This is a genomic window from Roseomonas sp. TS2, from assembly GCF_058833935.1.
In genome coordinates this window covers 1-55,666 of the sequence record NZ_JCACVY010000003.1, presented here as the reverse complement: position 1 = coordinate 55,666, position 55,666 = coordinate 1, and the positions used below count along the sequence as shown (strand labels likewise).

General features: G+C 73.0%; 47 protein-coding genes (1 of these 47 cut by a window edge). 26 read left to right on the top strand and 21 right to left on the bottom strand.

The genetic code is table 11. The features are described from left to right. From ACZJYS_RS01335 to ACZJYS_RS01305, 7 genes are all read left to right on the top strand, one after another. On the top strand, positions 1 to 192 hold the 3' end of the coding sequence (locus tag ACZJYS_RS01335) for a tripartite tricarboxylate transporter substrate binding protein (RefSeq protein ID WP_493175355.1). 834 nt of this gene lie to the left of the window's left edge; the window shows 192 of its 1,026 coding nt (coding positions 835-1,026); its start codon lies off the left edge, out of view; the stop codon is at positions 190 to 192. Positions 193 to 210: 18 nt separating this feature from the next. Continuing rightward, positions 211 to 1,359 carry an acyl-CoA dehydrogenase family protein gene (locus ACZJYS_RS01330; protein WP_493175353.1) on the top strand — a complete coding sequence of 383 codons (1,149 nt, stop codon included), beginning with the start codon at positions 211 to 213 and terminating at the stop codon, positions 1,357 to 1,359. Between the two features lie 11 nt (positions 1,360 to 1,370). Beyond that, positions 1,371 to 2,384: an acyl-CoA dehydrogenase family protein gene (locus ACZJYS_RS01325; RefSeq protein WP_493175351.1), complete on the top strand. Its 1,014-nt coding sequence runs from the start codon at positions 1,371 to 1,373 to the stop codon at positions 2,382 to 2,384. Then, positions 2,381 to 3,175 carry a crotonase/enoyl-CoA hydratase family protein gene (locus tag ACZJYS_RS01320; RefSeq protein WP_379651268.1) on the top strand — a complete coding sequence of 265 codons (795 nt, stop codon included), beginning with the start codon at positions 2,381 to 2,383 and terminating at the stop codon, positions 3,173 to 3,175. Before ACZJYS_RS01325 ends, ACZJYS_RS01320 begins: the two co-directional genes overlap by 4 nt. Then, positions 3,172 to 3,945, top strand: coding sequence for a tyrosine-protein phosphatase (locus tag ACZJYS_RS01315; RefSeq protein WP_493175349.1), 774 nt, complete (start codon positions 3,172 to 3,174; stop codon positions 3,943 to 3,945). The genes ACZJYS_RS01320 and ACZJYS_RS01315 overlap by 4 nt, the downstream gene beginning before the upstream one ends. Before the next feature lie 69 nt (positions 3,946 to 4,014). Next, a complete protein-coding gene (locus ACZJYS_RS01310) occupies positions 4,015 to 4,995 on the top strand; it encodes a Bug family tripartite tricarboxylate transporter substrate binding protein (protein WP_493175347.1) in 981 nt (326 codons plus the stop codon). A gap of 62 nt (positions 4,996 to 5,057) precedes the next feature. After that, entirely contained in the window at positions 5,058 to 7,232 is a 2,175-nt protein-coding gene (locus ACZJYS_RS01305; protein ID WP_493175346.1) for an acetate--CoA ligase family protein, read from the top strand. Here ACZJYS_RS01305 and ACZJYS_RS01300 read toward each other — a convergent pair. Then, on the bottom strand, positions 7,192 to 8,199 hold the full coding sequence (locus tag ACZJYS_RS01300; protein ID WP_493175344.1) for an NADPH:quinone oxidoreductase family protein: 1,008 nt from the start codon (positions 8,197 to 8,199) through the stop codon (positions 7,192 to 7,194). The genes ACZJYS_RS01305 and ACZJYS_RS01300 overlap by 41 nt on opposite strands. A 112-nt stretch (positions 8,200 to 8,311) precedes the next feature. On the opposite strand from ACZJYS_RS01300, the gene ACZJYS_RS01295 reads away from it, so the two are divergent. The 4 genes from ACZJYS_RS01295 to ACZJYS_RS01280 all read left to right on the top strand — a co-directional run bounded on the left by ACZJYS_RS01295 (position 8,312) and on the right by ACZJYS_RS01280 (position 14,494). Further along, the gene (locus ACZJYS_RS01295) at positions 8,312 to 9,550 is read left to right on the top strand and encodes an acyl-CoA dehydrogenase family protein (protein WP_109517088.1); all 1,239 of its coding nucleotides are present in this window, start codon (positions 8,312 to 8,314) and stop codon (positions 9,548 to 9,550) included. Further along, the gene (locus tag ACZJYS_RS01290) at positions 9,547 to 10,347 is read left to right on the top strand and encodes an SDR family NAD(P)-dependent oxidoreductase (protein WP_493175342.1); all 801 of its coding nucleotides are present in this window, start codon (positions 9,547 to 9,549) and stop codon (positions 10,345 to 10,347) included. The genes ACZJYS_RS01295 and ACZJYS_RS01290 overlap by 4 nt, the downstream gene beginning before the upstream one ends. A gap of 4 nt (positions 10,348 to 10,351) precedes the next feature. Beyond that, the gene (locus ACZJYS_RS01285) at positions 10,352 to 11,422 is read left to right on the top strand and encodes a phosphotransferase family protein (protein ID WP_109517087.1); all 1,071 of its coding nucleotides are present in this window, start codon (positions 10,352 to 10,354) and stop codon (positions 11,420 to 11,422) included. Between the two features lie 105 nt (positions 11,423 to 11,527). Further along, the gene (locus ACZJYS_RS01280) at positions 11,528 to 14,494 is read left to right on the top strand and encodes an HWE histidine kinase domain-containing protein (RefSeq protein ID WP_493175340.1); all 2,967 of its coding nucleotides are present in this window, start codon (positions 11,528 to 11,530) and stop codon (positions 14,492 to 14,494) included. Between the two features lie 25 nt (positions 14,495 to 14,519). Here the strand turns inward: ACZJYS_RS01280 and ACZJYS_RS01275 are convergent, their stop codons facing one another. From ACZJYS_RS01275 to ACZJYS_RS01250, 6 genes are all read right to left on the bottom strand, one after another. After that, positions 14,520 to 15,413 (bottom strand): aldose 1-epimerase family protein, encoded by an 894-nt coding sequence (locus tag ACZJYS_RS01275; RefSeq protein WP_109517085.1) that lies wholly within the window; start codon positions 15,411 to 15,413, stop codon positions 14,520 to 14,522. Positions 15,414 to 15,529: 116 nt separating this feature from the next. Next, positions 15,530 to 16,423: an HpcH/HpaI aldolase/citrate lyase family protein gene (locus ACZJYS_RS01270; protein WP_109517084.1), complete on the bottom strand. Its 894-nt coding sequence runs from the start codon at positions 16,421 to 16,423 to the stop codon at positions 15,530 to 15,532. Then, positions 16,420 to 17,670, bottom strand: a complete 1,251-nt coding sequence (locus ACZJYS_RS01265) for a CaiB/BaiF CoA transferase family protein (protein ID WP_493175337.1) — start codon at positions 17,668 to 17,670, stop codon at positions 16,420 to 16,422. Before ACZJYS_RS01265 ends, ACZJYS_RS01270 begins: the two co-directional genes overlap by 4 nt. Beyond that, the gene (locus ACZJYS_RS01260) at positions 17,657 to 18,757 is read right to left on the bottom strand and encodes an ABC transporter ATP-binding protein (protein WP_109517083.1); all 1,101 of its coding nucleotides are present in this window, start codon (positions 18,755 to 18,757) and stop codon (positions 17,657 to 17,659) included. The genes ACZJYS_RS01265 and ACZJYS_RS01260 overlap by 14 nt, the downstream gene beginning before the upstream one ends. Next, positions 18,750 to 20,474, bottom strand: coding sequence for an ABC transporter permease (locus ACZJYS_RS01255; RefSeq protein WP_109517082.1), 1,725 nt, complete (start codon positions 20,472 to 20,474; stop codon positions 18,750 to 18,752). The genes ACZJYS_RS01260 and ACZJYS_RS01255 overlap by 8 nt, the downstream gene beginning before the upstream one ends. Before the next feature lie 4 nt (positions 20,475 to 20,478). Beyond that, positions 20,479 to 21,606 carry an ABC transporter substrate-binding protein gene (locus tag ACZJYS_RS01250; protein ID WP_109517194.1) on the bottom strand — a complete coding sequence of 376 codons (1,128 nt, stop codon included), beginning with the start codon at positions 21,604 to 21,606 and terminating at the stop codon, positions 20,479 to 20,481. 139 nt (positions 21,607 to 21,745) lie between these two features. On the opposite strand from ACZJYS_RS01250, the gene ACZJYS_RS01245 reads away from it, so the two are divergent. Continuing rightward, entirely contained in the window at positions 21,746 to 22,387 is a 642-nt protein-coding gene (locus ACZJYS_RS01245) for a GntR family transcriptional regulator (protein ID WP_493175334.1), read from the top strand. A gap of 6 nt (positions 22,388 to 22,393) precedes the next feature. On the opposite strand, the gene ACZJYS_RS01240 is transcribed toward ACZJYS_RS01245, so the two are convergent. Further along, positions 22,394 to 23,155, bottom strand: a complete 762-nt coding sequence (locus ACZJYS_RS01240) for a class II aldolase/adducin family protein (protein WP_109517080.1) — start codon at positions 23,153 to 23,155, stop codon at positions 22,394 to 22,396. 359 nt (positions 23,156 to 23,514) lie between these two features. Between ACZJYS_RS01240 and ACZJYS_RS01235 the strand changes: the two genes are divergently transcribed. Genes ACZJYS_RS01235 through ACZJYS_RS01210 form a run of 6 tightly spaced genes read left to right on the top strand, consistent with a single transcriptional unit; the run spans position 23,515 to position 29,984 of the window. Beyond that, a complete protein-coding gene (locus ACZJYS_RS01235; protein WP_493175332.1) occupies positions 23,515 to 25,104 on the top strand; it encodes an ABC transporter substrate-binding protein in 1,590 nt (529 codons plus the stop codon). A 25-nt stretch (positions 25,105 to 25,129) separates the two neighbouring features. After that, positions 25,130 to 26,074 (top strand): ABC transporter permease, encoded by a 945-nt coding sequence (locus ACZJYS_RS01230; protein ID WP_181378106.1) that lies wholly within the window; start codon positions 25,130 to 25,132, stop codon positions 26,072 to 26,074. Further along, on the top strand, positions 26,067 to 26,975 hold the full coding sequence (locus ACZJYS_RS01225; protein ID WP_379651432.1) for an ABC transporter permease: 909 nt from the start codon (positions 26,067 to 26,069) through the stop codon (positions 26,973 to 26,975). Before ACZJYS_RS01230 ends, ACZJYS_RS01225 begins: the two co-directional genes overlap by 8 nt. Then, a complete protein-coding gene (locus ACZJYS_RS01220) occupies positions 26,972 to 27,949 on the top strand; it encodes an ABC transporter ATP-binding protein (RefSeq protein ID WP_493175329.1) in 978 nt (325 codons plus the stop codon). Before ACZJYS_RS01225 ends, ACZJYS_RS01220 begins: the two co-directional genes overlap by 4 nt. Continuing rightward, complete coding sequence (locus ACZJYS_RS01215; protein ID WP_493175327.1) at positions 27,946 to 28,968, top strand: ABC transporter ATP-binding protein; 1,023 nt, start codon at positions 27,946 to 27,948, stop codon at positions 28,966 to 28,968. Before ACZJYS_RS01220 ends, ACZJYS_RS01215 begins: the two co-directional genes overlap by 4 nt. Next, positions 28,965 to 29,984, top strand: a complete 1,020-nt coding sequence (locus ACZJYS_RS01210) for a succinylglutamate desuccinylase/aspartoacylase family protein (RefSeq protein ID WP_493175325.1) — start codon at positions 28,965 to 28,967, stop codon at positions 29,982 to 29,984. Before ACZJYS_RS01215 ends, ACZJYS_RS01210 begins: the two co-directional genes overlap by 4 nt. Before the next feature lie 9 nt (positions 29,985 to 29,993). On the opposite strand, the gene ACZJYS_RS01205 is transcribed toward ACZJYS_RS01210, so the two are convergent. Then, entirely contained in the window at positions 29,994 to 30,758 is a 765-nt protein-coding gene (locus tag ACZJYS_RS01205) for an IclR family transcriptional regulator (protein WP_493175323.1), read from the bottom strand. 125 nt (positions 30,759 to 30,883) lie between these two features. Between ACZJYS_RS01205 and ACZJYS_RS01200 the strand changes: the two genes are divergently transcribed. Both ACZJYS_RS01200 and ACZJYS_RS01195 read left to right on the top strand, forming a co-directional pair. Beyond that, on the top strand, positions 30,884 to 33,079 hold the full coding sequence (locus ACZJYS_RS01200) for a N,N-dimethylformamidase beta subunit family domain-containing protein (protein WP_493175321.1): 2,196 nt from the start codon (positions 30,884 to 30,886) through the stop codon (positions 33,077 to 33,079). After that, positions 33,076 to 34,401, top strand: a complete 1,326-nt coding sequence (locus ACZJYS_RS01195) for an aspartate aminotransferase family protein (protein ID WP_493175319.1) — start codon at positions 33,076 to 33,078, stop codon at positions 34,399 to 34,401. Before ACZJYS_RS01200 ends, ACZJYS_RS01195 begins: the two co-directional genes overlap by 4 nt. 34 nt (positions 34,402 to 34,435) lie before the next feature. Here the strand turns inward: ACZJYS_RS01195 and ACZJYS_RS01190 are convergent, their stop codons facing one another. From ACZJYS_RS01190 to ACZJYS_RS01180, 3 genes are all read right to left on the bottom strand, one after another. Then, a complete protein-coding gene (locus ACZJYS_RS01190; RefSeq protein ID WP_493175317.1) occupies positions 34,436 to 35,146 on the bottom strand; it encodes a GntR family transcriptional regulator in 711 nt (236 codons plus the stop codon). A 93-nt stretch (positions 35,147 to 35,239) separates the two neighbouring features. Next, complete coding sequence (locus ACZJYS_RS01185) at positions 35,240 to 36,220, bottom strand: Bug family tripartite tricarboxylate transporter substrate binding protein (RefSeq protein ID WP_493175315.1); 981 nt, start codon at positions 36,218 to 36,220, stop codon at positions 35,240 to 35,242. After that, positions 36,217 to 37,953 (bottom strand): acyl-CoA dehydrogenase family protein, encoded by a 1,737-nt coding sequence (locus ACZJYS_RS01180; RefSeq protein WP_379651413.1) that lies wholly within the window; start codon positions 37,951 to 37,953, stop codon positions 36,217 to 36,219. The genes ACZJYS_RS01185 and ACZJYS_RS01180 overlap by 4 nt, the downstream gene beginning before the upstream one ends. A gap of 110 nt (positions 37,954 to 38,063) precedes the next feature. Here ACZJYS_RS01180 and ACZJYS_RS01175 point away from each other — a divergent pair, with 110 nt between their 5' ends. After that, on the top strand, positions 38,064 to 38,951 hold the full coding sequence (locus tag ACZJYS_RS01175; protein ID WP_109517068.1) for a LysR substrate-binding domain-containing protein: 888 nt from the start codon (positions 38,064 to 38,066) through the stop codon (positions 38,949 to 38,951). Positions 38,952 to 38,960: 9 nt separating this feature from the next. Here ACZJYS_RS01175 and ACZJYS_RS01170 read toward each other — a convergent pair whose 3' ends face one another. The 3 genes from ACZJYS_RS01170 to ACZJYS_RS01160 all read right to left on the bottom strand — a co-directional run bounded on the left by ACZJYS_RS01170 (position 38,961) and on the right by ACZJYS_RS01160 (position 40,401). Next, entirely contained in the window at positions 38,961 to 39,350 is a 390-nt protein-coding gene (locus tag ACZJYS_RS01170; protein ID WP_109517067.1) for a type II toxin-antitoxin system VapC family toxin, read from the bottom strand. Further along, positions 39,350 to 39,592, bottom strand: a complete 243-nt coding sequence (locus ACZJYS_RS01165; protein WP_109517066.1) for a type II toxin-antitoxin system Phd/YefM family antitoxin — start codon at positions 39,590 to 39,592, stop codon at positions 39,350 to 39,352. The genes ACZJYS_RS01170 and ACZJYS_RS01165 overlap by 1 nt, the downstream gene beginning before the upstream one ends. Positions 39,593 to 39,681: 89 nt before the next feature. Beyond that, positions 39,682 to 40,401: a GntR family transcriptional regulator gene (locus tag ACZJYS_RS01160; protein WP_493175311.1), complete on the bottom strand. Its 720-nt coding sequence runs from the start codon at positions 40,399 to 40,401 to the stop codon at positions 39,682 to 39,684. 159 nt (positions 40,402 to 40,560) lie between these two features. Here ACZJYS_RS01160 and ACZJYS_RS01155 point away from each other — a divergent pair, with 159 nt between their 5' ends. The 3 genes from ACZJYS_RS01155 (at position 40,561) to ACZJYS_RS01145 (ending at position 44,730) form a co-directional block, all read left to right on the top strand. Continuing rightward, a complete protein-coding gene (locus ACZJYS_RS01155) occupies positions 40,561 to 41,889 on the top strand; it encodes an aspartate aminotransferase family protein (protein ID WP_493175309.1) in 1,329 nt (442 codons plus the stop codon). A gap of 167 nt (positions 41,890 to 42,056) precedes the next feature. Further along, positions 42,057 to 43,646: an ABC transporter substrate-binding protein gene (locus tag ACZJYS_RS01150; protein ID WP_493175308.1), complete on the top strand. Its 1,590-nt coding sequence runs from the start codon at positions 42,057 to 42,059 to the stop codon at positions 43,644 to 43,646. Between the two features lie 40 nt (positions 43,647 to 43,686). Next, positions 43,687 to 44,730 carry a phosphotriesterase family protein gene (locus tag ACZJYS_RS01145; RefSeq protein ID WP_493175306.1) on the top strand — a complete coding sequence of 348 codons (1,044 nt, stop codon included), beginning with the start codon at positions 43,687 to 43,689 and terminating at the stop codon, positions 44,728 to 44,730. Positions 44,731 to 44,806: 76 nt separating this feature from the next. Here the strand turns inward: ACZJYS_RS01145 and ACZJYS_RS01140 are convergent, their stop codons facing one another. Then, positions 44,807 to 46,387 (bottom strand): aldehyde dehydrogenase (NADP(+)), encoded by a 1,581-nt coding sequence (locus tag ACZJYS_RS01140; protein WP_493175305.1) that lies wholly within the window; start codon positions 46,385 to 46,387, stop codon positions 44,807 to 44,809. 269 nt (positions 46,388 to 46,656) lie between these two features. On the opposite strand from ACZJYS_RS01140, the gene ACZJYS_RS01135 reads away from it, so the two are divergent. Further along, positions 46,657 to 47,949, top strand: a complete 1,293-nt coding sequence (locus ACZJYS_RS01135) for an NAD(P)/FAD-dependent oxidoreductase (protein WP_493175304.1) — start codon at positions 46,657 to 46,659, stop codon at positions 47,947 to 47,949. Positions 47,950 to 47,959: 10 nt separating this feature from the next. On the opposite strand, the gene ggt is transcribed toward ACZJYS_RS01135, so the two are convergent. The 5 genes from ggt to ACZJYS_RS01110 are packed head-to-tail and all read right to left on the bottom strand — an operon-like array spanning position 47,960 to position 54,562. Next, positions 47,960 to 49,576 (bottom strand): gamma-glutamyltransferase, encoded by a 1,617-nt coding sequence (gene ggt, locus ACZJYS_RS01130; RefSeq protein WP_493175302.1) that lies wholly within the window; start codon positions 49,574 to 49,576, stop codon positions 47,960 to 47,962. 31 nt (positions 49,577 to 49,607) lie between these two features. After that, complete coding sequence (locus ACZJYS_RS01125) at positions 49,608 to 50,597, bottom strand: Bug family tripartite tricarboxylate transporter substrate binding protein (protein ID WP_493175300.1); 990 nt, start codon at positions 50,595 to 50,597, stop codon at positions 49,608 to 49,610. Continuing rightward, a complete protein-coding gene (locus ACZJYS_RS01120; protein WP_109517057.1) occupies positions 50,594 to 51,109 on the bottom strand; it encodes a GAF domain-containing protein in 516 nt (171 codons plus the stop codon). The genes ACZJYS_RS01125 and ACZJYS_RS01120 overlap by 4 nt, the downstream gene beginning before the upstream one ends. Further along, the gene (locus tag ACZJYS_RS01115; protein WP_493175298.1) at positions 51,106 to 52,722 is read right to left on the bottom strand and encodes an ABC transporter substrate-binding protein; all 1,617 of its coding nucleotides are present in this window, start codon (positions 52,720 to 52,722) and stop codon (positions 51,106 to 51,108) included. The genes ACZJYS_RS01120 and ACZJYS_RS01115 overlap by 4 nt, the downstream gene beginning before the upstream one ends. Continuing rightward, a complete protein-coding gene (locus ACZJYS_RS01110; protein WP_493175296.1) occupies positions 52,709 to 54,562 on the bottom strand; it encodes a CocE/NonD family hydrolase in 1,854 nt (617 codons plus the stop codon). The genes ACZJYS_RS01115 and ACZJYS_RS01110 overlap by 14 nt, the downstream gene beginning before the upstream one ends. A 140-nt stretch (positions 54,563 to 54,702) precedes the next feature. Here ACZJYS_RS01110 and ACZJYS_RS01105 point away from each other — a divergent pair. Beyond that, the coding region (locus tag ACZJYS_RS01105) for a LysR family transcriptional regulator (RefSeq protein WP_493175294.1) at positions 54,703 to 55,666 on the top strand (964 nt) is incomplete at its 3' end.

Here is a 55,666-nt window from a genome sequence, read left to right as displayed (position 1 = left end):
CCGGAGGCCATCGTCGCCCGGCTGAACGGCGCCGTTCTGGCCGCCCTGGCCGATGCCGATGTGCGCGCCCGCCTCGCCGGCCAGGGTACTGAGCCGCTGGGCGGCACGCCGGAATCCTATGGCGCGTATCTGCGTTCCGAGACGGCCCGCTGGGGCAGGGTCATCGCCGAGAGCGGCGTTCGGCTGGACTGAAGGGAAGACAACGAAGCCATGCTCGCCGCCCTGCCGCTGTCCGCCATCCCGGCCGAGGACGAGGTGCTGCGTCCGGCCATCCGCGCCTTCCTGGCGGAGCACGTGCCGCAGATCCCGCCCGAGCGGCGCGCCCGCTCCTGGATGGGGTTCGATGCCGGCTTCAGCCGCGCCCTGGGCGGGCAGGGCTGGCTCGGCCTCACCTTCCCGGAGGAATATGGCGGCGCCGGCCGCGGCCCCTTCGCCCGCTATGTGCTGGTGGAGGAGCTGCTCGCCGCCGGCGCCCCCGTCTCCGCCCACTGGATCGCCGACCGGCAGAGCGGGCCGCTGATCCTGCGCTTCGGCACGGAGGCGCAGCGGCGCTTCCACCTGCCGCGCATCTGCCGCGGCGAGAGCTTCTTCTGCATCGGCATGAGCGAGCCGGACACCGGCTCGGACCTCGCCAGCGTCAGCACCCGGGCGGTGCGCGAGGCGGACGGCTGGCGGCTGAACGGCGCCAAGATCTGGACCACCAACGCGCACCACTCGCATTACATGATCGCGCTGGTGCGCAGCTCCGGCACGGCGCAGGACCGGCACAAGGGGCTGTCGCAGTTCATCATCGACCTCTCGCTGCCTGGCGTGCGCATCAGCCCGATCCGCGACCTGGCGGGCGACGCGCATTTCTCCGAGGTGGTGTTCGAGGATGTGCTGCTGCCGGAGGACGCGCTGGTCGGCGAGGAGGGCGCCGGCTGGGCGCAGGTGAATGCCGAGCTGGCCTTCGAGCGCAGCGGGCCGGAGCGCGTGCTCTCCTCCGCCGTGCTGCTCGACGAATGGATCGGCTGGCTGCGGGCGGGAGCGGCGGACGCGGCCTCCACCGCGCTGCTCGGGCGGCTGCTCGGGCACCTGGCCGTGCTGCGCGCCATGTCGGTGGCCGTGACGGACCGCCTGGTGCGCGGTGAGAGCCCGGTGGTGGAGGCGGCGCTGGTGAAGGACCTCGGCACCGAGTTCGAGCAGGCTGTCCCCGCCCTGCTGGAGGACCGGCTGGGCGCCGACCCGGCGCGCGAGCCGCCCGCCGCGCTGCTGCGCGCCCTGGCCTATACCAGCGCCATGGCGCCCTCCTATTCGCTGCGCGGCGGCACACGGGAAATCCTGCGCGGCATGATCGCGCGCGGCATGGGGTTGCGCTGATGGACGCCGTGATGACCGACGACCTGCTGGCCCGGGCCGCGGCGGAGCTGTTCGCGCGCCATGCCGCCCCCGCCGCCGTGCGGGCCATCCAAGAGGGCGGCCCCGCCGATGCGCTGTGGGCCGCGGTGGAGGAGGCCGGCTTCGCCGACGCGCTGGTGCCGGAGGCGGCCGGCGGCGCCGGGCTCGCGCTTTCCGAGGCGCTGCCCGTGCTGCTGGCCGCCGGCCGCGCCGCGGCCCCGCTGCCGCTGGGCGAGACCATGCTCGCCCGCGCTGCCCTGGCCGGCGCCGGGCTGGAGGTGCCGCCCGGCCCCATCGCCCTGGCCGAGGCGCTGCCGGGCGAAGTGCCGCGCGGCCGGATCGCGGCGGCGGGGCCGGCGGCCTGGGTGCTGCTGCCCCGGCCGGAGGGCGGCGCGCTGCTGCTGCCCGCCGACGGCGCCACGCGGGAGGACAGTTCCTCCTATGGCGCCGTGCTGCGCTGGGCCCCGGCCGGGAATGCGCGCGCGCTGCCGCAAGCGGACTGGCTGGCCGCCGGCGCCTTCGCCACCCTGGCCGGCATGGCCGGCGCGCTGGAGCGCATGCTGGAGGAGACGGTGCGCTATGCCGGGGAGCGCCGCCAGTTCGGCCGCCCCATCGCCGCCTTCCAGGCCGTGCAGCAGCAGATCAGCGTGATGACGGAGGATGTCTTCGCCGCGCGCATCGCCGCCCAGCTCGCGGCGCTGCCGGGCGGATCGGGCGTGGCGGGGCTCGACACGGCGCGCGTCGCCGCCGCCAAGGCGCGCATCGGCGAGGCAGCCTCGCGTGCCGCCGGCATCGCGCATGCGGTGCACGGCGCCATGGGCATCACCGCCGAGGTGGACCTGCATCTCTGGACCGGGCTGCTGCACCGGGGCAGGCTGCGCTTCGGGGCCGAGGGCCACTGGAATGCCTGGCTGGGCGCCGAGTTCCTGCGCGGGGCCGAGGCCGAATCCCTGGCCTTCGTGCGCGCCCGGCTCGCGCCCCCGCCGCTTGAGGAGACGACGCCTTGAACGACTTCCTGACCATCGCCCGCGACGGTCCCATCGTCACCCTGACGATGAACATGCCGGAGAAGCGCAACGCGCTCTCCATCGAGGGCGGCAGCACGGAGGCCTTCACCGAGGCCTGCGCCTGGATCGCCGCCGAGCGCGACGTGCGCGCGGTGATCCTCACCGGCGCCGGCAGCGCCTTCTCGGCCGGCGGCGACCTCAAGGCGATGCGCGACCGCTACGGCATGCCGCCCGCCGAGATCCGCGACAGCTACCGGCGGGGAATCCAGAAGATCCCGCTGGCGCTCTACGAACTCGACGTGCCGACCATCGCCGCGGTGAACGGCCCGGCGATCGGCGCGGGGCTCGACCTCGCCTGCATGTGCGACATCCGCATCGGCGCCGAAAGCTCCTCCTATGCCGAGAGCTTCGTGAGCGTCGGCATCGTGCCGGGCGATGGCGGGGCCTGGCTGCTGCCGCGCGCCGTGGGGCAGTCGATGGCCGCCGAGATGGCCTTCACCGGCGACCGGCTGGACGCGAAGGCGGCGCTGGCCTGCGGCCTGATCTCCCGCGTGGTGCCGGACGACCTGCTGATGGAGGAGGCGCGCTCGCTGGCGGCGCGCATCGCCCGCAACCCGCCGCAGGTGCTGCGCCTGACCAAGCGGCTGCTGCGCGAGGGGCAGCACATGCGCCTCTCCTCGCTGCTGGAGCTTTCCGCCGCCTACCAGGCGCTGGCGCACAGCACGGAGGACCACCGCGAGGCGCTGCAATCCTGGTTCGAGAAGCGCCCCGCGCAGTTCCAGGGGCGATGAGCATGGACCACGCCGCCGCCCGCGATGAGGTGCTGCCGCGCCGCGTGGTGCTGGAGGGCTGCACCAACCTGCGCGACCTCGGCGGCTACCGCGCCGCCGATGGGCGGCGGGTGCGCTTCGGGCAGGTGTTCCGCGCCGCCGCGCTGCATGCGCTGACCGAGGCCGATCTCGTGGTGCTGGGGCGGCTCGGCCTGCGCACGGTGTGCGACCTGCGCGGCGAGAAGGAGCGCGCCCGCGCCCCCTCCCGGCTGCCGGAAGGCGGGCCGGAGGTGGTGCCGCTGCCGATCGAGCCCACCGTCGGCGCCGCCTTACGCGACATCCTGGCGCGCGCCGAGGCGACGGGCGAGGATGTGGTGGGGCTGCTGGGGCAGGCCTACCAGGCCTACGCCACCAGCAAGCTGCCGCAGTACCGTGCGCTGTTCGGCCTGCTGCTGCAACCGGAGCGGCGGCCGCTGGTGTTCCACTGCTCGGCGGGGAAGGACCGCACCGGCTTCGGCGCCGCCCTGCTGCTGACGGCGCTCGGCGTGCCGCGCGAGACCATCCTGGAGGACTACCTCGCCACCAACCGCTTCTGGGACGGCCACGCCGCGCTGCCGCCCGGCACGCCGCCCGCCGTCTCCGAGGCGCTGAAGCGCGCCCACGCGCCGCTGCTGGAGGCGGCGCTGGCCACGGCGCTGCGCGGCCACGCGGATACCGACGCCTTCCTCGAGGCCGCGCTGGGGCTGGACGCGCCCCGCCGCGCCGCGCTGCGCGACGCCCTGCTCGAATAGGCGCGGCACCACAGACCACCCGCCAGCGGCCGCCGCCTGAATGAGCGGCCGCGGCAACAGGAGGACACCATGGAAAGACGAGATGTTCTGCGGGCGGCCACCGCCCTGGCGCTAGGCGGTGCCGCCGCCACCCGGCCGCGCCCGGCCCGCGCGGCGGCCTTCCCGACGCGGCCGGTGACCATCGTGGTCCCCTTCCCGCCGGGCGGCTCCACCGACGTCGCGGCCCGCACCATGGCGGACAGCATGGCGCCCCTCCTGGGCCAGCCGGTGATTGTCGAGAACAAGCCCGGCGCGCAGACCATCATCGGCGCCGAGGCGGTGGCCCGCGCGGCGCCGGACGGGCACACGCTGCTGATGTCCTCCGGCACCACGCTGACGCTGAACCCGCTGCTGCCGGACCGGCTGCCCTACAAGCCGGAGGATTTCGCGCCCGTCGTGCTGGTCTCCAAGCTGCCCTTCGCCGTGGCGGTGAAGAGCGGGCTGCCGAAGACCATCCCCGAATTCGTCGCGCTGGCGAAGAAGCAGCCGGGCAAGCTGAACTACGGCTCCAACGGCCCCACCAGCTTCAACAACATCGCCGCCATCGTCGCCTTCGAGGGGATGGGCATCCGGCTCACCGAGGTGACCTATCGCGGCGATTCCCAGCAGCTCACCGACCTGCTGGGCGGCACGCTGGACGCTATCGTGGTGGGCGGCAGCTCCGGCCTCAACGCGCACCGCTCGGGCCGCGCCCACATCATCGGCTGGACGGGCGAGCAGCGCGTGGCGGCGACGCCCGACATCCCCAACTTCTCCGAGTTCGGCCCGAACATGGTGGCGCAGACCTGGTTCGGCCTGCTCGCCCCCGCCCGCACCCCGCCCGAGGCCGTGGCGGCGCTGAACGCCGCCGCGCTGAAGGCCATGGAAGCGCAGGCGCTGCGCGAGCGGCTGCTGGCGGAGGCGCAATACGTCGCTGGCGGCTCGCCGGAGGATTTCGCCACCTTCCTGCGCACCGAGATGGAGCGCTGGCGCCCGCTGGTGCAGCGCCTCGCCGCCACGGCACCCCGCTAGGGACACCCGCCGGCCGGGCGCCGCCGCCCGGCCGGACCAAGAAGCCCGAGAGTCTGGACACGATGCCCGAATCCCACCGCCTCGCCACCCGCCCGCTCTACCGCGCGGCCGATCTGCGCCCGCTGCTCTCGCCACGGAGCATCGCCGTGGTCGGCGCCTCGGCCCGCAAGGGCTCCTTCGGCGAGCGCACGGTGCACCACCTCTCCGGCTTCACCGGCCGGCTGCACCTGGTGAATGCGCGCTACGACCGGCTGGGCGAGCGCCCCTGCCACCCCAGCCTCACCGCCCTGCCGGAGGTGCCGGACCTCGTGGTGGCCGCCACGCCGCTGGAGGCCGCCGAGGCGGTGCTGGAGGAGTGCATCGCCCTCGGCGCCGGAGCGCTGGTGCTCTACGCGGCGGGCTTCGCCGAGACGGGGCGCGCGGAGCGGGTGGAATTGCAGGCGCGGCTGGTGGCGCGGGCGCGGCAGGGCGGGGTGCGGCTGGTCGGGCCGAACTGCCTCGGCGTGGTGGACTATGCCAGCGGTGCCGGCGCCAGCTTCATGACGGTGCCGCGCCCGGCGCGGCCGCTGAACGGCCCGGCCATCGGCATCGTCAGCCAGTCGGGCAATCTGGGCTTCGCGCTGGCGCAGGCCACCGAGGCGGGGGTGGCCATCGGCCGCATCCTCACCTGCGGCAACTCGGCCGATGTCGATGTGGCCGACTATGTGGCGGCCCTGGCCGAGGATCCCGCCTGCTCGGCCATCGCCCTGCTGTTCGAGGGCATGGCGGACCCGCGCCGCCTGCTGGAGGCCGCCGAACTGGCCTGGGCCAACGACAAGCCGCTGGTGGTGCACAAGCTGGCCACCGGCGCCAGCGGGGCGGAGGCCGCGCTCTCCCACACCGGCTCGCTGGCGGGGTCGGACGCCGCCTACCGCGCCGCCTTCGCGCGCAGCGGCGCGGTGATGGCCGAGCAATACGAGGGGCTGCTGGAGCTGGCCGGCTTCCTGGCCAAGGCGCCGGCGCCGCGCGCGGCGGGGGTGGCGGTGGTCTCCACCTCCGGCGGCTCGGCCATCATGGCGGCGGACCGGGCGGAGGCGCGCGGCATCGCCATGCCGCAGCCGGGGCCCGAGGCGCGCGCCGTGCTGGAGGCGCGCATCCCGGAATTCGGCTCCGCCCGCAACCCCTGCGACGTGACGGCGCAGGTGCTGACCGACCCGGAATCGCTCCGCGCCTGCGCCGGCGCGCTGCTGGCCGACCCCGCCTTCGGCACGCTGATCCTGCCCAATGGCTATGCCTACGACACCGCCACGCCGCGCTTCGCCATGCTGAACGAGCTCGCCGCCGAGCATGGCAAGCCCGCCTGCGTGGTCTGGACCAGCCAGTATCTCGAAGGCCCCGGCGCGCGGGAGGCGGAGGCGCAGCCGCATGTGGCGCTGTTCCGCTCGATGGACCGCTGCATGGCGGCGATCGGTGCCTGGCAGGCGCGCGGGGCGCTCCGCGCGGCGGGCGCGCCGGACCGCCGCCGCGCTGCCCCCGAAGGCGCCGCCGGGGCCGTGGCCACGCTGCTGGACCGCGCTTCCGGCCCGGTGCTGACCGAGCGCGAGGCCAAGGCCGTGCTCGCCGCCTATGGCGTGCCCGTGGTGGCCGAGACGCTGGTGAACGACGCCGAGGCCGCCGTGGCCGCCGCCGAGGCCGCCGGCTACCCGGTGGTGCTGAAGGTCGAATCCCCCGACCTGCCGCACAAGACGGAGGCCGGCGTCATCCGCCTGAACCTGGGCGACGCCGCGGCGGTGCGCGCCGCCCATGCCGAGGTGATGGCCAATGCCGCCCGCGCGGCGCCGCAAGCGCGCCTTAACGGCGTGCTGGTGCAGCCCATGGTGCCGGCCGGCATCGAGATGGTGGTGGGCGCGGTGCGCGACCCGCTCTTCGGCCCAACCGTGCTGGTGGGTCTGGGCGGCATCCTGGTGGAGTTGCTGCGCGACAGCGCCGTGGCCCTCGCCCCGGTGGGCCATGCCGAGGCGCGGGCGATGCTGGCGCGGCTGAAGGGCGCGAAGCTGCTGGAGGGCTTCCGCAACCTGCCCGCCGTGGATCTCGACACCCTGGCCGGCATCGTCCAGCGCGTCTCGGAGCTGGCGGCGGACCATGCGGACCGCATCGCCGAGATCGACGTGAACCCGGTGATCTGCAACGGCACCCGTCAGCTCGCGGTGGACGCGCTCATCGCGCTGCGGCCTCCGGAGACGGCGCCGCGTGGGTGAGCAGCACCAGCTTGCCCGTGGCGCGCCGCGTGGCGAGCGCCTCCAGCGCCTCGGCGGCCTGATCCAGCGGGTAGGTGGCGGAGATGTGCGGCGCGAGCCGCCCTGCCGCCACCCAGGCGAACAGCTCGGCCAGCAGGGCGCGGTTGGCCTCCGGCTCGCGCCGCGCGAAATCGCCGTAGAACACGCCGACGATGGCGCAGCCTTTCAGCAGCGCGAGGTTGAAGGGCAGGCGCGGGATCTCGCCGCTCGCGAAGCCCACCACCAGGTAGCGCCCGCGCCACGCCATGGAGCGCAGCGCCGGCTCGGCCTGCGCGCCGCCGACGGGATCGAACACCACGTCCACGCCGCGCCCGCCGGTGAGGGCGCGCAATTCGTCGCGCCAGCCCTCGGCGGTGTAGTCGATGGCGGCCTCGGCGCCCTGCGCCAGGCAGGCCGCGCGCTTCTCGGCCGTGGAGGCGGCGGCGATGACGCGCGCGCCGAGCAGCCGGCCGATCTGGATGGCCGCCATGCCGGTGCCGCCCGCCGCGCCCAGCACCAGCAGCGTCTCGCCGGGCTGCAGGGCGCCGCGGTCGCGCAGGGCGTGCAGCACCGTGCCGTAGGCAAGGCAGATGGAGGCCGCCGCCGCCGGCGCCACGCCCTCCGGCACCGGCACGATGCGCGCCGCCTCCACCGCCACGGCCTCGGCGAAGCCGCCCCAGGTGATCAGCGCCGCCACGCGGGTGCCGAGGGGCGGCCCCGCCACGCCCTCGCCCAGCGCCGCCACGGTGCCGCACACCTCGCCGCCCGGCGCGAAGGGAAGGGGCGGCTTCTGCTGGTATCGCCCCTCGATCAGCAGCGTGTCGGGGAAGTTCACGCCGCAGGCCTCGACATGCAGCAGCACCTCGCCAGGGCCGGCCACCGGCTCCGGCAGCTCCCCGGCGCGCAGGCCGGAAGGGGGACCATAGGCGTGGCAGAGCATGGCTTTCATCGGCGGCGTTCTCCCGGGCGATCCTTGGCGCCCAGCCTGGACACGCGGCGGCATCCGCGCAAGCCTGTGCGCCACACCCAATCGACCTGAACAAAGAGACGGAGCGGAACGGATGGATTTCAGTCACTCGCCGAAGGTGGCGGCGCTGCGGGAGCGGCTGCTCGCCTTCGTGGACGAGCACATCGCGCCGAACGACCACCTGCACCACGAGCAGCAGGCGGCGATGACCGACCGCTGGCAGCCGGTGCCGATCACCGAGGCGCTGAAGCCCAAGGCGCGCGAGGCGGGGCTGTGGAACCTCTTCCTGCCCGAATCGGGCCATGGCGCCGGCCTCACCAACCTCGAATACGCGCCGCTGGCCGAGATCATGGGCCGCTACCCGTGGTCGAGCGAGGTGTTCAACTGCTCCGCGCCCGACACGGGCAACATGGAGACGCTGGAGCGCTACGCGACCGAGGAGCACAAGGAGCGCTGGCTGAAGCCGCTGCTGGCCGGCGAGATCCGTTCCTGCTTCGCCATGACGGAGCCGGATGTCGCCTCGTCGGATGCCACCAACATCCAGACGCGTATCGTGCGGGATGGCGACCACTACGTCATCAATGGCCGCAAGTGGTGGTCCTCGGGCGCGGGCGACCCGCGCTGCGCCATCTTCATCGTCATGGGCAAGACCGACCCGGAGGCGGAGAAGCACAAGCAGCAATCGATGATCCTGGTGCCGCGCGACACGCCGGGCGTCACCATCAAGCGCATGCTGCCGGTGTTCGGCTTCGACGACGCGCCGCACGGCCATGCCGAGATCCTGTTCGAGAATGTGCGCGTGCCGGCGGGCAACATCCTGCTCGGCGAGGGCCGCGGCTTCGAGATCGCGCAGGGGCGGCTTGGCCCGGGGCGCATCCACCACTGCATGCGCGCCATCGGCTTGGCCGAGCGGGCGCTCGAGATGATGTGCCGCCGCTCGCTGGAGCGCCGCCCCTTCGGCAAGCCGCTCGCCGACCAGGGCGTGATCATCGACCGCATCGCGCAGTCGCGCATCCTGATCGACCAGTGCCGGCTGCTGACGCTGCACGCGGCGTGGCGGATGGACACGGTGGGCAACAAGGTGGCGCGCACCGAGATCGCCGAGATCAAGGTGGCGGCGCCGGACATGGCCTGCCAGGTGATCGACTGGGCGATCCAGGCGCATGGCGCCGCCGGCGTCACCGAGGATTTCGGACTGGCCTACATGTACAAGATCGCCCGCACGCTGCGCATCGTCGATGGGCCGGACGAGGTGCACAAGTTCCAGCTCGGCCGCATGGAACTGAACAAGTACCGCGCCCCGCGCAACGCCCGCCCGGGAGAATCCGTGTGAACACCGCCATGGACCGCTCGCTCTTCGACCTCACCGGGCAGGTGGCGGTCGTCACCGGCGCCTCGCGCGGCATCGGCCGCGCCATCGCCGAGCGCATGGCGCAGCAGGGGGCGAAGGTCGTCGTCTCCTCCCGCAAGCTCGACGCCTGCCAGGAGGTGGTGGACGGCATCACCGCACGCGGCGGCGAGGCCTTCGCCTATGCCTGCAACATCGGCCGCAAGCCGGAATTGCAGGCGCTGGTCGATGCCACCATGGCGCGCTGGGGCCGTATCGACACGCTGGTCTGCAACGCCGCGGTCAACCCCTATTTCGGCCCGGCCATCGACATGCCGGACGAGGCCTTCGACAAGATCATGGGCTCCAATGTCCGCTCCAACCTGTGGCTGGCCCACATGGTGATGCCGGGCATGGCGGAGCGCGGCGGCGGCACGGTGGTCGTCATCTCCTCCATCGCCGGGCTGCGCGGCTCGCCGGTGCTGGGCGGCTATGCCATCTCCAAGGCGGCCGACATGCAGCTCGTGCGCAACATCGCGGTGGAATGGGGGCCGCGCAACGTGCGCGCCAACTGCATCGCCCCCGGCCTGGTGCGCACCGACTTCGCCCGCGCGCTGTGGGAGGACCCCGAGATCTACCGCAAGCGCACGCGGGACACACCGCTCCAGCGCATCGGCGAGCCGGACGAGATCGCCGGCGCGGCGGTGTTCCTGGCCTCGGCGGCCGGCAGCTTCATGACGGGGCAGACCATCGTCATCGATGGCGGGATCGTCGCGGGCTCGCCGGCCACCGGGGAGGAGTAGGGCCATGCCAGAGAGCGCGCTGGCCGGCACGCCCGCGCTGGTGCCCGTGCTGGAGAACCACCGCTTCGACGAGGCGGCGCTGCGGCGCCACCTCGCCGGGCGGCTGCCGGGCTTCGAGGGGGCGGTGGCCATCCGCCAGTTCCAGGGCGGCCAGTCCAACCCCACCTTCCATGTGGCGACGGATGCGGGCGACTACGTGCTGCGCAAGAAGCCGCCCGGCAAGCTGCTGCCGAGCGCCCACGCCGTGGAGCGCGAATACCGCGTGATGCGCGCGCTGGAGGGCAGCGGCGTGCCGGTGCCCGCCATGCGCTGGCTCTGCGAGGATGCGGCGGTCATCGGCACCCCCTTCTTCCTGATGGACCACGTCCCCGGCCGCATCTTCCCCGACCGGGTGATGCGCAGCGGAGACCCGGCCGAGCGCGCCGCCATCTATGCGGACCTCGCCCGGGTGCTGGCGGCGCTGCACGCGGTGGATTGGCGCGCCGCGGGCCTCGGCGATTTCGGCAAGCCGGAGGGCTACATGGCCCGCCAGGTGGCGCGCTGGACCAAGCAGTGGCACGCCGCGCAGGTGGAGGAGATGCCGGAGATGGAGAAGCTGGCCGAATGGCTGCCGCGCCATCTGCCGGCGGATGACGAGACGACGCTCGCGCATGGCGATTTCCGCCTAGGCAACGTCATCATCCACCCCACCGAGCCGCGCGTGGTGGCGGTGCTGGACTGGGAACTGGCCACCCTCGGCCACCCGCTGGCCGATCTCGGCTATGCCTGCCTCACCTACCACATGCCGCCCGGCCCGAGCGGGGCCACCGGCCTGCTAGGCGAGGATTTCGCCGCGAGCGGCATTCCGGACCAGGAAAGCTTCGTGGCGGAGTACGCGCAGGCGGCAGGGCGGCCGGTGCCGCGCGACCTCGACGTGTTCATCATCTTCTCCATGTTCCGCCTGGCCTCGATCGTGGCGGGCGTCTGGAAGCGGGCGCTGGACGGCAACGCCGCCGACCCCCGCGCGATCGGCTATCGGGACCGCTACCGCGGCATGGCAGAGGGCGGCTGGGCCATCGCCCAAAGGTTGAGCTGACGCTCGGTTGCACTATTTCGCAGTGTGCTCTTGCTCCGTCCCCATGCGGCATGGCATGGCTGCCCTTGCCCGCTCGCCTGTGTGAATGCGGGCTGAATGTGGCAGATGACGCAGCCGGATCGGCCTGGAGAGCACAAAGCGGGCATTCAGGCCGGGGCGGGGCGGGAACGCTGGCTGCCAGGCCTGCGCGCCTATCTGATCGCCTTCGCCATGGCCCTCCTGCTGCCTGCCCTGGGTATCGGCGGTGCCGTGGCCTGGCAGGCCATCCAGGCCTATCGCGGCGCCTTCGAGGGGCGGCTGCAGGACACGGCACGGGCGCTGGCGCTGGCGCTCGACCGCGAGATCGGCGCCTATGAGGCGACCCTGGCCGGCCTGGCCGCGGCGCCAGAGCTGGACGAGGGGGCAGGCGAGGCGGCCCTCGCCCGGTTCCGCGCCCGGGCCCACGCCATCGCGGCGGCCATGGATAGCTGGGTGGTGGTGCAGGGCCCCGGACCCGACTATGCGATGCTGCTGCACACCCTGGCGCCGGCCGCGCAACCATTGGGCAGCGGGCTGCGCCTGCCGGAGCCGGATGCCCCGGTGCCCCGGGTCTTCCGCACCGGCCGGCCCGCCGTGGGCAGCCTGGCACGGGGACTGCGCTCAGGGCGGCAGGTGGCTTTCGTCTTCGCCCCGGTCACGCGCCAGGGGCGCGTCATCCGCGCCATCGGCATGGCGCTGGACCCCGCCCGCATCGCCCGGCTGCTGGAGCGGCACAACCTGCCCCCCACCGCCTTCGCCGTGGTGACGGACCAGCACGACATGGTCGTCGCCCGTTCCCGCAACCATGCGCGGTATGTCGGGCGCGCCGCGCCAGGCTGGTATGCCGCCGGCAAGGTCGGGCGCACCAGCGGCTTCCTCACAGGGCAGGCCCTGGAGGGGCAGCCCGTGGTGCTCGGCTTCGCCACGCTCGCCGCCGCACCGGGCTGGAGCATCGCCGTCAGCGAGGCCGCGGCGGCCTATGAGGCGAGCTGGCGCCGGCCGATGCAGGCGCTGGCCGTGGGCGCGGCCCTGGCGCTGCTGCTAGGCCTGGCTCTTGCGCTCTGGCTGGGAGGGCGGCTGCTGCGCCCGGTGCGGGCGCTGACCGCCGACGCGGCGACGGTGACGCGCCCCGGCGCCACGCCGCCGCTGCGCGCGGTGCCGATGGCCGTGGCGGAGTTCGAGACGTTGCGCCGCCACCTCGGCGCGGCCGACGCCACGCTGCGCCTGCAGGCGGCGGAGGCGCGCGCCGGCGAGGCCCGGCTGCGCACCGCGCAGGCGGTGGGGCAGCTCGGCGTGTTCGAATACGATGTCGCCCGCGACCGTTTCTGGCGCTCGGAGGAACAGCAGCGCCTGCACGGGTTGGACGCCGGCGCCCCTCAGCCAGACCTGGCCGGCTATCTGGCGCAGGTGCACCCGCAGGACCGGCCCGGCTTCGCCCGGAAGATCGAGGAGGCCTTTCTGGGGAGGGAGGGGGTCTCCACGGTCCATCACGTCTTCCGCTTCCACCGCTTCGACACCGGCGCCGAGCGCTGGCTCGCCGTGGATGCGGAGGTCACGGAGCGCGACCGCGCGACCGGCCGTGCCCTGCGGGTCAATGGCACCACGCGCGACATCACCGAGCACCAGCGAGCGGTCCTTGCGCTGGCGGCCAGCGAGGAGCGCCTGCGGCTGGCCATCGAGGGCACCGGCATGGGCAGCTGGGACCTCGACATCGCCAGCGGCCGGCTCATCTTCTCGCGCCATGTCTTCCTGATGCTGGGCCGCACGCCGCCGCCGGGCGGCGAGACGACGCTGGAGGCCTGGCGCACCCATGTCCACCCTGAGGATCTGCCGGTTCTGCGCGGCGCCTGGCGGCAGGCCGAGCAGGAGGGCAGCCTGTATCACGCCACCTACCGCATCCGCCGCGCCAATGATGGCATGGAGCGCTGGATGGAATCCTATGGCCGCTTCATCCACGCCGCCGGGGCCACCGGCCCGCGCTTCGTCGGCGTCATGTTCGACGTGACGGCGCGGCGCCAGACGGAGGAACGCCAGGGGCTGCTGATGCGCGAGGTGGACCACCGCGCCAAGAACGTGCTGGCCGTTGTGCTCTCCGTGGTGCGGCTCAGCCGCAACGACGATCCGCGTGCCTTCGCGGAGGCCGTGGAGGGAAGAGTGGCCGCGCTGGCGCGGACCCATGAGCTGCTGGCGCGGGAGAAGTGGAGCGGCGCGACCCTGCGGGCCCTGGCCGAGGAGGAACTCGCCGCCTATCGTGGCGCCGCCGCGGGGCGGGAGCGCATCCTGCTGGACGGGCCGCCGCTGCGCCTTGAGGCCTCGGCGGTGCAGCCGCTCTCGATGGCGCTGCATGAGTTGGCGACCAATGCGGCGCGCCATGGCAGCCTGTCCCGCCCGGAGGGGCAGGTGGTGCTGCGCTGGCGGCAGCATGAGGACGGCAGGCTCCGGCTGTGCTGGAGCGAACGGGGAGGGCCGGCCATCCCGGGGCCGCCCACCCGGCAGGGCTTCGGCAGCCGCCTGCTGCGCACGGCGATCACCGGGCAGCTGGACGGCACCGCGGAGCTCGACTGGGACGAGGGCGGGCTGCGCTGCACGATCGCCGTGCCCGGCACGCTGGTCTCCCTGGCGGCGGAGGAGCAGGCCGCCTCCCCGGACGCGGCACCGGCGCCGGGGGAGATGCCGCCTGCCGCCCCTGCGCTGCAGGGGGTGCGGGTGCTGGTGGTCGAGGATGAGGCCCTGATCGCCGAGGATACCGCCCAGATCCTGGCCGCGCTGGGCTGCACCGTGCTGGGCCCCGCGGCGACGCCGGAGGCCGCCCTGGGCCTGCTCGGCAGGGAGGCGCGGCCCGATGTGGCGCTGCTCGATGTCAACCTGGCCGGACGCAGCTCGTTTTCCGTGGCGGAGAAACTGGCCTCACAGGGCGTCCCGGTGGTCTTCATGAGCGGCTACAGCGATCTCGGCGACTGGCGGGGCAAGGCGGCCGCCGTCCTGTGCAAGCCGGTGACGCCGGCGGAGATCGCCTCGGCGTTGCACCGCACAGTGGGGCGGTTGCTGGCCTGAACGCCCCGGCGGCCGGGCCGGGGCCTCAGCCGCCTGGGAGTTTTCCGGGCGGCAGGAAGCGGAAGGAGACCCGGTGCCGCCCGGTTTCCCCCGGTTGCAGCCAGCGCATCGAGGGCTTCTCGGCCAGCTCTCCGCTGAATCCTTCCGGATCGCCATGCCCGGTCCAGGCTTCCAGGCAGAGGAAGGGCGCGCCGGCCGGGGACCAGAGGGCCAGATGCGGGAAGTTCTCCAGCCGCAGGGCGATGCGGCCCCGCGCGCCGTTGTGAAAGCACACGGTCCGGCTGCGCAGCCCCAGGAAGCAGAGCGCCTCCCGCGCCAGCAGGCCGGGGCTCAGGCGCAGGCGGCGGCCTTCCAGCGGCACCGGCCGCTGCCGCGCCGAGAACAGCCCGCCCGGGGCGATCTCCGGCACCTCCGGCCGCTCCGCGCGGCTGAAGTGCAGCACATGGCCCCCGGCGCCCGGCACCGCCGGGTCCCAGGCGAAGCCGGGATGCAGGCCCAGCGCATAGGGCAGGGGCACGGCGCCCGGATTGTGGATGGCGAACCCGGCCGAGAAGCCCCGCGCCATCAGCCGGTAGGACACCGTCAGGCAGAAGGCGAAGGGGAAGCGGGCGCGGCTTTCCGCCGTGTCCCGCAGGCGGAGCTGCGCCTCTGCCGGACCTTGCGACACCGCCTCGAACAGGCTGGCGGCGGCGAAGCCGTGCACGCCCATCGGGTAGTGCCGGCCCTCGTGACGGATCTCCCCGCCCCGCGTCCAGCCGACCACGGGGAACAGGATGGGCGAGGTCTGCGGCCACCAGGCCGGGTCGGCGTTCCACAGAAGCTCCTGTCCCTCCACGCGCCAGGAGCGCGGCTCGGCGCCATGGCGGGCCAGGGCGAGACTGGCGCCGCCATGGCGCAGCAGGAGGGGCTTGTCATCCATGGGGCGGTGTCCTTCCGGCGGCGTGAGTCCGCCGGGGCACCGGAAACAGCAACAGCCCGCCGAAGGCAAGACGGCAAGGCCGGGCGACCCCTGCGGTGCCCGGCCCGCCACTTCCCTCAGGCGGCGCGGGCGGCGATGGCGCGGGCACGCGCCAGCAGCGCCTCGGCGCGGCGGATGATCGGGATGTCGATCATCTTGCCGTCGATGGCGAAGGAGCCGCGCCCCTGCGCCGCCGCCTCACGGTCCAGCGCGATCATCCGCTCCGCCGCCGCCACCTTCTCGGGCGAGGGGCTGAAGCCGGCGTTCAGCACCGGCACCTGCGCCGGGTGGATGGCCGAGGCCCCGACGAAGCCGAAGGCCGCCGAGCGCCGCACCACCCGCTCATAGGCCGCGAGGTCCGAATAATCGGCCACGGTGCTGATGGTGCCGAGCGGCATCAGCCCGGCGGCCACCGCCGCCTGCAAAATCTGCTGCTTGGGCATCAGCAGCACCTCCTCGGTCGGCTCGCCGCCGATCGCCGTGGCGTAGTCCTCGGCGCCGAGCGAGAGGCCCACGGTGCGCGGCGTGGCGCGGGCGATGGCATGCGCCTGCGCCAGCGGTCCCGGCGCCTCGATCAGCGCCACGAAGCGGATGCCGCCCTCCGGCAGGCCGCGCTGCTGCTCCAGGCGGGAGACCAGCTCGTCCAGCAGCCGCAGATGGTCCGGCCCCTCCACCTTCGTCACCATGATGGCGGCGACGCCGGGGATCACCGCCGCCTCGATGTCGCGCACCGCATCCTCCAGCGGCTGGTTGATGCGCACCAGGATGTCGGCGCGCGCCTCGCGCTTCAGCCGGGCCACGGCGGCCTCCACCCTGCGGCGGGCCTCCGGCTTGTCGGCTGGGGCGATGCTGTCCTCCAGGTCGAGCTGGATGGCGTCGGCGCCGCGCTCATGCGCGCGGGCCAGGAAGCGCTCCACATTCACCGGCACGAACAGGCCGGAGCGCCACACCGGGTGCGGGCGCGGGCTCATGGCGCCACCACCAGGCCGGAGGCCATGGCCGCCTCGATCTCGGCCCCGGCGAAGCCCTGCGCCGCCAGGATGTCCCGGCTGTGCTGGCCGAGGCGCGGCGCCGGGGCGCGGATGGCGCCCGGCGTGCCGGAAAGCCGGGCCGGGATGGCGTGCATCGGGAACTGCCCCATCTCCTCGTCCGGGTACTCGGCCAGCAGGCCGCGCGCCTGCACGTGGCGGTCCGCCATGAAGCGGACGATGTCGTTGACCGGGCCGATGGTGACCTCGGCGGCTTCGAAGAAGGCCACGTTTTCCTCCAATGTCTTCTGGGCGACGAAGGCGCCGATGATGGCGTCCAGCTCCTCGCCATGCGCCACGCGCTGCTCGTTGGTGCGGAAGCGCGGGTCCTCGACCAGCTCGCCGCGCCCGATGGAGCGCAGCACCCGCTCCGCCATGCCCTGGGTGGAGGCGGAGAGGCAGACCCAGCCGCCATCCCTGGTGCGATACACGTTGCGCGGCGCGGCGCCGGTGGAGCGGCTGCCGGTGCGCGGCTTGGTCTTTCCCGTGAGGCGGTAGTTGGCCGCCTGCGGGCCGAGCGCGGTGAACAGCGGATCGAGCAGCGGCAGGTCGATCACCTGGCCCTGGCCGCCCCGCATTTCCACCGCGCGCAGCGCCGCCATGGCGGCGAAAGCGCCGGTGAGGCCGGCGATGGTGTCGGCCAGGTACATCGGCGGCAGCACCGGCTCGCGGTCGGCGAAGCCGTTCATGTCGGCGAAGCCGGCGAAGCCTTCCACCAGCGTGCCGAAGCCGGGGCGGCGGGAATAGGGCCCGTCCTGCCCCCAGCCGGAGATGCGGACGATGATCAGCCGCGGCTCCAGCTTCAGCAGCTCCTCCGGCGGCAGGCCCATCGCCTCCAGCGTGCCGGGGCGGAAGCTTTCCACCAGGATGGCGGCCCCGGGGACGAGGCGGCGGATCAGCGGCACCGCCTCGGGGTGGCGGAAGTCGATGCACAGGCTGCGCTTGCCGCGGCCATGCACCTTCCAGGCGGTCTCCACGCCGCGCACCCGCCAGCCGCGCAGCGTGTCGCCGTCGCGCGGCTCCACCTTGTCCACCGTGGCGCCGAAATCGGCCAGGTGCTGCGTCAGCGTGTTGCCGGCGACGAGGCGGGAAAGGTCCAGCACCCGCACGCCGTCCAGCGGGCCGGAGGCGCCGGGCGTGTAGTCGGCATGGGGCAGGCCGGCGGCCCGCGCGGTATCAAGCGGCGACATCGGCGCCTCCCCGGAACAGGATGCCGCCCGCATGGGGCAGCCAGAGATCGAGCCGGTCCTCGGCCGGGGGCTGGCGCGCCTCCAGCCGCAGCGCGGCACCCGCCAGCTCCAGCCCCACCTGCCAGTTGCCGCCGACATAGGAGCGGCTGGTGACGCGCGTGGCCAGCACGGAGCCGCCCTCCGGCGCGGTGCCCGGCGGCGCCACCTGCATCTGCTCGGGGCGAAAGGCGAGGGTGACGCGGCTGCCACCGGGGGCGGCGCGCTCGGCCACCGCCTCCAGCCGCTGGCCGTCGGCCAGTTCCAGCAGGGCGCGGCCGCCGGCCGGCGCATCGCCCACCACGCGGGCGGGCAGGAAGTTGGTGGTGCCGATGAAATCCGCCACGAAGGGATCGGCCGGCCGCTCGTAGATCTCCTGCGGCGTGCCGATCTGCGCGATGCGCCCGCCATTCATCACCACGATGCGGTCGGAGAGCGAGAGCGCCTCGATCTGGTCGTGGGTGACGTAGATGGTGGTGAGACCGAGCCGCGTGCGCAGCTCGGCCAGCCAGGCGCGGGCGCGGTCGCGCAGCTTGGCGTCGAGGTTGGAGAGCGGCTCGTCCAGCAGCAGGATGGCCGGGCGGTACACCAGCGTGCGCGCCAACGCCACGCGCTGCTGCTGCCCGCCCGAAAGCTCGTGCGGGTAGCGGCCCGCGTAGCGCTCCATCTCGACCAGCGCCAGCACCTCGTCGATCCGGCGCTTCCGCTCCGCCGCCGCCACCTTGCGGAGGGTGAGCGGGAAGGCGACGTTGTCGGCCACCGTCATGTGCGGCCACAGCGCGTAGCTCTGGAAGACGAGGCCGCAGCTGCGCGCCTCGGGCGGCAGGTAGATGCCGCGCGCGGCGTCGAAATACACCGTGCCGCCCACCTGGATGCGGCCGCCATCGGCGCGGTCGAGCCCCGCCACGGCGGCGAGGGTGGTGGACTTGCCGCAGCCCGAGGGGCCGAGCAGGGTGACGAACTCGCCATCCGCCACGTGCAGGTTGACGTCATCGACGGCGGTGACGCCGCCGAAGCGCTTGGTCAGCCCCTGGATGGTCAGGTCAGCCATGCAGCTTCACTCCGAAGATGCCGCGCACGGCGGCGACGCAGACGGCGATGACCGCCACCTGGATGGTCGCCAGCGCGGCGACGAGGCCGACCTCCCCCTGCACCCACAATTGCAGCAGCGTGGTGCCGATGACCTCGCTGCCGGGGGCGAAGAGGAAGATCGCGGTCGAGTATTCCTTGAAGAAGGAGATGAAGAGGATGGTGAAGCAGCCGACCAGGGCGGGGCGCATCAGCGGCAGCAGGATGCGGCGGCTGGTCGTCCACCAATCGGCGCCCTGCACGCGGGCCGCGCGGTCGAGATCGTGGCTCACCTGCAGCAGCATGGGCGCCACGGCGCCGATGCCGGCCGGGATGAAGCGCATGGTGAAGGCGATCACCAGGATCCAGATGGAGTTGCGCAGGAAGCCGAGCCCGGGCAGCAGCGCGAAGGCGTAGAAGAAGCCGATGCCCGCCACCACCCCCGGCACCGCGCGCGGGAACAGCGCCAGGTACTGCAGCGCGCCGCGGAAGCGGAATTCCGAGCGGTGCACGATGATGGCCACCAGCCCGATCAGCGCCGTGGCGATGGCGCCGCCCACCAAGCTGACCACGAAGGAATTCCACACCGCGCGGGAATAGACGGGGTACTCGAAGATCTGCACGAAGTTGCCGGTGGTCAGCACTTCCGAGAGCGGGATCATCGGCGAGAGGAAGGCGGTGAAGGCGCGCAGCACCAGCACGCCGATCGGCGCGATGACGGTGGCCAGGATGTAGAGCGCGGCCAGGATGAACAGCGGCCAGCGCAGCCCGCCCAGGCGGAAGGGTCGGGGCCGCGTCGCCTTGCCGCCGAGCGTGATGAAGCGGCGCGTGTTGCCCAGCATCCGCCCCTGCAGCCAGACCAGGAAGCACACCACCGCCAGCATCAGCGCCGCCGCCGTGGCCACCAGCCCGTGGTCGGGCCGCGGCGAGGAGATGCCGTTGTTGAACAGGAAGGTGGTGAGCACGGTGATGCCCGCCGGGTCGCCGAAGATCAGCGGGATGGAGAGCAGCTCCAGCCCCACGGTGAAGTTCAGCACGGCGCTGTAGGCGATGGCCGGCTTCATCAGCGGCAGGGTGATGCGCCACAGCGTGCGGAAGGTGCCGGCGCCGGAGACGCGCGCCGCCTCCTCCAGCGAGGGGTCGGTGATGCTGGCGGAGGAGAGGCAGTAAATATAGGCCAGCGGCGCCTGCGACACGCCGGCGATGACCGCCATGCCGGCCAGCGAATAGAGCGTCCAGGGCGCCTCGCCCAGCACCGACTGCCACAGCATGGTGAGGTAGCCCGCCGGGCCATAGACGGCGTACCAGCCGAAGGAGAGCACCAGCGCCGAGAGGTAGAGCGGCCAGAGGAAGAACTCGCTCATCAGCCGCGCCAGCGGCAGGTCGGTGCGGCCGAACAGGATGGCGGCCAGCGTGCCCACGAACTGCGCCACCAGCGTGGTCAGCGCCGCCAGCACGACCGTGTTCAGCAGCACCAGCCCGAAGCCCTCGGTGCGGGCCAGGCGGGCGAAATTGGCGAGCGTCAAGTTGTACTCGGCGTCGTAGAGCGCGCCGTCGAGCACCGATTGCAGCAGCACGGGCAGCAGCGGCCCCGCCACCAGCACGAGCACCAGCAGCGCGGTGCCGTACTGGATCGGCGCGGCGCGCGGGATGGCCGGCGGCGCGGGCGGCGCCTCCGGCCGGGACATGGCCAGGCTCATCGGCTCAGCTCACGCCGTAGGCCTGCTTCCAGCGGTCGATGAAGGGCTGGTACTGCTCCAGCATCGCCGGGTTGTAGTCGATGAAGGCGATGTTCTTCTCGCCGCCCACCGCCTCGCTGATCGAGCTGAAGGTGTGGCGGATGCCCTCGCCGGGGCGGATGTCGGGGCGCGCCGGCGTCAGCCCGCCGCGGCCGAAGGCACGCTGCCCCTCGGCGGAGGCGATGTAGTCCAGCATCAGCTTGGCCGCGTTGACATTGCGCGCCCCCTTCGGGATGGCCATGCCGCGCAGGATGACGAGCTGCCCGTCCTCGATGAAGTTCCAGCCCAGCACGCGCGCCCGCGCCGGGTCGTTCAGCCGGGGCCAGAAGGTGATGGCGGAGACGAACCAGCCCGCGGCGTATTCGCCCGAGGTGACCTTCTCGGTCATCGGCCCGCCGGAGCGTTCCCAGCGCGGCTGGGCGGGGGCGATCTGCTTGAACCACTCCCAGGCCTGATCGCCATGCTTCTGCACGAAGCCGAAATTGGCCGAGTAGCCGAAGCCGCCATTGTGCGCGCCGTAGCTGGTCAGCTTGTTGCGCCAGCGCGCGCGGTTCTCCTGCGCCAGGTTGGCGAATTGCGCGAAGCTCTTCGGCTGCTGCGCCTCCGGCACCAGCATCTTGTTGTAGATGAACACCAGCGGGTCGGCCGAGACGGTGTAGACGCCGGGCCAGGGCTTCGACCAGGCGGGCCAGGCGGCGGCCTCGGGGCTTTCATAGGGCATCACCTCGCCGCGCTGCTGGAACTCGATCCAGCCCGAGGGGTCGGCGGTGGCCAGCAGGTCGGCGGTGCGGCTGTTGGTGCCGCGCTCGGCGAGGTAGCGCTCGAACACCTCGCGCGAGTTCGGCAGGTCGAGCGTCTCCACCTTGATCTTGGGGTAGCGGCGGTTGAACCCCTCCAGCACCGGCCGCCAGTTCTCGGCCGACATGATGGAGGAGATCAGCAGGCTTCCCTCGCGCTCCGCGCCCGCCACCACCTCCTGGTAGCCCTGCGGGTAGCCGGCGGGGGCTCCTGTCGCGTTCGCCTGCGCCCGCAGCCCGGCGGGCAGCAGCAGGGCGGGCAGGGCAAGGGTCGTGCGGCGTCCGATCCGGTTCATGGACATGTCCTCTCCCGATGGGGCCCGCCGGAAACGGCGCTCTCGACCCCGGCGCTCTTTGGCGCAATTATTGGCGCCAATACGCTAAGGCCGCTGTTCCGCCCCTGACAACCCTCTTTCAGCACAGGAACGATCACGAATGGCCCGACCACCCCGCCCGCGCCGCGCCCTGGCCGCCGAGATCGCGGCCGCCATCCGCGGCGGCGCCTACCGCGCCGGCGAGTGGCTGCGCCAGGTGGATCTGGAGGAGCGCTTCGGCGCCACGCGCTTCGACATCCGCGCGGCGCTGGCCGAGCTGGCGCTGCGGCAGACGGTGGAGCATGTGCCCAACCGCGGCTTCCGCGTCGCCACGCCGGACCGCCAGCGCATCCGCGACATGCTGGCGGTGCGTGCCCTGCTGGAGGTGGAGGCGGCGCTCACCGCCCTGCCGCAGCTGGACGCCGCCGCCCTGCGCCTGCTGGAAGCGAAGGCCGACGCCTTCGACCGCGCCGTGGCGGAGGGCACCCCGGCGAGCCAGAGCGCCACCAATCTCGACTTCCACGACACCCTCTACGGCTTCTCGCCCAACCGCGCCCTGGTGGAGGTGGCGACCGAGACGCGCGACCGCGCCCGGCTCTGGCCGCTGGTACTATGGCCTTCCATGCAGTCGCTGCGGCGCAGCGCGCAGGGCCACCGCGAGATCCTGGCCGCGCTGCACGCGGGCGACGCCGCGCGGGTGGCCGCCAGCGTGCGGTCGCACATCCTGGGCTCGGCCGCCAACCAGCCTGTGGAGGAGGGCTGACCCGCGCTACTGCGCGTAGTCGGGCTCCTCGCGGCCCAGGATGCGGTGCCAGGCGTCGAGGTGCAGCCGCGCATCCAGCTTCTCGCCCCAGGGGCCATGGTGGTGGCGGCGCAGCCCCTCGGGCAGGCGGTGCAGCGGCTGGCCGGTCTGCATCGCCGTCATCTGGTACATGGCCGTGCGCTCGGCGATGTAGCATTCGTCGAAGGCATCATGCACGGTGGGGCCGACCACGGTGACGCCATGGCCGCGCATCACCATCACGCTCTTCTCGCCCATCAGCCGGGCGATGCGGTCGCCTTCCTCGTTCACATGCACCGGCTCGTCGCCCTCGCGGTCATAGACGATGCGGTCGTTGAGCAGGAGGTTGTTGTGGTGCGAGAGCGCCAGCTCGGCATCCCGCAGCAGCGAGAGCGCGGTGAGCCAGCGCGGATGCACATGCACCACGCAGGCGGCCGCCGGGTTCTGCAGGTGGATGCGCGCATGAATGTGGAAGGCCACCTTGCGCAGCTCGCCGCGCCCCTGCAGCACGCGCCCCTCGAGGTCGCAGACGATGAGGTCGCTCGCCCGAAGCTCCTGGAACAGGTAGCCGCGCGGGTTGATCAGGAAGCGCGTGGCGCTGCCCGGCAGCATCAGGCTGTTGTGGTTGCCGATGTGCTCGTTCCAGCCCAGCCGCGCGGCGACGCGGAACACGGCCGCCATGTCGCGGCGCAGGGCCCACTCCGCCTCCTCGTCGGCGCTGCGGCTGAGGCTCTCGATCGTCGCGGCCATGCGGGTCTCCTCCGCGGGCAGCCGGTTCAAGGCGCCCCTGCTGGAATACCGTCCGGGAACGAAAGGGTCCACGAGACGGGAAGGAATGGCAAGGCACAATCGGAGGCCTTCGCAACTTTGCCGGCAGCAGCGGGAACGTTCCCAAATGGCAGGATTCCTTGACGGCCCCTGCGTTCCGGGTCGCCTTGCAATCGGGCAGGCCGTCCAGCCCTTGTGCAATGCAGCGTCGTCACCGGGCGCCGCGGCATCGCTTCCCCGCGCATTCGCAATGAATTCCGGTTGACGGGCCGCACCACTGACCGGCAGCCTTCCGGGCGCCGTGCTCCGGCGATCCCATCCAGCGACTGGGGGAATTGACGATGAAGCGTGCCTTCACGACCGGATGCGCCCTGCCGGCGCTGTTCGCAGCCACCCTCCCGCTCCTGACCGCGGGGCCGGCCGCCGCCGCGCCCTTCGCCTGCCCGAACCGGGGCGGGAACCTGGTGTTCGGCCAGGAGGCCAACGTCAACAGCCTGGACCAGATGACGTCCAGCACCATCTCCACCCGCAACATCGCGATGAACATCTACGAGTCGCTCGTCACGCGGGACGAGAACAACAAGCCCATCGCCGAGCTGGCCGAGAGCTTCGAGGAATCGCCCGACAGGCTCGCCTACACCTTCCGGCTGCGCCAGGGCATCACCTTCCACAACGGCAAGCCGATGACCTCGGCCGATGTCGCTGCCTCCTTCGACCGCTACAAGCGCATCGGGCTGCAGCGCAGCACGCTGGACAACGTGGCGGGCTGGGAGACGCCGGATGCCGGCACCTTTGTCATCCGCATGGCGCGCGCGCAGCCCACCTTCATCGAGGCGCTCTCCTCCTTCAGCGTGCCGATCGTCATCATCCCCGCCGAGCACAAGGATGATGCGCCGCAGCAGCTCCGCCCCGTGGGCACCGGGCCGTTCCGCCTGGTGGAGTTCACGCCGGGCAGCCATGCCCGCCTCGCGCGGTACGACGGCTACAAGCCCAACACCGCCTATGAGGAGGCGACGGGATTCGGCGGCTACAAGCTGGCCTGCCTGGACAGCGTGACCTTCCGCATCGTCACCGAGGCCTCGGCCCGCGTGGCCGGGCTGGAGACGGGCGAGCTGCAGGGGGTGGAGGACATCCCGACGCAGTCGGTCGAGGCGATGCGGAAGAACCCGAACGTCACGGTGCTGCCGCTGAAGAACTGGTGGATCCAGATCGCGCTGCCCAATGTCGCCCACCCGCCGACCGACAACCTCAAGTTCCGCCAGGCCGTGCAGGCCGCGCTGGGCATGGAGGACATCATGGATGCGGCGACGGACAACAACTACACGCTGAATGTCGGCTTCCAGTTCCCCAACCAGCCCAGCTACACGGATGCGGGGAAGGAGACCTACAACATCAACGACCCGGACCGGGCGAAGCGGCTGCTGCGCGAATCCGGCTACAAGGGCGAGCCCATCGTCATCCTGACCAACCGCGACTATGCGCCGATGTACAATGCGGCGCTGGTCATGCAGCAGCAGATGCAGGCTGTCGGTATCAAGGCCGAGCTGAAGGTGGTGGACTGGCCGACCTCGGTGCAGATGTCGCAGAAGGTGAACAGCACCGAGTGGCATTTCTTCCACAGCGGCTGGGGCACGCAGCCGGCGCTCGGCGCGCTGGCCACCATGCAGTTCCTGGCCGCCCCCGGCGCCAACTACCGCCCGCGCGACGACAAGCCGGACCCGGATGTCGAGGCCGCCTGGTCCGACATGAACACCAAGCCCACCGAGGCCGAGCGCAACGCCGCCTTCGCGCGGATGCAGAAGCTGGTGCTGGAGCGGGCCTATGCCTACCCCTTCGGCTCGCTCACCAAGGTGCAGGCGGTGCGCGCCAACGTGCAGAACTTCCGCCCCTTCCGCATCCCGCGCTTCAGCAATGTCTGGATCAAGCCATGAGGGCTGAGCGGGGGAGGCGGATGCGGTGATCGGCGTCGCCCTGCGCCGCATCGGCAGCGCCGTGCCGGTGCTGCTGCTGGTCAGCCTCATCACCTTCGGGATGATGCGGCTGATCCCGGGCGACCCGGCGGCGGCCATCGCCGGGCTTTCCGCCACCCAGCGCGAGATCGAGCAGATCCGCGCCGATCTCGGGCTAAACGAGCCCTTCCTGGTGCAGCTGCTGCGCTGGTATGGCGGGCTGCTGCAGGGCGATCTCGGCCGCTCCATCCTCATGGGCAAGGGCGTCGTCGCCGTCACCTTCGAGCGGCTCCCGGTGACGCTCGGCCTTTCCGCCTACGCGCTGGTGCTGACGTTGGCCATCGGCCTGCTGGCGGGCATCCTCGCCGCGCTGCGGCAGAACACGCTGATCGACCAGCTGGCGATGATGTTCGCGATGATCGGCATCTCGGTGCCGAGCTTCTTCCTCGGCCTGCTGATGATCATCCTGTTCTCGGTGCGCCTCGGCTGGCTGCCCACCGGCGGCTACATCCCCTTCGGCGAGGACCCGTGGGGCTGGTTCCGCAGCGCCACCATGCCGGCCATCTCCCTGGCGCTGCTGCAGGCGGGGCTGCTCGCGCGCATCACCCGTTCCACCATGCTGGAGGTGATGCGGCAGGACTATATCCGCACCGCCCGCGCCAAGGGGCTGCCGGGGCGGCAGGTGGTGTTCAAGCACGCCCTCGCCAACGCGATGATCCCGATCACCACCGTCATCGGCATCATCATCAGCCTGCTGCTCTCCGGCGCGGTGGTGACGGAGGCGCTGTTCTCCATCCCCGGCATCGGCGGGCTGCTGACGCAGGCGGTGCTGAACCGCGACTACCCGCTGGTGCAGGGCGGGCTGCTGCTGGTCACCGCCTTCCTCGTGCTCGTCAACATCGGCATCGACATGCTCTATGCCTGGCTCGACCCCCGGGTGCGCTATGAGTGAGACGGGTGCCCTGCCGCTGGAAGCCACCCTGGCCGCGCCGGAGACCGAGCCACGGCGCCGCCACCCGGCCTGGGCCACGCTGCGGCGGCTGTTCCGGCACCGGCTCTTCGTCACCGGGCTGGTGCTGTTCGGCATCATCGCCTTCATGGCCGCCGCCGCGCCCTGGATCACCGACGCCAACCCGAACCGCCTCTCCATGCGCAACAAGTTCCAGCCGCCGGGCGGGGACTGGGTGTTCGGCACGGACAATTTCGGCCGCAGCCTGTGGTCGCGCGTCGTCTGGGGGGCGCAGCTCTCGGTGATGATCGGCCTGTCCGTCGTCGCGCTGAACGCCGTGTTCGGCACGCTGATCGGCGCCCTGGCCGGCTATTTCCGCCGGCTCGACAACATCCTGATGCGGGTCAACGACGCGCTGATGGCCTTCCCCGCCATCCTGCTCGCCATCGGCGTCACCGCCATGCTGGGGCCATCCACCTTCAACGTCATCCTGGCGCTCGGCATCGTCTACATCCCGCGCACGGCCCGCATCGTCCGCGCCTCGGTCATCGTGCTGCGGGAGATGGAGTATGTGCAGGCCGCCGTCGCGGCGGGGGCGGGGCACTGGCGCATCCTGCGCCACCACATCCTGCCCAACGCCATGGCGCCGATGATCGTGCAGCTCTCCTTCCTCTTCGCCTATGCGGTGCTGTCCGAGGCCACGCTCTCCTTCCTCGGCCTCGGCGCGGTGCCGCCGACGCCCACCTGGGGCAACATCATGGCCGAGGGGCGGGACTTCATGCGCGACGCGCCCTGGATCATCGCCATCCCCGGCGTGACGCTGATGATCACCGTGCTCGGCCTCAACATGCTGGGCGACGGGCTGCGCGACGTGCTCGACCCCCGGCTGAGGATCCAGCAATGAGCCTGCTCGACATCCGCGGCCTGACCACCGCCTTCCAGACCGAGCGCGGCGAGATCACCGCCGTCGAGGACATCAGCTTCAGCCTGGAGGAGGGCGAGATCCTCGGCATCGTGGGCGAGAGCGGCAGCGGCAAGAGCGTCACGGCGCTCACCGTCATGGGGCTGCTGCCGCGGCCGCCGGCGCGCATCGTCTCGGGCTCGGTGCGCTTCGCCGGGCAGGAGCTGACCGGCCTCTCCGAGCGGCAGATGCAGAAGGTGCGCGGCCCCGGCATCGCCATGATCTTCCAGGAGCCGATGACCTCGCTGAACCCGGTGTTCCGCATCGGCGAGCAGATCATGGAGACGATCCGCGCGCATGAGCGCCTCTCCACCCGGGCGCTGCGCGACCGCGCGGTGCAGATGCTGGAGAAGGTCGGCATCCCGTCCCCCGCGCGGCGGCTCGACGACTACCCGCACCAGCTCTCCGGCGGGCAGCGCCAGCGCGTGATGATCGCCATGGCGCTGGCCTGCAACCCGCGCCTGCTGATCGCCGACGAGCCGACAACGGCGCTCGACGTGACGATCCAGGCGCAGATCCTCGACCTGCTGATGGACCTGCGCGACGAGTTCGGCATGGCCATCATGATCATCACCCACAACATGGGCGTCGTCGCCGAGACGGCCGACCGGGTGATGGTGATGTATGCCGGCCGCGTGGTGGAGGAGGCGCCGGTCGGCACGGTCTTCGACGCGCCGCTGCACCCCTACACCCGCGGGCTGCTCGACTGCGTGCCCTCCCTCTCGGCGGCCAAGCCGAGGCTGGTGGCCATCCCCGGCAACCTGCCGGAGCCGGCGCGGCGGCCCTCGGGCTGCCGCTTCCGGCCGCGCTGCGGGCTGGCGGTGCCGGCCTGCGCCGCCGCCATCCCGCCGCTCGACCCGCACGGGCCGGAGCACCGCGTGGCCTGCATCCGCGCCACGGCCGAGGTGGCGGCATGACGCGCCCGCTGGTCGAGGCGGCGGCGCTCTCCAAGCACTTCACCCTCGGCGGCGGCGGGCTGTTCCGCCGCCCGGGCGAGACGCTGCGCGCCGTGGATGGCGTGGACCTGCGCATCATGGAGGGCGAGACGCTGGGGCTGGTGGGGGAATCCGGCTGCGGCAAGTCCACCCTCGGCCGCCTGCTGATCCGGCTGATCGAGGCCTCGGATGGCCAGGTGCTGTTCGACGGCGCCGACGTCACCGGCCTGCCGCCGGCCAAGCTGCGCAGCCTGCGCCGCGCCATGCAGATCATCTTCCAGGACCCCTATGGCGCCCTCAACCCGCGCATGGCGGTGGAGGACATCGTCATGGAGCCGATGGTGATCCACGGCGCGAAGCCCGACGCCGCGGCGCGGCAGCGCGTGGCGGCGATGCTGGAGCTGGTCGGCCTGCCGCGCCAGGCGGCGCTGCGCTTCCCGCACGAATTCTCCGGCGGCCAGCGGCAGCGCATCGGCATAGCCCGCGCGCTCGTGCTGCGGCCGCGCTTCATCGTCTGCGACGAGGCGGTCTCGGCCCTCGATGTCTCGGTGCAGGCGCAGATCGTCAACCTGCTGCAGGACCTGCAGCGGGAAATGGGGCTGACCTACCTGTTCATCGCGCACGACCTCTCGGTGGTGCGCCACATCTCGGACCGGGTCGCGGTGATGTATCTCGGGCGGGTGGTGGAGATCGCTCCCAAGGCCGCCATCTACGACGCCCCGATGCACCCCTACACCCGGGCGCTGATCGCCGCCGTGCCGGCGCCGCACCCAGCCGGGCGCGCCGCGCGCCGCGCCGCCCGGCTGCGGGTGGAGGGCGAGATGCCGAGCGCGCTCAACCTGCCGCCCGGCTGCCGCTTCCACACGCGCTGCCCGCACGCCATGGCGGTCTGCCGCAGCGTCTCGCCGCCGCTGCGCGAATACGCGCCCGGCCACAGCACCGCCTGCCACCTGCACGACCCGCAGCACCGCCCGGCAGCCACCGAGGAATTCGCCGCATGAGCCAGACCGCCCGCACCCGCATCCTCTGCGATGTCGATCTCGACCGGGACGGGATGCAGACCGGCTATCTGCGCCTGTTCCACTCCTCGCACGCCTCGGCCTATGGCTTCCTGCCCATCCCGATCGTGGTGATCCGCAACGGCGAGGGCTCCACGGCGCTGTTCGTCTCCGGCAACCATGGCGACGAGTATGAGGGGCAGGTGGCGCTCGCCAATCTCGTCCAGGCCCTAAAGCCCGAGCAGATCCGCGGCCGCGTCATCATCCTGCCCACCGCCAACTATCCGGCGGCCATGGCCGGCAACCGCGTCTCGCCGGTGGACAACCTCAACCTCAACCGCATCTTCCCCGGCGACCCGGATGGCAGCGTCACCCAGCAGATCGCCTGGTTCATCAGCGAGCAGCTCATCCCGCGCGCCGACCTGGTGTGCGACCTGCATTCGGGCGGCTCCTCGCTGCTCTACACCCCCTGCGCGCTCACCGGCCGCACGGAAGACCCGGCGCTCTACGAGAGGCAGCTCGCGGCGCTGAAGGCCTTCGGCGCGCCGCTGGCCTATGTGCAGGGCCGTGCCCAGGGGCAGGGGGGCAACCAGACGCTGGGCGGCATCGCCGAGCGGCACGGCATCCCGAGCCTCGGCACCGAGCTTGGCGGGGCGGGCGCCGTCTCCCGCGAGGGGCTGGCCATCGCCGAGCGGGGGGTGCGCAACCTGCTGGTCCATCTCGGCATCCTGCCGCCCGAGGCGCGGATCGCGGCGCCGGAGACGCGCATCGTCGGCCTGGGCGGGCAGGACCATTTCGTCTACGCCGAGGAGCCGGGGCTGTTCGAGCCGCTGGTGGAGCTGGGCGAGGAAGTGCGGGCCGGCCAGCCCGCGGCCCTGCTGCACACGCCGGAGACGCCGTGGAAGCCGCCGGTGGAGCACCGCTTCCCGATCGATGGCCTGGTGCTCTGCAAGCGCCAGCCTGGCCGCAGCCAGCGCGGCGACTGCCTGTTCGTGCTGGGCGGCGCCATGCCGGGCTGAGCCCGTTCTTCAGCCGCCGAGGCGGGCACCCACTTGGCGGATCATCTCCAGCAGGCGCGGGCCGGCCGCCTCCAGCCGCCCTTCCTCCGCCGCGGCGCCGATGGTCGAGCAGCTGAAGCTGAACACGCCCTGGCCGCGCGGGTCGATCAGCGGGGCGCCCACCGCCGCCACATCCGGGCGCAGCTGGCCGATGACGATGCAGAAGCCCTGCCGCTCCAGCTGCGCGAAGGAGTGCCGGACCGCCGCCTGCTCCGCCGGCCAGGCCGCGCCGGCCCGCTGCCGCAGCCGCTCCAGCGTCTCCGCCTGCTGGCGGCGCTCCATGGCGAACAGCGCCGCATGGCCCAGCGCCGTGCGGGCGATGGGGAGGCGCGCGCCCATCTCGCTCGCCACCACCACCTGCCCGGCCATCTGCGCCAGCTCGAAATGCAGCATCTCGTCGCCCACCGGCATGGCGAGGTCCACCGGCAGGTCGATCGCCTCGCTCAGCGCCCGCATCAGCGGCGCCGCGACGCTGCGGATGTCGAGATGCGCCAGCCGCGACAGGCCCAGCCGCAGCGCCGCCGGGCCGAGCTGCCAGCCGCCGCGCTCCAGCCGCTCCAGATAGCCCATCGCCGCCAGGCTCAGCGCCAGGCGCGAGAGGGTGGAGCGCGTCAGCCCCAGCCGCTCCGCGAGCGCCTGACCGGAGAGCGGGCGCGGCGCGGCGGCGACGGCCTCCAGGATCTGGAAGCTCTTGCGCACGGCGGTCGGCACGGTGTCGGCGTCAGGGGTGGTCACAGGCGGAGGATAGCAGGCCGGGCCTCGCGGTAAATCCTGTATTTTGGGAAGCGATCCTGCATATTGACATCGTTGCCCAGCCGTCCTGTCCTGTCGCCGCAGCCTCGCATGCGTGAAAGGGCACCATGACCGTCCCGCTGACCGGCTATCTCGACCGCATCTCGGCCCGCCCCGGCGAGAGGCTGGCGGTGAAGGTCTCCGCCACGCTTCCTGGCGATTACGAGGCCGATCTGGTGCGGGTCGTCTCGGGCGACCCCAACCCGGCTGGCCCCGGCCTGATCCTGCGGCCGGTGCCGGCGGCTTTCGCGGGGCGCTATCCCGGCCGCTTCCAGCCGACGCATCTCGGCTCCTGCGCCCTGGTGGCGGCGATGGAGGGGGTGGCGCTGCCCCCCGACCCGACACGGGGCCTGACGCTGGGCCTGCGCGTGCAGCCCTGGCTGCTGACCGACCAGCCCGCCGTGCTGATGGCGCGGCAGGATGCGGCCGGCCATGGCTGGCGCCTCAGCCTCTCCAAGGCCGGCCCGGTCTTCGAGGCGCAGTGGCCCGGCGGCCATGCAAGCTGCGCGCTGGCGGCACCGCCGCAGCCCCGCGCCTGGTACGCGCTGACGGTCGAGATCCATGACGGCACCGTGCGCCTCACCCAGGCGCCGCTGCGCAAGGTCTGGGGCGCGGGCGGCGATGCCGGCGCGGCCGAGGCCGCCGGCTTCCGGCTGGACATGCTGCCCGCCGCGCCGCTCAGCATCGGCGCCGCCTGGCGCGACGGCGCCCCGCACGCCGTGTTCGACGGCCGCCTTGAGGACCCCTTCCTGTGCACGGGCAAGGCGCCGCCGGCCGGGCCTGCGGAAGGCCCTGGCCTGCTGGCGTGGTGGGATTTCTCCATCGGCATCGACACGCAGTCGGTGGTCGACCGCGGCCCGCGCGGCCTGCACGGCCGGCTGGTGAACCTGCCCACCCGCGCCGTGCGCGGCTCCCGCTGGGATGGCAGCGCCATGGTCTGGACCCAGGCGCCGCGCCACTACGCCGCCATCCACTTCCACGCCGATGACCTCGCCGATTGCGGCTGGGAGACGGATTTCCACGTGGAGATCCCCGCCGGCCTGCCCAGCGGCGCCTATGGCGTGCGGCTGCGCGCCGGAGGGCAGGAGGACATCATCCCCTTCTATGTGCTGCCGCCGCGCGGCACGGCGACGGCGCGCGTGGCGTTCCTGGCCTCCAGCTTCACCTACCAGGCCTATGCCAACCATGCGCGTGGCAATGCCGACGCGGCCTACCGCGCCCGCCGGGACGAATGGGGCGCCTATCCGCACAATCCGGACGACCACCACGACTACGCCCACTCCACCTACAACCGCCACCCGGACAACAGCGGCGTGGCGCTCTCCTCGCGGCTGCGGCCCATCCTCACCTGGCGGCCCGGCTTCCTCACCTTCAACGACGCGCGCGGCTCCGGCCTGCGCCACTACCCGGCCGACACCCACCTGATCGCCTGGGCCGACGCGCTGGGCATCGAAATGGACATCCTCACCGACGAGGATCTCGACAATGAGGGGGTGGAGCTGCTGCGCCCCTACAAGGTGGTGCTGACCGGCTCCCACCCCGAATACCACACCCCCGGCACGCTCGATGCGCTGCAGGCCTATGTCGGCACCGGCGGGCGGCTCTGCTACCTGGGCGGCAACGGCTTCTACTGGCGCGTGGCGCGGCGGCCGGACCTGCCGCATGTCATCGAGGTGCGCCGGGCCGAGGGCGGCATCCGCGCCTGGGCGGCCGAGACGGGCGAGTACTACCAGCAGCTCGATGGCGGCTATGGCGGCCTCTGGCGCCGCAACGGGCGGCCGCCGCAGATGCTGGCGGGCGTCGGCTTCTCCAGCCAGGGGCTGTTCGAGGGCTCCCACTACCGCCGCCTGCCGGATTCCCGCGCGCCGGACATGGCCTGGATCTTCGAGGGGATCGAGGGGGACATCCTCGGCGATTTCGGCCTCTCCGGCGGCGGCGCCGCGGGCTTCGAGCTGGACCGCGCGGACCCGCAGCAGGGCTCGCCGCCCAACATCCGCATCCTGGCGCGCTCGGAGGGGCACCAGTCGCATTTCGTCGCGGTGCCGGAGGAGCTGCTCTCCCACGTCAACACCGTGACGGGCGAGAGGCCGGCGGCGCTGATCCGCGCCGAGATCGTCTATTTCGAGACGGCGCAGGGCGGCGCGGTGTTCTCCACCGGCTCCATCACCTTCTGCGGCAGCCTGCCGCACAACGGCTTCGACAATCCCGTCTCGCGCATGCTGCGCAACGTCGTCACCCGCTTCGCCTCGGAGAGCCTCTCATGAGCCGCATCCTGCACCGCAGCCTGCGCAAGGACCCGCTGCTGGCCGTCTCCGGCCGGGGGCTGATGGTGCAGGGGGCGGAGGGACCGCCGGTGATCGACGCCTCGGGCGGCGCCGCCGTCGCCTGCATCGGCCATGGCGACGAGCGGGTGGTGCGCGCCATCACCGAGCAGGCGCGGCAGATCGCCTATGCCCACACCGTCTTCTTCACCTGCGAGGCCGCCGAGCAGCTGGCCGACCTGCTGGTGGGCGAGGCGCCGGGCGGCCTCACCCATGCCTATTTCGTCTCCTCCGGCTCGGAGGCAATGGAGGCGGCGCTGAAGCTGGCGCGGCAGTATTTCCTGGAGACCGGCGAGCCGCAGCGCACGCGCTTCATTGCCCGGCGGCAGAGCTACCACGGCAACACGCTGGGCGCGCTGGGCCTCGGCGGCAACATGGCCCGGCGCGAGCCCTACGAGCCGATCCTGGCCGGCTGCTTCAGCCATGTCTCGCCCTGCTTCGCCTATCGTGGCCAGGAGGCGGGGGAGAGCGACGCCGACTATGTCGCCCGCCTCGCCGCCGAGCTGGAGGCCGAGTTCCAGCGCCTCGGCCCGCAGAATGTCGCCGCCTTCGTCGCCGAGACCATCGTCGGCGCCACCACCGGCTGCGTCACCGCCCTGCCGGGCTACTTCCCGGCCATGCGCGAAGTCTGCGACCGGCATGGCGCGCTGCTGATCCTGGACGAGGTGATGTGCGGCATGGGCCGCTCCGGCACGCTGCACGCCTGGGAGCAGGAGGGCGTCTCGCCCGACATCCAGACCATCGCCAAGGGGCTGGGCGGCGGCTACCAGCCGATCGGCGCCATCCTGGCGCAGGGGAGGATCGTGCGCGCGCTCGCCGAGGGCTCGGGCGCCTTCAAGCACGGGCACACCTACCAGGCGCATCCCGTGGCCTGCGCGGCGGCGCTGGCCGTGCAGCGCATCATCCGCGAGGACGGGCTGCTGGAGAATGTGCGGGCCATGGGGGCGCGGCTGGAGGGCGCGTTGCAGGAGCGCTTCGGCAACCACGCCCATGTGGGCGACATCCGCGGGCGCGGCCTGTTCCGGGCGCTGGAATTCGTCGAGGACCGCGCCAGCCGCCGCAGCTTCGACCCCACCCGCAAGGTGAACGAGGCGGTGAAGGACGCCGCCATGGCGGCCGGCGTGATGATCTACCCGATGGGCGGCACCATTGACGGGCGCCGGGGCGACCATGTGATCATCGCCCCGCCCTACACGGCGACGGCGGCGGATATCGACCGCATCGTCGAGCGGCTGGGGCAGGCGGTGGAGGCGGCGCTGGCCTGACGCCCCAGGGCCTGACGCCTCAGGGTCTGATGCCTCAGGGCCTGGCCGCCGAGGGCGCGGCGCGAGCCTCCTGCTCGCGCTCGCGCAGGATGCGCAGGGCCACCGCGGCGGCGCTGCGCACATGGGCGCGGCACGCCTCCCAGGCGCCGGCCGCGTCCCGCGCCTCGATCGCCTCCACCACGCGGCGGATCTCGGCCACCGTGTCGGGCAGCCGGCCGGGGTCGGAGAGCGAGGTGGCGCGGAGCTGGGTGTTGCGGTTGATGATGGCCTCGAACATCCGCCCCACCAGCGGGTTGCGGCTGCCGCGCATCAGCACCTCGTAGAACTCCCGCTTCAGCCCGAGCAGCACCGCCTGGTCGGCGCCGCGCGGCGGCAGAGCGGCCAGCGCCTCGTAGATGCGGCGCAGCTCGGCCCGCTCCGCAGCCGAGGCGCGCAGCGCGAAGCCTTCGCCGGCCAGCGCCTCCAGCACGCCGCGCACCTCGTAGACCTGCTCCGCCTCGGCCGGCGAGAGGAAGCTGACGAAGGGACCGCGGTTGGGGATGGTGGTGACCAGCCCCTCCGCCTCCAGCAGCCGCACCGCCTCGCGCACCACGCTGCGGCTGGCGCCGAACAGCTCGCACAGCATGCGGTCCGGCAGGTGCTGCCCGGGGGCGAAGCGGCCGCTCATGATGGCGTTCCGCAGGCCTTCCTCGACCTGCTTGCGCATCGGTCGCGGCACCACGCGCAACGCCATGTCCTCCGTCATCGGCTTTCCACCGCCCCCTGCTGCCAGAACTCCTCTGCGATCCTAGCCAAGCCGGGCCAGGATCGGAAGATTGACTGACAAACCGGGAGGGGCTCAATCCGCCTTCGCGCCGGTCTCCCGGATGACGGCGCGCCAGCGCGCCGCCTCGCTGGCCATCAGCGCGCTGAGCGCGGCGGGCGTGACCTCGGGGGCGAGCTGCATGCCCTGGCTTTCCAGGAAGCGGCGCATCGCCTCCTGCCGCAGCGCGCCCTCCAGCGCCCGGCGCAGCGCCTCCCGCGCCGGCGCCGGCGTGGCCGCCGGCACCACCAGCCCGAAGAACACGGAGGCGTCGTAGCCCGGCAACCCCTGCTCGGTGATGGTGGGCGTCTCCGGCAGCACGGCCGAGCGGGCCGCCGTGGTGACGCCCAGCGCCCGCAGCCGGCCGGACTGGATGTGCGGCAGGGCGGTCAGCACATCGGTGAACACCATGGCGATGTGGCCGGCCAGCACGTCGTTCAGCGCCGGGCCGGTGCCACGATAGGGGATGTGCTCGAAGCGCGTGACCGCCATGCTGTTGAACAGCGCGCCCGACAGGTGCGAGGAGGCGCCATTGCCCGAGGAGCCGAAGGCCAGCGCCCGCCCGCCCTTGCCCAGCGCCACCAGCTCCGCGACCGAGCGGGCGGGAATGTCCGGATGCACCGCCAGCACGTTCGGGATGCGCCCGAGTGGCCCGACTGGGGCGAAATCCTTCAGCGGGTCATAGGTCTGGCCAGGATAGAGCATCTGGTTGATGGCCAGGGGGCCGGAGGTGCCGAACAGCACCGTCTGCCCGTCGGCGGCGGCGCGCGCCACGTATTCGGCGCCGACATTGCCGCCGGCCCCGGCGCGGTTCTCCACCACCACCGTCTGGCCCAGGACCTCCTGCAGCAGCATGGCGAGGCGGCGGGCGATCAGGTCGGTCGGGCCGCCGGGGGCGAAGGGGACCACCAGGCTCAGCACCTTGCCGCCCGGCTGCGCCAGGGCGGAGAGGGGAAAGGCGGCGAGGGGCAGGGCGGCCGCCGCAAGGGCGGCGCCCAGGGCGCGGCGGCCGATCATGCCACCGCTCCCGCGCCCTGGCCAGGGTCGGCCAGCAGTGGCGCCAGCTCCGCCTCCGTCTCCGGCGTGCCGGGTGCCAGCGGGTCGCGCGGCAGCACGCGGTGCCGCAGCACCAGCCGCGCCAGGGCCAGGCGCTCCGGCAGGCCGAGTTGCCCGGCCTCCCAGGCCAGGGCGGCGGCGGAGGTCAGGTGGTAGAGGGCGGAGGCCGCCTGCCGCGCCAGCTCCGGCCTCTCCTGGGCCTGGGCGGCCAGGGCCAGGGCGCGCTCCAGCGCCGCCGGCGCCTCGGGCAGCGCGCCGGCATTGCCGAGCAGCTCCAGCACGTGCCGTTGCAGCACGGGCAGCGAGCCCTCCCGCTGCGCCGCCCGCAGCACGTCGAGCGCCACGATGTTGCTGGTGCCCTCCCAGATGCTGCCGAGATGCGCGTCGCGCAACAGCCGCGCGTCGGACCATTCCTCGATGTAGCCGCAGCCGCCGCGCACCTCCATGGCGTCGCCCGTCACCTTGCGGGCGTCGCGGCAGGCGCGGAACTTCAGCAGCGGCGTCAGGATGCGCAGCAGCGCATAGGCGCCCTCCTCCCCGGCATCGGCGCGGCGCAGCGCCTCGGCGGCCTGGAACACCATGCTGCGCGCCTGCTCGGCCGGCAGCAGCAGCTTGAGGAGCTGGCGCCGCATCAGCGGCATCTCCACCAGCCGGCGGCCGAAGGCGACGCGGCGGTGGGCGATGAACAGCGCTTCGGTCGCCGCGCGGCGCATCAGCCCGGCGGCGCGCACGCCGTTGGAGAGGCGCGAGTTGTTCACCATGTCCGCCATCTGGCGGAAGCCGGCTTCCGGCTCGCCCACCAGCCAGGCCGTGGCGCCCTCCAGCCGGATCTCGCCGCTGGCCATGGAGCGGGTGCCGAGCTTGGCCTTCAGCCGCTGGATGCGGTAGCGGTTGGGCCGGCCATCCGGCAGGATGCGCGGCAACAGGAAGAGCGAGACGCCGCGCAGCCCGGGCGGCCCGCCCTCGCGCCGCGCCAGCACCATGGCGAGGTCCGCATCCGGGTTGGAGCAGAACCACTTGTCGCCGGAGAGCGCCCAGCTGCCATCCGCCTGCGGCGCGGCGGTGACGACGGTGGCCGCGATGTCGCTGCCGGCGCCCTGCTCGGTCATGAACATCGCGCCCTGGTGCAGCGTATCGAGATCCTGGCTGGTGAGGGCGGGCAGGTAGCGCGCCACCAGCGCCGGGCCGCCGAACTTGCGCAGGGTGCGCGTCAGGCTGTCGGTCATGCTGACCGGGCAGCACAGGCCGAACTCCGCCTGCACCAGCAGGTAGGTGAGGAGGTACTTGGCGGCGGGCGGCATCGGCGCGTCCCAGCCCAGCACGCCGCCGCGGTGGGAGAGCGCCGCCAGCCCGTACTCGCCGAAGGCGATGCGCTCCATCTCCCGGTAGGCCGGATGGTACTCGATGGATTGCGCGTCCTCGCCGCGCCGGTTGCGGCTGTGCAGCACGGGCGGGTTGCGGTCGGCGGCCGCGGCCAGCGTGTCCAGCGGGCCGCCGGCCAGGCCGCCCAGCCGGTCCAGATGCGGCGCCAGATGCGCCAGCAGGTCGGGCGGCAGGTAGAGTCCGGCGAGGCGCTGCAGCACCGGATCGGCGCGCCAAAGGTTGAGGCCGTGGCTGTCGGGCACGGCGGCGGCACCGCTCGGCGGCGCCAGGGCGGCTGCGCCGGGAGGCGGCGCGGGAGGGCGGAGATGCATGGCGTTCGCCTCGTTCGGTCGTTTCGTCCCGCGCCGATCCTGGGCAGCGGCCCCCGCGCGCGCCAGCCGATTTCTCCGCAGGGGGTTTTGCGCTAGGCTCACACCCCTCCATGACCTACCGACGCCTGCCCTCGCTTTCCGCGCTGCGCTGCTTCGAGGCGGCGGCCCGCCATGGCAGCCTCAGCCGTGCCGCGGCCGAGCTGCATGTGACGCCCGGCGCCGTCAGCCGCCAGGTACGGGCGCTGGAGGAGGAGCTGCGCGTGGCGCTGTTCCTGCGCGGCCCCGGCGGCGTGACGCCCACCCCGGCCGGCGAGACCCTCTTCGCCGCCGCCCGCGCGGGGCTGGACCGGCTGGCGGAGGGCGTCGCGCAAGCCACCGCGCCGGCACCGCGCCAGGCGCTGACGGTCGGCGCCTATGCCCTCTTCGCCAGCCGCTGGCTGATCCCGCGCTGGCCGCGGCTTCAGGCGCGCCACCCGGGGCTCGACATCACCCTCGTCACCACAGCCGACCCGCTGGCGCTCTCGCCCGGGCGGTTCGACGCGGTGATCGCCGTGGCGGGGCCGGCGGCGCGGCCGGGGCTGCTGGTGCAGCCCCTCGTGCCGATCGAGACGGTGCCGGTCTGCGCCCCCGCTTTGGCCGGGCCGCAGGGCTTCCGCTGGGAAGGCAAGCCGCTCCTGCATTCCCGCCAGCGCCCGCGGGACTGGGCCCGCTGGCTGGCGGCGGCCGGGGTGGAGGGGCCGGACCCGCGCCAGGGCGCCGCCTTCGAGAGCATCGGCCTCGCCATCGACGCGGCGGCGAGCGGCCTCGGCGTGGCGCTGGCGATCCGCGCCCTGATCGGGCCGGACCTGGAGGCGGGGCGGGTGGTCGTGCCGGTGCCCTTCGCGCGGCGCAGCGCGCATGGCTTCGTGCTGCTCTGCGAGGCGGCGCGCGCCGCGGAGGCCGGGCTGGCGGCCTTCCGCCACTGGCTGGCCGAGGAAGCCGGCATGCCCCCCGCCTGAGCGGCGCCCCTACCGGACCAGCACCACCAGTTCGGAATAGGGCGGCAGCAGCGGGTCGGCCGTGTAGAGCCGCACCGGCTCGGCCATGGCCTGGGCGATCAGCAGATGGTCGAACGGGTCCCGGTGGTGCTGCGGCAGCCCGGCGACCAGCATGGCGGCGGAGGCGCGCACCGGCAGCTCGACGAAGCCCGTGTCGAGTGCCGCGCGGAGGATGCGCTGCGGGTCGAAGGCGAAGTCCGCCCGGCCCAGCCGCGCCTTGATGGCGATTTCCCAGAGGCTGGCGGCGCTGAACAGCACCTCGTTCTCCGGCTCCTCCAGCGCGGCGCGGGCCTCGGGGCCGAGCCGGTGCGGCTCGGCCAGCGCCCAGAGCAGGATGTGGGTGTCCAGCAGCAGGCGCATCAGCCCGCCTCGAAGCCGGACAGCACCTCCTCGGGCAGTGGCGCGTCGAAATCCGCCGGGATGGAGAGCTGCCCCGCCAGCCGCCCCAGGCGCCGCCGCGGCCGCGCCGGCGCCTCCTCGAGCGGGACCAGCCGGGCCACGGGCCGCCCGGCGCGCGCGATGAGGATTTCCTCGCCCGCCGCCGCCGCATCGACGAGGCGGGAGAGGTGCGTCTTGGCGGCGTGGATGTTGACCGTCTGCATGGCGGGCCTCCTGCGCTCCTTCATAGCGGAACCTATCGGACTTAGTCCAGTCGGGTTGCATGTGCGAGGGCGCGCGCCGCCGGGTGGCCTCAGCCTCCGGGCCGCAGCAGGGGCAGCACCTCGCGCTCCGCCCCGGCATCGCCGGCGAAGCGGATCTCCCCCAGCAGGAAGGCCGTGGCGTCGCGGATCTCGCCCTCCAGCTCGCACGCGGCGGCCATGCCGTCGCCCAGGCGCAGGGCCTGCAGGATCGGCGCGTGGCGGTGGGCGTGCTCGGCCGGGCGGCCCATCAGCACCCAGCGCGCCTCCCAGAAGAGCGGGCCGCGCCGCAGCCACAGGCTTTCGATCATCCCCAGCAGCAGCGGCGCCTCGGCCATGCGGTAGAGGGTGAAGAGGAACTCCCGGTCCACGCGCAGGAAGTCTTCCGGCCGGCCGGAGCCGCGGACCCCGGCATGTTCCTCCAGCAGCCGCTCCAGCGTGGCCAGGGTGGCGGCGTCGAGCCGTGGCGCGGCCAGGCGCAGGGCGAGCGGCTCCAGCGCCGCGCGCACCTCGCCCAGCTCCAGGAAGGCCGCGCGGGTGAGGCGGGGCACGATGGCGGTGCCGGAGGGCGTGAGGTCCAGCGCCTGCTCCGCCGCCAGCCGGCGCAGCGCGGCGCGCACCGGCATCGGGCTGGTGCCGAGCGAGGTGGCGATGCGCCGCAGGGAAAGCTTGTCGCCCGGCGCGAAGGTGCCTTCCACCAGGGCCTGCCGGAGCCGGTGATAGGCCTGTTCCTCCAGGGGCGGCAAGGCGGAATGCGATTCAGGCGGATTCATCGAGATTCCTGTTGCTGGCATTTTGTGATCACAATAGCATCGCTCTTGAGATGGCATATGGTGCTGCGCCAAGCCGTCGCATCCTGTGTAGCGTGCGCCGGCCCGCATGGCAGTCGGGGGGCTGCCGGGCCATCGCCAAGCCCCTGTGGAGAGACCTGCATGAGTTCGGCCACCGCCCTGCGCCGCAACAGCGATCTCGGCACCGCGCTGGAGGAGGCCCGCGCGGCCTATGCCGCCGCGCGGCCGCGCAGCGCCGCCCTGCACGAGCGCGCCAGCGAGGTGATGCCGGGCGGCAACACCCGTTCCGTGCTCGCCTATGGCCCGTTCCCGGCCGCCATGGCGCGCGGCGAGGATTGCCGCCTGTGGGACCTGGACGGCCATGCCTATCTCGACCTCTGCGGCGAATACACGGCCGGGCTGTTCGGCCATTCCGAGCCGCGCATCCACAAGGCGCTGCACGCCACGCTGGAGGGCGGCATCAACCTCGCCGCGGTGGGGCAGGGGGAGGAGAGGCTGGCCCGCCTGCTGTGCGGCCGCTTCCCCTCGCTGCAGCGGCTGCGCTTCACCAACAGCGGCACCGAGGCCAACCTGATGGCGCTGACGGCCGCGCGCGGCTTCACCGGGCGCAACACCATCATGGTGATGCAGGGCGGCTACCATGGCGGGGTGCTCACCTTCCCGCTGGCGGGGCCGAGCCCGGCCACCCTGCCGCTGCCCTTCCTGCCCACGCCCTACAATGACAGCGCCGAGGCCACCCGCCTGGCCCGCGCCCATGCGCAGGACCTGGCCGCCATCATCGTCGAGCCGATGCTGGGCGGCGGCGGCTGCATTCCGGCGACGCCGGAGTTCCTCGCCACGCTGCGCGCCCTGGCCGACGAGACCGGCGCCGTGCTGATCTTCGACGAGGTGATGACCTCCCGCATGTCGGGCGGCGGGCTGCAGGCGCGGCTCGGCATCACGCCGGACATGACCTGCCTCGGCAAGTATATCGGCGGCGGCATGAGCTTCGGCGCTTTCGGCGGCCGGGCCGACATCATGGCGCAGTTCGAGAGCCGGGTGCCGCATGCCGGCACCTTCAACAACAACGTGCTGACCATGGCCGCCGGCGCCGTCGCGATGGGCGAGATCTTCACCGCCGAGGCGGCCGAGGCGCTGTTCCAGCGGGGCGAGGCGCTGCGCGGGCGGCTGAACGCGGCGGGGCGCGCGGCGGGCGTGCCGCTCGGCTTCACCGGGCTCGGCTCGATGATGACGGTGCATTTCCGCCAGCCCCTACCGGACCGCCCCTATGCCGCCACCCCCGCCGAGGAGGGCCTGCGGGAGCTGTTCTTCTTCGACATGCTGGCGGCCGGCCTCTACCTGGCGCGGCGCGGCATGGTGGCGCTGAGCCTGCCGGTGGGCGAGGCGGAGATGGACCGCTTCGTCGCCGCCGTCGGCGAGTTCGCCGAATCCCGCGCCGCGCTGCTGCGCGCCGGCGGCGTGGCCCCCTAGCAGGAGGCGGAGGAGGAGCGGCCCGCGGCCCTTCCTCCCGCCATCTCCGCCGCCCGCTGCAAGACGAACAAGGCCGCCCGCAAGGCCTGGACTGGGGAAACGCCGATCGGCTCGCCGGACGCGACCGGACGCATGGCGATCGGGCTGCAAATCTCGGGAGACCACAGATGCATCGTCGCCGCTTCATCGCGACCGCCGCCGGCCTCGCCGCCGCCGGAGCCGCCCCGCCGCTGCGCGCGGCCGGCTCCGCGGCGCGCGTGCTGCGCTTCGTGCCGCAGGCCAACCTCACGGCGCTGGACCCGATCTGGACCACCGCCGCCGTCACCACCAACCACGCCTACAACGTGTTCGACACGCTCTACGGCCTGGACGACGAGTTGCGCGTGCGCCCGCAGATGGCCGAGGGCCACACCGTCTCGCAGGATGGCCTCACCTGGGAGGTGCGCCTGCGCGAGGGCCTGCGCTGGCACGACGGGGAGAAGGTGCTGGCGCGCGACTGCGCCGCCAGCCTGGAGCGCTGGGCACGGCGCGACACCTTCGGCCAGTCCCTGGCCGCGCGCGTCGCGGAATGGGGCACCGCGGATGACCGCACCATCCGCATCCGGCTGCACCGGCCCTTTCCGCTGATGCTGGAGGCGCTGGCCAAGAGCGCCGCCATCATCCCCTTCATGATGCCGGAGCGCCTGGCGCGCACCGATCCGTTCAAGCAGGTGACGGAGATGGTGGGATCCGGCCCCTACCGCTTCCTGGCCGCCGAGTATGTCTCCGGCAGCCGTGTCGCCTATGCGCGCTTCGACGGCTACGTGCCGCGCCAGGAGCCGCCGCAGCGCAGCAGCGGTGGCAAGGTGGCGCATTTCGACCGCATCGAGTGGCATGTGATGCCGGACGCGGCGACCGCCGCCGCCGCCTTGCAGGCCGGCGAGATCGACTGGTGGGACCAGGTGCACCCGGACCTCGCGCCGCTGTTGCAGCGCAACCGCCGGGTGAAGGTCGCCGTCAACGACCCGATGGGCTACATCGGCACGCTGCGCTTCAACTGCCTGCACGCGCCCTTCGACAACGCCGCCATCCGCCATGCCCTCCTCTACGCCGCCAAGCAGGAGGACTACATGCGGGCGGTCACGGCGAACGACCCGGAACTGTTCCGCCTCTGCCCCTCCATGTGGCCCTGCGGCACGCCCTACGGCACCGAGGCGGGGTCCGAACCGCTGCAGGGGCCGCGCGACCTGGGACGCGCCAAGGCGATGCTGCGCGATGCCGGCTACAAGGGCGAGCGTGTTGTCATCCTCAACCCGACGGACATGCCCAGCATGGCGCCCTTCGGCCTGGTGACGGCCGACCTGCTGCGGCGCCTGGACATGAATGTCGAGCTGGTGGAGACCGACTGGGGCTCCGTGGTGCAGCGCCGCTCCAGCCGCGCGCCAGTGGAGCAGGGTGGCTGGAGCATCTTCCACACCTGGTGGCCCTCCCTCTCCATCTACACGCCGGCGATCAATCCCGTGCTGCGCGGCCAGGGGGACAAGGGCTGGTTCGGCTGGTACGAGAACGCGGCGGTGGAGCGGATGGCGGAGGAATGGCTCAGCGCCCCCGACGAGGCCACCCGGGCCGCCATCGCCGAGCAGATCCAGCGCGTCTCCTTCGAGCAGGCGCCGATCATCCCGCTGGGCCAGTTCTTCATGCGCACCGCCTACCGCACAGACCTCAGCGGCTTCCTGACCGGCAGCGTGCCCTATGCGTGGAACGTGCGGCGTGGCTGAGGCGGGGCGGAACCCATCGGGCAAGGAGAGAGGAAACGATATGACGAGGCTGACGCGCGACGAGATGCGGGGCAAGGCACAGACGGTGCTGGGGCTGATCGACCCCGCCGGGCTCGGCTCCACCCTGATGCACGAGCATCTGATCTGGAACATCACCCCGCCGCCCGAGCGGGACAAGCCGCTCGGCGAGCTCGACCTCGGGCAGTGGTGGGATCTGCAGACCCGCACGGTGAAGGACTACCGCAACTCGACGCAGCTCGATGTGGGCGTGGCGACGCGGGCCGCGGCGGAGGTGGTGCAGCATGGTGGCCGCACCATCGTCGAGCTGACCATCGGCGGGCTGATGCCGGACCCGGAGGGGCTGGCCCGGGCGTCGCGCGAGAGCGGCGCGCAGATCGTCATGGGCTGCGGCCACTACGTGCATGACTACCAGGACCCGGCGAACGAGGCCCGCGGCGTCGATGAGCTGGCGCAGGAGATGGTGGACCAGATCCAGCTCGGCGCCTGGGGCACCGATGTGCGCGCCGGGCTGCTCGGCGAGATCGGCTGCCAGTGGCCCTGGACCGACCTCGAGAAGAAGATGCTGCACGCCGCATGCCTGGCGCAGCAGGAGACCGGCGCGGCGCTCACCATCCACCCCGCCCGCGACCAGGACCACCCGTGGATGCTGGTCGAGTTCCTGCGCGCGCATGGCGCCGACCTCTCGCGCACCATCATCGACCATATCGACCGCACCATCTTCGACGACGAGCGGCTGTTCCGCCTGGCCGATGCGGGCGTCATCCTGGAATGGGATCTGTTCGGCCAGGAGAGCTGCTACTACCAGCCGAACCCGGACATCGACCTGCCGAACGACGCGCAGCGCCTGCGCGACATCCGCCGCGTCATCGACCGCGGCCATGGCGACCAGGTCGTCATCAGCCACGACATCTGCCACATCGTGCAGATGACCGAGTTCGGCGGCCATGGCTATGCGCACATCTACAAGAAGGTCATCCCGCTGATGCGCCGGCGCGGCTTCAGCGAGGCGGAGATCGACGCGATCATGGTGGGCACGCCGCGCCGGCTGCTGACCTTCGTCTGACGCGCGCGCGGGGAGGGGGCGTGCCCTCCCCGGAGCGGCATCAGCGGCGCGGACCGCCCGCGCCGCGCCGCGCCGTTCAAGACTGGCCGAGCACGCCGTCCACGCGCCGCCACAGCCCCATCGGGTTGCCGTCGCGCAGCGCCTCCGGCAGCAGCGCCGCCGGCATGTCCTGGTAGCAGACCGGCCGCAGGAAACGGCCGATGGCGAGGGTGCCGACGGAGGTGGAGCGGCCATCGGAGGTGGACGGATACGGCCCGCCATGCACCATGGCGTGGCTGACCTCCACGCCTGTCGGGTAGCCGTTCACCAGGATGCGGCCGACCCGCCGCTCGAGCACCGGGAGCAGCCGGCGCGCCATCTCGACATCGCCCTCCTCCATCTGGATGGTGGCGGTGAGCTGCCCCTCCAGCCCCTCGGCGAGGCGGAGCATGGTCTCGGCATCCGGGCAGCGGATGACGAGGGAGGCGGCGCCGAACACCTCCTCGGCCAGGGCCGGGTCGGCCATGAAGTGCTCGGCTGTGGTCTCGAACAGCGCGGCCTCGCCCTGGGTGGCGGCGCTGGCCACCTGCCCCGAGGCGACCTTGCGCACGCGGTTGTTGCCGGCGAGGTGCGAGATGCCGGCCTGGTAGGCGCCGAGGATGCCGGGGGTCAGCATGGTCTGCGCCGGGGCGCCGCCCAGCGCCTCAGTCGCGGCGCCGAGGAAGGTCTCCAGCTCCGGACCGTCCAGGGCCAGCACGAGGCCTGGATTGGTGCAGAACTGCCCGGCACCGAGGGTGAGGGAGCCGACGAAGGCCCTGCCGATGCCGGCGGCGCGGCTGGCCATCGCCTGCGGCAGCAGGAAGACGGGGTTGATGCTGCTCATCTCGGCATAGACCGGGATCGGCTCGGGGCGGGCGGCGGCCGTCTTCATCAGGGCGGTGCCGCCGGCGCGGGAGCCGGTGAAGCCCACCGCCTTGATGCGCGGATCGGCGACCAGCCCCTGGCCGACCACCTGGCCCGAGCCGAACAGCAGGGAGAACACGCCTTCCGGCAGGCCGCAGGCCTTGACGGCGGACTGGATGGCGCGGCCGACCAGCTCGGAGGTGCCGGGATGGGCGGAATGCGCCTTCACCACCACCGGGCAGCCCGCGGCCAGGGCCGAGGCGGTGTCGCCGCCGCCCACCGAGAAGGCGAGCGGGAAGTTGGAGGCCCCGAACACCGCCACGGGGCCGAGCGGGATCATGCGCAGGCGCAGATCCGGGCGCGGCAGCGGCTGGCGGTCGGGCAGGGCGGGATCGATGCGGGCATTGAGGTAGGTGCCATCCCGCACCTCCTTGGCGAAGAGGCGGAGCTGGCCGACGGTGCGGCCGCGCTCGCCCTCCAGCCGGCCGCGCGGCAGGCCGCTCTCCGCCATGGCGCGGGTGATCAGCGCGTCGCCGATGTCGAGGATGGCCTGGGCGCAGGCCTCCAGGAAGCCGGCGCGAATCTCGGGTGTGGTCTCGCGGTAGCTGTCGAAGGCCTGCCAGGCCAGGGCGCAGGCACGCTCCACATCCGCCGCCGTGCCACCGCCGAAGGCAGGCTCCATCGGCTGGCCGGTGGCCGCCTCGATCGCGCGGATGGGTTTGTCGGTGCCGCGCAGGGCCGTGGCGCCGATCAGCATCTCGCCGGAAATGGACATGGACGCTTCCTTTCTGTCCGTCAGAAGGCACCGGGTTCCGCCGCGGCAGGGCCTGCGTCGTTTCGGTCCGTTGCCGACCTGCCTTACAGGCTGCGCGGGAATGGCGCCATACGCACGCCAGCCAGGAGCGGCACGGCTTAGCTTCCAGGCCATATTTATTTTTCATAATATATATTCTAGGGTTTCTTTGCTCGTGGGGCCGGCACCGTTTTCCACGGGAGCGAAGCAGTGGCTTGACCCACCGGGCCGGCTTGAAAACAGTGGCGGGCATGGCCCAGACCGCGCCCCGCCCCCTGCCGCCGAGCCTCTACGCGCGGACCGCCGCCCCGGCGCCGGACACGCCGCCGCTGCCGGGCGATGCCAGCACGGATGTCGCCATCATCGGCGGCGGCTTCACCGGCCTGTCCACGGCGCTGCATCTGGCCGAGCGTGGCATCCCCACCACCGTGCTGGAGGCGCATGAGCCCGGCTGGGGTGCCTCCGGCCGCAATGGCGGCCAGGTGAATCCCGGCCTGAAGCACGCGCCGGATGCGGTGGAGGCCCGCTTCGGCCCGGATCTGGGCCGCCGCATGGTCGCCTTCAGCCACGCCGCGCCCGATTACGTGTTCGAGCTGGTCCGCCGCCACCAGATCCGTTGCGAGGCACGGCAGGATGGAACGCTGCGCGTGGCCACCAGCCCCGCCGCGGCGGCGGAGCTGCGCCTTCTGCACCGCGCCTGCCTGGAGCGCGGCATGCCGGTGCGGCTGCTGGAGGGCGCGGCGCTGCAAGAGGCGGTGGGCACGGCCTTCTATCCGCTCGGCTTCCTCGATCCCCGCGGCGGGCATCTCAACCCGCTGGGCTATGCGCGCGGCCTGGCGCGTGCCGCCCAGGCGCTGGGGGCGCGGGTGCATGGCGGCACGCCGGCCATCGCCCTGCGGCGGGAGGCGGATGGGTGGCGGGTGGAGACGCCGCAGGGCGTGGTGCGGGCGCGGCAGGTCCTGCTCGCCACCAACGGCTATTCCGGCGGGCTCTGGCCCGGGCTGGCGGAGAGCATCGTGCCCGTGTTCAGCGCCATCCGCGCCACGGAGCCGCTGCCGCCCGAAGTGGCGGCCGGCATCGTGCCGTTCCGGGGCGCGGTGTTCGAGACGGGCCGCATCACCGTCTACTACCGCATGGACGAGGCGGGGCGGCTGCTGATGGGCGGCCGCGGGCCGCAGCGCGAGCTGCAGGACCCGGAGCGGCTGGACTACCTGATGCGCCATGCCGGGCGGCTGTGGCCGCAGCTGCGCGGCGCGCGCTGGGCCGAGGGCTGGAACGGCCAGCTCGCCGTGACGCCCGACCACTACCCGCATGTGCACGCGCCGGCCCCGGGCCTGCTCTGCTGCCTGGGCTACAACGGCCGCGGCGTCGCCCTGGCCAGCCATATGGGCCGCCTCCTCGCCGCCCGGCTGGCGGAGGGCGAGGCGGCCGCCTTCGACATGCCCGTGCTGCCGCTGAAGCCGCTGCCGCTGCACCGCTTCTGGCGCCTCGGCGTCTGGGCGGAAGTGTGGCGCGGGCGGCTGCTGGACCGGCTGGGGCGGTAGCCGCGCCGCCTCAGGCCGCCAGCGCCATGCCGTCCCGCTGCGGGTCGGCGCCGCCCTCGATGCGGCCATCCGGCAGGCGACGCAGCCCGTGCGGGGCGCCGAAGGCATAGCTCTGGTAGGAGCGGGCGACCGGGTAGCCCATCCCCTCCAGCGCCCGCGCCACGCCCTGCGGGATGCGGTTGGCCACGTCGATCGTGTCGCTCAGCGCGACGATGCGGGGCGCCGCCACGGCCTCGGCCATGCTCATGCCGAAATCGAGCACGTTCATCAGCGCCTGGGCGATCGCCGGCACGATGTAGGTGCCGCCCGGCGCGCCGAGGACAATGGCGGGATGCTCCCCCTCGAAGACCAGGGTGGGCGCCATGGCGCTGCCGCGGCTCTTGCCTGGCGCGATGGAGGCGGCGCGGCCCGGGCGCGGGTCGAAGCCGCTCATGCAGCCATTGTACATGAAGCCGAGGCCGGGGGTGATGACGCCGGAGGGAATGCCCAGCGTGTGCGTCAGCGAGACGGCGTTGCCCGCGCCGTCGATGACGCAGACCACGGTGGTGTCCGGCGGGTCCTTGGCCGCCGGCTCCCCGGCGCGGGGCACATGCGCCACCTCCCCGGCCTTGATGCGCGCGGCGATTTCGGCGGCGTAGCCGCCCGAGAGCAGGCGGTCGAGCGGCACATCGACGAAGTCGGGGTCGCCCATGTGGCGGTCCTTGTCGATGGTCATCCACTTCATCGCCTCGGCCAGGATGCGGAGGTGCTCCGGGCCGTTGTGCGGCAGGCTGGCGAGGTCGAAATGCTCCAGGATGTGCAGCAGCTCGATCAGCGATCCGCCGCCCGCCGGCGGCGGGTTGGAGGCGATGCACCGCCCCCGGTAGCTTCCCCAGACCGGCGCCTTCTCGCGCACGCGGTAGGCGGCGAGATCCCCCGCGGTGATCAGGCCGCCGCGCGCCGCCATGTCCGCCACCATCTCGCGCGCGATGTCGCCGCGGTAGAAGGCCTCCGCCCCGCCCTCGGCGATGCGCTCCAGGGTGCGCGCCATCTCCGGGTTGCGCAGCGTGTCGCCGGGGCGCTTCATCCGGCCATCGGCGTGGAAGTAGACCTGCCGCCCCGTCTCGCTGAAGCGCAGCTTGTCCGCCACGTTCACCTGGCCGTCGCCGCCATGGTCGAGCGCCCAGTAGTAGTGCATGTAGGGCCGCACCATGACGCCCTGGTGCGCCTGGGCGATGGCGGGCGCCATCACCGCCCGCAGCGGCATGGTGCCGAAGCGCGAGAGCGCCTCCGTGTAGCCCGCCACATTGCCCGGCGTGCCGATGGCGCCGTAGCCGATGTCGTTGCGCTGGTCGTCGAGCAGGAAGACGAAGCCGTCGCGCGACTGGCCGATGAAGCGGCTCTCCCACATGTCCTCGCTCGCCGCCAGGGGCGCGCGGGCGAAGAACTCCAGCACCGTGTGCACCCCCTGCCCCGGCAGGCAGAGCTGCATGGCGCCGAAGCCACCGATGCCGCACATCTGCGGGTCCACCACCCCCTGCGCGAAGGCGCAGGCGATGGCGGCATCCACCGCATTGCCCCCCTGGCGGAGGATCTCCACCCCCGCCTCGGCCGCCTCCGGCTGGGCCGCCACCACCATGCCGCGCATCGCGTCTCTCCCTCCTGGTTCCGTCTCTTGGTCAGTCCGGCGTGATGCCGGAGGCCTGGATCACCGGCGCCCAGGCGGCCACCTCCTGGCGCACGAAGGCCTGCGCCTCGTCCAGGTAGAGGCGGCCCGCCGTCGTCGCCGTCTCGGCGAAGCGGCGCTGCACGTTGGCCGTGCCCTGGGCGTGGCGCACCGCCTCGGCCAGCCTCTCCAGCACCGGGCGCGGCGTGCCGGCGGGGGCGGCGAGGCCGGCCCAGCCATCGGCCACCACATCCGGGTAGCCCAGCTCGCGGAAGGTCGGCACCTCCGGGAAGTCGGGCGAGCGCTGCGGCGCCGAGGTGGCCAGCGGCCGCAGGGCGCCGGAGCGGAGATGCGCGCTGGTGGCCGTCAGGCTGTCGAGCACGCTCGGCACCACGCCGGCCATGACGTCGGTGATGGCCTGGGTGGAGCCGCGATAGGGCACGTGCTCCAGCGCCACGCCGGTGGCCCTGGCCAGCCGCAGCCCGAGCAGGTGCGCGACGCCGCCGACGCCGGAGGTGCCGTAATCCATCGGCTTCGCCCGCGCCGCCGCCAAATACTCCGCCAGGCTGCGGATGGGCAGGCGCGGGTCGACGCAGAGCAGGTAGGGCGTGCCCATCATGATGGCGACATGCGCGAAGGAGCGGTCCGCGTCGTACTGGATGCGGTCGCGGTAGAGGGTCTGGCCGATGGCCAGGCCGCTGATGGTGGTGATGAGCAGCGTGTAGCCATCGGCCACCGCGCGCGCCACATAGCCGGTGCCGAGGGTGGAGCCGGCGCCGCCCCGGTTCTCCAGCACGATGCTCTGGCCGAGCACGCCCGTCATCTCCTGCGCGATGACGCGGGCGGCGATGTCGGTCGCGCCGCCGGCGCCGAAGGGCACGATCATGCGGATGGGCTGGGCCTGCGGCCAGGGCGCGGCCTGCGCCGCCGCCGGCCGCGCGGCGAGGCCGGCGGCGAGCGGCAGTGCCCCGAGCAGGGCGCGGCGGGTGGGCAGGGTGGTCATGCGGCGGTTTCCCCGGCGGCGGCGAGAAGCAGGAAGGCAGGCACGGCGAACTGCGCGAAGGCGCGCACCAGCGGCAGGTCGGCCTCGGTGTACCAGCCCTCGGCGTGCATCAGGTTCACCTGCCCCAGGGTGCGGCCCTGCCAGCGCACCGGCGTGTTCATGGCGCTGCCGCAGCCCAGCGCCGAGGCGCCGGCATGGTCGGGGTAGGAGCGGCGCAGCTCCTCCGCCGCGCGGATCAGGATGGGGCGGCCATGCTCCATCAACTCCCGCATCCGCGGCGCCTGGGAGGCGCGCTTGCGCCCGCCCACCGGGTAGTGCTCCGGGTGGTTGGACCAGACGCGCTCCGCCTCGCCATCCGGATAGTGGATCTGGATGGTGCAGAGGCGGTGGCCCACCGCCTCGGCCAGCGCCTGCTCCAGCGCCTGGAACAGGGCGGCGGGCTGGCCCGGCTCGGCCTGGGCCAGGGCGAGGCGCGCCAGGGCGGGCCAGGGATCGGGGCGCGCGGCGGTCATGAGGGGGTGGCGTCCATGGCCAGGGTCCGCTCGTCCGAGCGCGGCTGGAAGGCGATGCCCTGCCGCACCGCCCAGAGGTTCTGCAGCATCAGCAGCGGGATGATGGGCGTCTCGGCCATGGCCTGCTCCGTGGCCGCGACCAGCAGCCGCTCGCGCTCCGCCTCGTCCACGGTGGAGACGGCGCGGGCAATGGCGGCATCCAGCGCCGGGTCGCTGTAGCGGCCGTAATTGTAGAGGCCGAGGCTGCGCTCCTTGCTGTTGGTGGCGAAGCACTGGCTCAGCATGTAGCCGCCCTCGAAGGTGGCGCTGCCCCAGCCCCACAGCCCCATGGAGAATTCCTGCCGGCCGCCGCGCGCGGCATAGGTGCTCCAGGGCATCGCCTCCACCGTGGTCTGCACGCCGATGCGCGTCCACATCTGCGCCACGGCCTGGGCGAGGCGGGCATCGTTGGGATAGCGGTCGTTCGGCGTGTGCAGGGTCAGGCGGAAGCCTTCCGGCAGGCCGGCTTCGGTCAGCAGGCGGCGGGCGCGGGCCGGGTCGGGCTGCGGCGGCACCACCTTCGGGGCGTAGGAATAGCCGCCGGGCGGCATCCACTGGTTGGTGGGCGTGCCGGTGCCGAGCATCACCCGGTCGCCCAGCGCCTCGCGGTGCAGGGCGAGGGAGAGCGCCTCGCGCACCCGCCGGTCGCGGAAGGGGTTGCGCGGCAGGGGCGTGCCTTGCGCGTCGGTGACGAAGGGGCTCTCCCCCTCGCGCGAGAGGTCCGGCACCAGGTAGATCAGCCGGATGCCGGGGATGGCCTTGACCGAGACGCGCTCATCCTCCCGCAGCCGCGGCAGGTCGCTGACCGAGGGGGTGTCGACCAGGTCCACATCGCCCGAGAGCAGCGCGGCGGTGCGGCCGGCCGGGTTGCTCAGCAGCCGCAGCGAGACGCTCTCCCAGGCCGGGCGGCCGCCCCACCAGGCATCATGGCGCGCCAGCTCCACCCGGTTGCCCGGCGTGTAGCCGGCGAAGCGGTAGGGGCCGGTGCCGATGGCCGCCTTGCCGGAATTGTAGTCGGCCGTGCTGGCCCCCTCCCCCACCCGGCGCGAGACGATGCCGACATAGGTGAGGTTCGGCCCGAGGTCGGGCGCCGGCACGGGGGTGTGCAGGCGGATGGTCAGCGGGTCGATCACCTCCACCCGCTCCACCGCGCGCAGGAAGCCGCCGAAGCCGCCCGGGCTGTTCGGCACGTCCCGGGCACGCTCGAAGGTGAAGACCACGTCGTCCGCCGTGAAGTCGCCGCCATCGTGGAACTTCACGCCGGGGCGCAGCCTGAATTCCCACAGCGTGTCCGAGAGCGGCTTCCATTCCGTGGCGAGGCCGGGGATCAGCCGGCCATCCGGCGCGCGGTTGATCAGCCGCTCGAACATGTGCATCGCGACCGTGTGGTTCGGCACGGCGTGGTAGAAATGCGGATCGATGGTGGTGAATGCGCCGCCGAGGCCGATGCGCAGGGCCGTGCCCTGGGCGGGACCCTGGGCGTGCGCGGGGCGGGGCGCCAGCGCGCCCCAGCCGGTGGTGGCGAGGGCGCCGCCAAGGGCACCTGCGGCGGCAATAAGGTCACGACGTCGCATGGGGCAACTCCAGGGCAGCGGTGTAGGGGCGGAGCGGCAGCTCCAGGGCGGAGGCGCGGTCGCCGCCGCGCAGCAGGGTCAGGCGCGGCGGGCGGCCATGCGGCACCTGCACCGCGTGGTCGGCGTCGGCGCCGGAGAGGGAGAGGCGGAGGCGGCTGCCGGCCCGGAACACCCAGGCCACGGGCAGCAGCGGAATGCGGATGCGCTCCGCCCGCCCCGGCACCAGCGGCGCCGCATCCTCCCGCCGGAAGCTGCGGAAGGGCCAGGTGGTGCGGTAGTTCTCCGGCCCCGGGCTCTCCTTGCGGTGCAGGGCGCGCAGCAGCCCCTCGGTGACGTAGCGCACCGTGCCGTCCGCCTCCACCTCGGAGAGATAGACGAAGAGCGCGGCATCCGGCTCGCTGCTCTCCAGCCAGAGATCGGCCAGGCCGTGCCCGGCCAGTTCCATCGCCTGCGGCAGCGGCGCCGAGGTCCAGCCCGGCAGCGCGGCTTCCCGCTCCTGCCAGTCGGCGTGGTAGGTGGTGCTGTTGATGCCGGCGATGCGCTCGTAGCGCGTGCCCGGCCCGCTGCCCCAGGCGAAATCCGCCATGGTGGTGTCGGCCCCCGCCGCGCCGGGGGACTCGGCCAGGGCGTTCCCTTCCGCGAGAAGCAGGCGCCGCGTCTCCGGCACGGGCGGCCAGGCCTCGGCGCTGCGCCACGCCTCGGCATGCATCGCGAAGTAGTGGATGGGCGCCTCCTGCTCCAGCCCCGTGGGCCGGCGCAGCAGGTAGTGGTCAAAGAAGCGCAGCAGGGCGCCGAGCAGGTCAAAATCCGGCGTCTGCGCCCGGCGCCAGGGCGAGACATGGCAGCGCGCGCCATGGTCCCAGGGGCCAAGGATGAGGTGCACCGGGTTGTCGCGCAGCGTCAGGTAGCGGGAGATGGCGCCGTTGGCGTAGCCCGCGCCATCCATCCAGCCGGAGACGGCCAGCACCGCCACATCCGGCCGGATGCCGCCGCGCACCGAATAAGGGCTGAAGGAGGCGGAGCTGAAGGACGCGTCGTAGGGCAGCGGCTCCTCGCGGAAGCGGAACTCGCCCATGAAGTCCGGCTGGCGGAAATTGCCGAGATGCTCACGCAACGCCTCGGCCAGCAGTGTGCCGTCGGCGTCCTCGTCCACCGGGTGCGGGCCGGCGAGGTCGGGGTTGGCGTAGTAGACGTAGTTGCGCAGCAGGTCGCGCCGGTCGTGGTCCATGGCGACCATCAGGTCGTCATAGCTCTTGGCGAGCTGCTTCAGCAGGATGCCGCCGGGATAGTAGTTGTCCGCGTAGGTGTCCCACACGGCGAAGAGCGGCGCGATGGCCTTCACCGCGGGATGCCCCGTGCTGGCCAGGAAGTCCGAGGCCGCGCCGGGGTAGGAGATGCCCGTGGCGCCGATCTGCCCGTCCGACCAGGTCTGCGCCACGATCCAGTCGGCGATCTCGCGGCTGTCCTCGCGCTCGCGCGGGGAGCGGAAGCTGTCGCGCGTGCCGAAGCTGGCGCCGGTGCCGCGCACATCCACCACCACCACCGCGTAGCCGCGCGGCACCAGGTGGCGGACGAACTTGCCGGCATTGGGGATGGCGTCGCCGCTGCCGCCCTCGCGCAGCCGGAAGCGGCGGTAATAGGGCGTCAGGATCAGGATGGCGGGCACGGCGCCCTCTGCCCCCTCCGGCCGCCAGACATCGATGGCGATGCGGCAGCCGTCGCGCATGGTCAGGTAGCGGGAGGCGGGCGCCGCCGGCAGGGCGAAGGGCGCCTCGCGGCGGGCGGCGTAGTCCGCGGGGGCGAGGCGCCAGGCGGTGCCGCTCTCGTCGCGGTCAGACATGGCGCTTCGGGCCTCCTGGGCGGCCGGTACGGGGGGCGGCATCTGTCATCATTCCGTCAGCGTTCGGCCAGGGCCGTCCTTGCGTCAAATGCATTATCCGGTGCAGATCATGCGCTTTCCGCACAGGATGAGGAGGCCGCATGCTCAAGATCAGCGCGCTGGAGGCGCTGCGGGCCTTCGTCGAATGCGGCTCGGTCAGCCAGGCGGCGGCGCGGCTCGGGCGCACCCAGCCGCAGGTGGGGCGGCTGCTGGCGGGGCTGGAGCAGTCCCTCGGCTTCGCCCTGTTCACGCGGGAGCGGCAGCGCCTCTCCCTGACGCCGGAGGGGCGGCGCTTCTACCAGCAGGCGGAGCGTGTGCTGGCCGGGCATGACGGGCTGGCGCAGCTCGCGGGGCAGATCCGCGGCGGGCAGCGGGACAGCCACCTGCGCATCCTCACCGCGCCGCAGATGGCCAATGCCCTGCTCGGCGAGGCGCTGGCCGAGATGGCCCGCCGCGCGCCGGACTTCACCGCCAGCATCGACACCCGCGTGCGGCTGGATGCCGAGGCGGTGGTGGGCCAGGAGCATTTCGATCTGGGCGTGACGGTGCCGCCCCTGCAGCACCCCGGCCTGCGGGTGGAGCCGCTCTGCGAGGTGGAGGCGGTGGTGGTGATGCGGCGCGACCACCCCCTCGCCGCGCGCCGGCAGGTGGAGTTGCCGGCCCTGGTGGAGCACGACCTCATCGCCACCCATGCGCGCTCGTTGCTGCGGCAGCGGCTGGAGCAGCATTGCCGGCAGGCGGGCCTGATGCCGCGCTACCGCTTCGAGGCCGCCAATGGCGTGGTGGTGTGCCAGATGGCGGCGCAGGGCCTCGGCCTGGCGCTGGCCGACCCCTTCGTGGCGCTCTCGGCGGCCGCGCCGCAGCTCGTCATGCGGCGCTTCCTGCCGGCCGTGCCGCTGCCCTACGGGCTGTTCTACCCGGCCTGGCAGGCCCGCTCGGAGACGGCGCAGGTCTTCGCTGGCCTGGTCTCCGAGGTGGCGCAGCGGCAGGCGGAGCAGCTCATGCGCCGGCTGCGCCGCGGCTGGGGCGCGGGCGCCTCGTCCCAGTCCAGCACCGGCGTCACGC

Excerpts from the sequence above, each read along its gene's own strand:
- ACZJYS_RS01300 (WP_493175344.1), bottom strand. The coding sequence starts at position 8,199 with ATGAAAGCCATGCTCTGCCACGCCTATGGTCCCCCTTCCGGCCTGCGC.
- ACZJYS_RS01250 (WP_109517194.1), bottom strand. The coding sequence starts at position 21,606 with ATGAACCGGATCGGACGCCGCACGACCCTTGCCCTGCCCGCCCTGCTG.
- ACZJYS_RS01180 (WP_379651413.1), bottom strand. The coding sequence starts at position 37,953 with ATGCATCTCCGCCCTCCCGCGCCGCCTCCCGGCGCAGCCGCCCTGGCG.
- ACZJYS_RS01160 (WP_493175311.1), bottom strand. The coding sequence starts at position 40,401 with ATGAATCCGCCTGAATCGCATTCCGCCTTGCCGCCCCTGGAGGAACAG.
- ACZJYS_RS01215 (WP_493175327.1), top strand. The coding sequence starts at position 27,946 with ATGACGCGCCCGCTGGTCGAGGCGGCGGCGCTCTCCAAGCACTTCACC.
- ACZJYS_RS01260 (WP_109517083.1), bottom strand. The coding sequence starts at position 18,757 with ATGGCTGACCTGACCATCCAGGGGCTGACCAAGCGCTTCGGCGGCGTC.
- ACZJYS_RS01305 (WP_493175346.1), top strand. The coding sequence starts at position 5,058 with ATGCCCGAATCCCACCGCCTCGCCACCCGCCCGCTCTACCGCGCGGCC.
- ACZJYS_RS01145 (WP_493175306.1), top strand. The coding sequence starts at position 43,687 with ATGACGAGGCTGACGCGCGACGAGATGCGGGGCAAGGCACAGACGGTG.
- ACZJYS_RS01280 (WP_493175340.1), top strand. The coding sequence starts at position 11,528 with ATGACGCAGCCGGATCGGCCTGGAGAGCACAAAGCGGGCATTCAGGCC.
- ACZJYS_RS01220 (WP_493175329.1), top strand. The coding sequence starts at position 26,972 with ATGAGCCTGCTCGACATCCGCGGCCTGACCACCGCCTTCCAGACCGAG.
- ACZJYS_RS01175 (WP_109517068.1), top strand. The coding sequence starts at position 38,064 with ATGACCTACCGACGCCTGCCCTCGCTTTCCGCGCTGCGCTGCTTCGAG.
- ACZJYS_RS01270 (WP_109517084.1), bottom strand. The coding sequence starts at position 16,423 with ATGAGCCCGCGCCCGCACCCGGTGTGGCGCTCCGGCCTGTTCGTGCCG.
- ACZJYS_RS01210 (WP_493175325.1), top strand. The coding sequence starts at position 28,965 with ATGAGCCAGACCGCCCGCACCCGCATCCTCTGCGATGTCGATCTCGAC.
- ACZJYS_RS01325 (WP_493175351.1), top strand. The coding sequence starts at position 1,371 with ATGACCGACGACCTGCTGGCCCGGGCCGCGGCGGAGCTGTTCGCGCGC.
- ACZJYS_RS01245 (WP_493175334.1), top strand. The coding sequence starts at position 21,746 with ATGGCCCGACCACCCCGCCCGCGCCGCGCCCTGGCCGCCGAGATCGCG.
- ACZJYS_RS01265 (WP_493175337.1), bottom strand. The coding sequence starts at position 17,670 with ATGTCGCCGCTTGATACCGCGCGGGCCGCCGGCCTGCCCCATGCCGAC.
- ACZJYS_RS01135 (WP_493175304.1), top strand. The coding sequence starts at position 46,657 with ATGGCCCAGACCGCGCCCCGCCCCCTGCCGCCGAGCCTCTACGCGCGG.
- ACZJYS_RS01120 (WP_109517057.1), bottom strand. The coding sequence starts at position 51,109 with ATGACCGCCGCGCGCCCCGATCCCTGGCCCGCCCTGGCGCGCCTCGCC.
- ACZJYS_RS01315 (WP_493175349.1), top strand. The coding sequence starts at position 3,172 with ATGAGCATGGACCACGCCGCCGCCCGCGATGAGGTGCTGCCGCGCCGC.
- ACZJYS_RS01240 (WP_109517080.1), bottom strand. The coding sequence starts at position 23,155 with ATGGCCGCGACGATCGAGAGCCTCAGCCGCAGCGCCGACGAGGAGGCG.
- ACZJYS_RS01275 (WP_109517085.1), bottom strand. The coding sequence starts at position 15,413 with ATGGATGACAAGCCCCTCCTGCTGCGCCATGGCGGCGCCAGTCTCGCC.
- ACZJYS_RS01195 (WP_493175319.1), top strand. The coding sequence starts at position 33,076 with ATGAGCCGCATCCTGCACCGCAGCCTGCGCAAGGACCCGCTGCTGGCC.
- ACZJYS_RS01285 (WP_109517087.1), top strand. The coding sequence starts at position 10,352 with ATGCCAGAGAGCGCGCTGGCCGGCACGCCCGCGCTGGTGCCCGTGCTG.
- ACZJYS_RS01185 (WP_493175315.1), bottom strand. The coding sequence starts at position 36,220 with ATGATCGGCCGCCGCGCCCTGGGCGCCGCCCTTGCGGCGGCCGCCCTG.
- ACZJYS_RS01235 (WP_493175332.1), top strand. The coding sequence starts at position 23,515 with ATGAAGCGTGCCTTCACGACCGGATGCGCCCTGCCGGCGCTGTTCGCA.
- ACZJYS_RS01170 (WP_109517067.1), bottom strand. The coding sequence starts at position 39,350 with ATGCGCCTGCTGCTGGACACCCACATCCTGCTCTGGGCGCTGGCCGAG.
- ACZJYS_RS01295 (WP_109517088.1), top strand. The coding sequence starts at position 8,312 with ATGGATTTCAGTCACTCGCCGAAGGTGGCGGCGCTGCGGGAGCGGCTG.
- ACZJYS_RS01330 (WP_493175353.1), top strand. The coding sequence starts at position 211 with ATGCTCGCCGCCCTGCCGCTGTCCGCCATCCCGGCCGAGGACGAGGTG.
- ACZJYS_RS01190 (WP_493175317.1), bottom strand. The coding sequence starts at position 35,146 with ATGACGGAGGACATGGCGTTGCGCGTGGTGCCGCGACCGATGCGCAAG.
- ACZJYS_RS01115 (WP_493175298.1), bottom strand. The coding sequence starts at position 52,722 with ATGCGACGTCGTGACCTTATTGCCGCCGCAGGTGCCCTTGGCGGCGCC.
- ACZJYS_RS01110 (WP_493175296.1), bottom strand. The coding sequence starts at position 54,562 with ATGTCTGACCGCGACGAGAGCGGCACCGCCTGGCGCCTCGCCCCCGCG.
- ACZJYS_RS01165 (WP_109517066.1), bottom strand. The coding sequence starts at position 39,592 with ATGCAGACGGTCAACATCCACGCCGCCAAGACGCACCTCTCCCGCCTC.
- ACZJYS_RS01255 (WP_109517082.1), bottom strand. The coding sequence starts at position 20,474 with ATGAGCCTGGCCATGTCCCGGCCGGAGGCGCCGCCCGCGCCGCCGGCC.
- ACZJYS_RS01225 (WP_379651432.1), top strand. The coding sequence starts at position 26,067 with ATGAGTGAGACGGGTGCCCTGCCGCTGGAAGCCACCCTGGCCGCGCCG.
- ggt (WP_493175302.1), bottom strand. The coding sequence starts at position 49,576 with ATGCGCGGCATGGTGGTGGCGGCCCAGCCGGAGGCGGCCGAGGCGGGG.
- ACZJYS_RS01310 (WP_493175347.1), top strand. The coding sequence starts at position 4,015 with ATGGAAAGACGAGATGTTCTGCGGGCGGCCACCGCCCTGGCGCTAGGC.
- ACZJYS_RS01140 (WP_493175305.1), bottom strand. The coding sequence starts at position 46,387 with ATGTCCATTTCCGGCGAGATGCTGATCGGCGCCACGGCCCTGCGCGGC.
- ACZJYS_RS01150 (WP_493175308.1), top strand. The coding sequence starts at position 42,057 with ATGCATCGTCGCCGCTTCATCGCGACCGCCGCCGGCCTCGCCGCCGCC.
- ACZJYS_RS01200 (WP_493175321.1), top strand. The coding sequence starts at position 30,884 with ATGACCGTCCCGCTGACCGGCTATCTCGACCGCATCTCGGCCCGCCCC.
- ACZJYS_RS01155 (WP_493175309.1), top strand. The coding sequence starts at position 40,561 with ATGAGTTCGGCCACCGCCCTGCGCCGCAACAGCGATCTCGGCACCGCG.
- ACZJYS_RS01125 (WP_493175300.1), bottom strand. The coding sequence starts at position 50,597 with ATGACCACCCTGCCCACCCGCCGCGCCCTGCTCGGGGCACTGCCGCTC.